Source organism: uncultured Methanobrevibacter sp. (assembly GCF_902774605.1).
Lineage (GTDB): Archaea > Methanobacteriota > Methanobacteria > Methanobacteriales > Methanobacteriaceae > Methanocatella.
Window position 1 is genome coordinate 1 of record NZ_CACYJE010000007.1, and the last position, 57,671, is coordinate 57,671.

At 39.2% G+C, this 57,671-nt stretch carries 61 protein-coding genes and 6 tRNA genes (1 of these 67 running past the window's edge); 43 read left to right on the plus strand and 24 right to left on the minus strand.

All coding sequences use genetic code 11. The features are described from left to right. Positions 1 to 1,311 (minus strand): molecular chaperone DnaK (dnaK, locus tag QZU77_RS02715; RefSeq protein WP_295599657.1); only part of this gene is annotated, 1,311 nt, incomplete at its 3' end. 43 nt (positions 1,312 to 1,354) lie between these two features. After that, positions 1,355 to 1,906, minus strand: coding sequence for a nucleotide exchange factor GrpE (locus QZU77_RS02720; RefSeq protein WP_295599660.1), 552 nt, complete (start codon positions 1,904 to 1,906; stop codon positions 1,355 to 1,357). A 245-nt stretch (positions 1,907 to 2,151) separates the two neighbouring features. Between QZU77_RS02720 and QZU77_RS02725 the strand changes: the two genes are divergently transcribed. Next, positions 2,152 to 2,727 (plus strand): ArsR family transcriptional regulator, encoded by a 576-nt coding sequence (locus QZU77_RS02725; RefSeq protein WP_295599663.1) that lies wholly within the window; start codon positions 2,152 to 2,154, stop codon positions 2,725 to 2,727. 464 nt (positions 2,728 to 3,191) lie between these two features. Here the strand turns inward: QZU77_RS02725 and hypF are convergent, their stop codons facing one another. Further along, on the minus strand, positions 3,192 to 5,432 hold the full coding sequence (gene hypF / locus QZU77_RS02730) for a carbamoyltransferase HypF (RefSeq protein WP_295599666.1): 2,241 nt from the start codon (positions 5,430 to 5,432) through the stop codon (positions 3,192 to 3,194). Between the two features lie 55 nt (positions 5,433 to 5,487). Here hypF and larB point away from each other — a divergent pair, with 55 nt between their 5' ends. Together larB and QZU77_RS02740 are read left to right on the plus strand one after the other, a co-directional pair. Next, positions 5,488 to 6,249, plus strand: a complete 762-nt coding sequence (gene larB / locus QZU77_RS02735; RefSeq protein WP_295599669.1) for a nickel pincer cofactor biosynthesis protein LarB — start codon at positions 5,488 to 5,490, stop codon at positions 6,247 to 6,249. Then, positions 6,250 to 6,807: a GNAT family N-acetyltransferase gene (locus QZU77_RS02740; RefSeq protein WP_295599672.1), complete on the plus strand. Its 558-nt coding sequence runs from the start codon at positions 6,250 to 6,252 to the stop codon at positions 6,805 to 6,807. Here the strand turns inward: QZU77_RS02740 and QZU77_RS02745 are convergent. The 11 genes from QZU77_RS02745 to QZU77_RS02795 form a co-directional block, all read right to left on the minus strand. After that, positions 6,804 to 7,286: a hypothetical protein gene (locus QZU77_RS02745; RefSeq protein WP_295599675.1), complete on the minus strand. Its 483-nt coding sequence runs from the start codon at positions 7,284 to 7,286 to the stop codon at positions 6,804 to 6,806. The two genes, QZU77_RS02740 and QZU77_RS02745, sit on opposite strands and share 4 nt — an antisense overlap. Positions 7,287 to 7,349: 63 nt before the next feature. Continuing rightward, positions 7,350 to 8,192 (minus strand): ABC transporter ATP-binding protein, encoded by an 843-nt coding sequence (locus QZU77_RS02750; protein WP_295599678.1) that lies wholly within the window; start codon positions 8,190 to 8,192, stop codon positions 7,350 to 7,352. Positions 8,193 to 8,204: 12 nt separating this feature from the next. Beyond that, positions 8,205 to 8,969 (minus strand): ABC transporter permease, encoded by a 765-nt coding sequence (locus QZU77_RS02755; RefSeq protein ID WP_295599682.1) that lies wholly within the window; start codon positions 8,967 to 8,969, stop codon positions 8,205 to 8,207. 65 nt (positions 8,970 to 9,034) lie between these two features. Then, positions 9,035 to 9,325, minus strand: coding sequence for a phosphoribosyl-ATP diphosphatase (gene hisE, locus QZU77_RS02760; RefSeq protein WP_295599685.1), 291 nt, complete (start codon positions 9,323 to 9,325; stop codon positions 9,035 to 9,037). Continuing rightward, positions 9,325 to 10,131, minus strand: coding sequence for a CBS domain-containing protein (locus QZU77_RS02765; protein WP_295599688.1), 807 nt, complete (start codon positions 10,129 to 10,131; stop codon positions 9,325 to 9,327). Before QZU77_RS02765 ends, hisE begins: the two co-directional genes overlap by 1 nt. A gap of 18 nt (positions 10,132 to 10,149) precedes the next feature. Continuing rightward, the gene (gene gatB, locus QZU77_RS02770; protein WP_295599693.1) at positions 10,150 to 11,502 is read right to left on the minus strand and encodes an Asp-tRNA(Asn)/Glu-tRNA(Gln) amidotransferase subunit GatB; all 1,353 of its coding nucleotides are present in this window, start codon (positions 11,500 to 11,502) and stop codon (positions 10,150 to 10,152) included. Positions 11,503 to 11,653: 151 nt separating this feature from the next. Next, a complete protein-coding gene (locus QZU77_RS02775; RefSeq protein WP_295599696.1) occupies positions 11,654 to 12,421 on the minus strand; it encodes a phosphocholine cytidylyltransferase family protein in 768 nt (255 codons plus the stop codon). Between the two features lie 15 nt (positions 12,422 to 12,436). Next, complete coding sequence (locus QZU77_RS02780; RefSeq protein ID WP_295599698.1) at positions 12,437 to 13,408, minus strand: NAD(P)H-dependent glycerol-3-phosphate dehydrogenase; 972 nt, start codon at positions 13,406 to 13,408, stop codon at positions 12,437 to 12,439. A 35-nt stretch (positions 13,409 to 13,443) separates the two neighbouring features. Then, on the minus strand, positions 13,444 to 14,961 hold the full coding sequence (locus QZU77_RS02785) for a hypothetical protein (RefSeq protein WP_295599701.1): 1,518 nt from the start codon (positions 14,959 to 14,961) through the stop codon (positions 13,444 to 13,446). After that, positions 14,945 to 15,601 (minus strand): hypothetical protein, encoded by a 657-nt coding sequence (locus QZU77_RS02790; protein WP_295599704.1) that lies wholly within the window; start codon positions 15,599 to 15,601, stop codon positions 14,945 to 14,947. The genes QZU77_RS02785 and QZU77_RS02790 overlap by 17 nt, the downstream gene beginning before the upstream one ends. Positions 15,602 to 15,839: 238 nt before the next feature. Next, entirely contained in the window at positions 15,840 to 16,820 is a 981-nt protein-coding gene (locus QZU77_RS02795) for a radical SAM protein (protein ID WP_295599707.1), read from the minus strand. A gap of 192 nt (positions 16,821 to 17,012) precedes the next feature. On the opposite strand from QZU77_RS02795, the gene QZU77_RS02800 reads away from it, so the two are divergent. From QZU77_RS02800 to QZU77_RS02835, 8 genes are all read left to right on the plus strand, one after another. After that, positions 17,013 to 17,085 (plus strand) — tRNA-Asn (locus QZU77_RS02800). A 5-nt stretch (positions 17,086 to 17,090) separates the two neighbouring features. Beyond that, positions 17,091 to 17,164, plus strand: a tRNA-Ile gene (locus QZU77_RS02805). Between the two features lie 29 nt (positions 17,165 to 17,193). Continuing rightward, positions 17,194 to 17,268, plus strand: a tRNA-Glu gene (locus tag QZU77_RS02810). A gap of 58 nt (positions 17,269 to 17,326) precedes the next feature. After that, positions 17,327 to 17,409 (plus strand) — tRNA-Leu (locus tag QZU77_RS02815). Positions 17,410 to 17,445: 36 nt separating this feature from the next. Beyond that, positions 17,446 to 17,521, plus strand: a tRNA-His gene (locus QZU77_RS02820). Between the two features lie 125 nt (positions 17,522 to 17,646). Beyond that, positions 17,647 to 18,057 carry a Holliday junction resolvase Hjc gene (hjc, locus tag QZU77_RS02825; protein ID WP_295599711.1) on the plus strand — a complete coding sequence of 137 codons (411 nt, stop codon included), beginning with the start codon at positions 17,647 to 17,649 and terminating at the stop codon, positions 18,055 to 18,057. Between the two features lie 51 nt (positions 18,058 to 18,108). Further along, positions 18,109 to 18,256 (plus strand) — tRNA-Trp (locus QZU77_RS02830). Positions 18,257 to 18,315: 59 nt separating this feature from the next. Beyond that, positions 18,316 to 18,921 carry an MBL fold metallo-hydrolase gene (locus tag QZU77_RS02835; protein ID WP_295599714.1) on the plus strand — a complete coding sequence of 202 codons (606 nt, stop codon included), beginning with the start codon at positions 18,316 to 18,318 and terminating at the stop codon, positions 18,919 to 18,921. Here the strand turns inward: QZU77_RS02835 and QZU77_RS02840 are convergent. Both QZU77_RS02840 and QZU77_RS02845 read right to left on the minus strand, forming a co-directional pair. Continuing rightward, the gene (locus QZU77_RS02840; RefSeq protein WP_295599717.1) at positions 18,910 to 19,560 is read right to left on the minus strand and encodes a TrkA family potassium uptake protein; all 651 of its coding nucleotides are present in this window, start codon (positions 19,558 to 19,560) and stop codon (positions 18,910 to 18,912) included. The two genes, QZU77_RS02835 and QZU77_RS02840, sit on opposite strands and share 12 nt — an antisense overlap. Before the next feature lie 55 nt (positions 19,561 to 19,615). Beyond that, positions 19,616 to 21,049 carry a TrkH family potassium uptake protein gene (locus QZU77_RS02845; RefSeq protein WP_295599720.1) on the minus strand — a complete coding sequence of 478 codons (1,434 nt, stop codon included), beginning with the start codon at positions 21,047 to 21,049 and terminating at the stop codon, positions 19,616 to 19,618. A gap of 67 nt (positions 21,050 to 21,116) precedes the next feature. Here QZU77_RS02845 and QZU77_RS02850 point away from each other — a divergent pair, with 67 nt between their 5' ends. From QZU77_RS02850 to QZU77_RS02880, 7 genes are all read left to right on the plus strand, one after another. Continuing rightward, positions 21,117 to 22,178, plus strand: a complete 1,062-nt coding sequence (locus QZU77_RS02850; RefSeq protein ID WP_295599723.1) for a UPF0104 family protein — start codon at positions 21,117 to 21,119, stop codon at positions 22,176 to 22,178. A gap of 6 nt (positions 22,179 to 22,184) precedes the next feature. Next, the gene (locus QZU77_RS02855; protein WP_295599727.1) at positions 22,185 to 23,252 is read left to right on the plus strand and encodes an acyltransferase; all 1,068 of its coding nucleotides are present in this window, start codon (positions 22,185 to 22,187) and stop codon (positions 23,250 to 23,252) included. Positions 23,253 to 23,360: 108 nt separating this feature from the next. Continuing rightward, positions 23,361 to 24,245, plus strand: a complete 885-nt coding sequence (gene fhcD, locus QZU77_RS02860; RefSeq protein ID WP_292806796.1) for a formylmethanofuran--tetrahydromethanopterin N-formyltransferase — start codon at positions 23,361 to 23,363, stop codon at positions 24,243 to 24,245. A 492-nt stretch (positions 24,246 to 24,737) separates the two neighbouring features. Next, positions 24,738 to 25,025, plus strand: coding sequence for a hypothetical protein (locus QZU77_RS02865; RefSeq protein WP_295599731.1), 288 nt, complete (start codon positions 24,738 to 24,740; stop codon positions 25,023 to 25,025). Beyond that, a complete protein-coding gene (locus tag QZU77_RS02870; RefSeq protein ID WP_295599734.1) occupies positions 24,976 to 26,010 on the plus strand; it encodes a hypothetical protein in 1,035 nt (344 codons plus the stop codon). Before QZU77_RS02865 ends, QZU77_RS02870 begins: the two co-directional genes overlap by 50 nt. A 54-nt stretch (positions 26,011 to 26,064) precedes the next feature. Next, the gene (locus QZU77_RS02875; protein ID WP_295599738.1) at positions 26,065 to 27,849 is read left to right on the plus strand and encodes an Ig-like domain-containing protein; all 1,785 of its coding nucleotides are present in this window, start codon (positions 26,065 to 26,067) and stop codon (positions 27,847 to 27,849) included. Between the two features lie 52 nt (positions 27,850 to 27,901). After that, positions 27,902 to 29,323 (plus strand): hypothetical protein, encoded by a 1,422-nt coding sequence (locus QZU77_RS02880; RefSeq protein ID WP_295599741.1) that lies wholly within the window; start codon positions 27,902 to 27,904, stop codon positions 29,321 to 29,323. A gap of 31 nt (positions 29,324 to 29,354) precedes the next feature. Here QZU77_RS02880 and QZU77_RS02885 read toward each other — a convergent pair whose 3' ends face one another. After that, positions 29,355 to 30,485 (minus strand): NAD-binding protein, encoded by a 1,131-nt coding sequence (locus QZU77_RS02885; protein ID WP_295599744.1) that lies wholly within the window; start codon positions 30,483 to 30,485, stop codon positions 29,355 to 29,357. 72 nt (positions 30,486 to 30,557) lie between these two features. Between QZU77_RS02885 and QZU77_RS02890 the strand changes: the two genes are divergently transcribed. Further along, positions 30,558 to 32,099: an NAD(P)H-hydrate dehydratase gene (locus QZU77_RS02890; RefSeq protein WP_295599746.1), complete on the plus strand. Its 1,542-nt coding sequence runs from the start codon at positions 30,558 to 30,560 to the stop codon at positions 32,097 to 32,099. Next, positions 32,086 to 32,799 carry a DNA/RNA nuclease SfsA gene (gene sfsA, locus QZU77_RS02895; RefSeq protein WP_295599750.1) on the plus strand — a complete coding sequence of 238 codons (714 nt, stop codon included), beginning with the start codon at positions 32,086 to 32,088 and terminating at the stop codon, positions 32,797 to 32,799. Before QZU77_RS02890 ends, sfsA begins: the two co-directional genes overlap by 14 nt. Here the strand turns inward: sfsA and QZU77_RS02900 are convergent. Then, on the minus strand, positions 32,749 to 33,474 hold the full coding sequence (locus QZU77_RS02900; protein ID WP_295599753.1) for an NAD-dependent protein deacylase: 726 nt from the start codon (positions 33,472 to 33,474) through the stop codon (positions 32,749 to 32,751). The two genes, sfsA and QZU77_RS02900, sit on opposite strands and share 51 nt — an antisense overlap. 201 nt (positions 33,475 to 33,675) lie before the next feature. Here QZU77_RS02900 and QZU77_RS02905 point away from each other — a divergent pair, with 201 nt between their 5' ends. The 3 genes from QZU77_RS02905 (at position 33,676) to QZU77_RS02915 (ending at position 36,195) form a co-directional block, all read left to right on the plus strand. After that, the gene (locus QZU77_RS02905) at positions 33,676 to 33,948 is read left to right on the plus strand and encodes a hypothetical protein (protein ID WP_295599756.1); all 273 of its coding nucleotides are present in this window, start codon (positions 33,676 to 33,678) and stop codon (positions 33,946 to 33,948) included. 184 nt (positions 33,949 to 34,132) lie between these two features. Further along, complete coding sequence (locus tag QZU77_RS02910; RefSeq protein ID WP_295599759.1) at positions 34,133 to 34,486, plus strand: hypothetical protein; 354 nt, start codon at positions 34,133 to 34,135, stop codon at positions 34,484 to 34,486. Positions 34,487 to 34,557: 71 nt separating this feature from the next. Further along, positions 34,558 to 36,195: a helicase C-terminal domain-containing protein gene (locus QZU77_RS02915; protein WP_295599762.1), complete on the plus strand. Its 1,638-nt coding sequence runs from the start codon at positions 34,558 to 34,560 to the stop codon at positions 36,193 to 36,195. 21 nt (positions 36,196 to 36,216) lie between these two features. Here the strand turns inward: QZU77_RS02915 and QZU77_RS02920 are convergent, their stop codons facing one another. Further along, positions 36,217 to 37,395, minus strand: coding sequence for an argininosuccinate synthase (locus QZU77_RS02920; protein WP_295599765.1), 1,179 nt, complete (start codon positions 37,393 to 37,395; stop codon positions 36,217 to 36,219). Positions 37,396 to 37,685: 290 nt separating this feature from the next. After that, entirely contained in the window at positions 37,686 to 39,608 is a 1,923-nt protein-coding gene (locus QZU77_RS02925; protein WP_366208855.1) for an IGHMBP2 family helicase, read from the minus strand. A gap of 44 nt (positions 39,609 to 39,652) precedes the next feature. On the opposite strand from QZU77_RS02925, the gene QZU77_RS02930 reads away from it, so the two are divergent. Together QZU77_RS02930 and QZU77_RS02935 are read left to right on the plus strand one after the other, a co-directional pair. Beyond that, positions 39,653 to 40,393 carry a succinylglutamate desuccinylase/aspartoacylase family protein gene (locus QZU77_RS02930; RefSeq protein WP_295599771.1) on the plus strand — a complete coding sequence of 247 codons (741 nt, stop codon included), beginning with the start codon at positions 39,653 to 39,655 and terminating at the stop codon, positions 40,391 to 40,393. A gap of 71 nt (positions 40,394 to 40,464) precedes the next feature. Continuing rightward, entirely contained in the window at positions 40,465 to 41,166 is a 702-nt protein-coding gene (locus QZU77_RS02935) for a metal-dependent hydrolase (protein WP_295599774.1), read from the plus strand. Here the strand turns inward: QZU77_RS02935 and QZU77_RS02940 are convergent. Then, complete coding sequence (locus QZU77_RS02940) at positions 41,163 to 42,128, minus strand: arsenic resistance protein (protein ID WP_295599777.1); 966 nt, start codon at positions 42,126 to 42,128, stop codon at positions 41,163 to 41,165. The genes QZU77_RS02935 and QZU77_RS02940 overlap by 4 nt on opposite strands. A 297-nt stretch (positions 42,129 to 42,425) precedes the next feature. Here QZU77_RS02940 and QZU77_RS02945 point away from each other — a divergent pair, with 297 nt between their 5' ends. From QZU77_RS02945 to QZU77_RS03025, 17 genes are read left to right on the plus strand one after another with little or no spacing between them, the layout of a single operon-like run. Continuing rightward, on the plus strand, positions 42,426 to 42,740 hold the full coding sequence (locus QZU77_RS02945) for a Na+/H+ antiporter subunit E (protein ID WP_295599779.1): 315 nt from the start codon (positions 42,426 to 42,428) through the stop codon (positions 42,738 to 42,740). 33 nt (positions 42,741 to 42,773) lie between these two features. Further along, positions 42,774 to 43,040 carry a monovalent cation/H+ antiporter complex subunit F gene (locus QZU77_RS02950; RefSeq protein WP_295599782.1) on the plus strand — a complete coding sequence of 89 codons (267 nt, stop codon included), beginning with the start codon at positions 42,774 to 42,776 and terminating at the stop codon, positions 43,038 to 43,040. Then, on the plus strand, positions 43,037 to 43,459 hold the full coding sequence (locus tag QZU77_RS02955) for a cation:proton antiporter (RefSeq protein ID WP_295599785.1): 423 nt from the start codon (positions 43,037 to 43,039) through the stop codon (positions 43,457 to 43,459). Before QZU77_RS02950 ends, QZU77_RS02955 begins: the two co-directional genes overlap by 4 nt. After that, positions 43,452 to 43,694, plus strand: a complete 243-nt coding sequence (locus tag QZU77_RS02960; RefSeq protein ID WP_295599788.1) for a DUF4040 domain-containing protein — start codon at positions 43,452 to 43,454, stop codon at positions 43,692 to 43,694. The genes QZU77_RS02955 and QZU77_RS02960 overlap by 8 nt, the downstream gene beginning before the upstream one ends. Next, positions 43,695 to 44,081, plus strand: a complete 387-nt coding sequence (locus QZU77_RS02965; RefSeq protein ID WP_295599791.1) for a cation:proton antiporter subunit C — start codon at positions 43,695 to 43,697, stop codon at positions 44,079 to 44,081. Further along, complete coding sequence (ehbF, locus tag QZU77_RS02970; protein WP_295599793.1) at positions 44,074 to 45,528, plus strand: energy conserving hydrogenase EhbF; 1,455 nt, start codon at positions 44,074 to 44,076, stop codon at positions 45,526 to 45,528. Before QZU77_RS02965 ends, ehbF begins: the two co-directional genes overlap by 8 nt. Next, entirely contained in the window at positions 45,525 to 45,860 is a 336-nt protein-coding gene (locus QZU77_RS02975; RefSeq protein WP_295599797.1) for a hydrogenase, read from the plus strand. Before ehbF ends, QZU77_RS02975 begins: the two co-directional genes overlap by 4 nt. Continuing rightward, positions 45,853 to 46,131, plus strand: a complete 279-nt coding sequence (mbhE, locus tag QZU77_RS02980; protein ID WP_366208854.1) for a hydrogen gas-evolving membrane-bound hydrogenase subunit E — start codon at positions 45,853 to 45,855, stop codon at positions 46,129 to 46,131. Before QZU77_RS02975 ends, mbhE begins: the two co-directional genes overlap by 8 nt. Further along, a complete protein-coding gene (locus QZU77_RS02985) occupies positions 46,128 to 46,604 on the plus strand; it encodes an MnhB domain-containing protein (protein WP_295599800.1) in 477 nt (158 codons plus the stop codon). Before mbhE ends, QZU77_RS02985 begins: the two co-directional genes overlap by 4 nt. Then, on the plus strand, positions 46,601 to 46,852 hold the full coding sequence (locus tag QZU77_RS02990) for an energy-converting hydrogenase B subunit J (protein WP_295599803.1): 252 nt from the start codon (positions 46,601 to 46,603) through the stop codon (positions 46,850 to 46,852). Before QZU77_RS02985 ends, QZU77_RS02990 begins: the two co-directional genes overlap by 4 nt. Before the next feature lie 12 nt (positions 46,853 to 46,864). Beyond that, entirely contained in the window at positions 46,865 to 48,268 is a 1,404-nt protein-coding gene (locus tag QZU77_RS02995) for a 4Fe-4S binding protein (RefSeq protein ID WP_295599806.1), read from the plus strand. Further along, the gene (locus QZU77_RS03000; RefSeq protein WP_295599809.1) at positions 48,269 to 48,760 is read left to right on the plus strand and encodes a 4Fe-4S binding protein; all 492 of its coding nucleotides are present in this window, start codon (positions 48,269 to 48,271) and stop codon (positions 48,758 to 48,760) included. After that, positions 48,761 to 49,207, plus strand: coding sequence for an NADH-quinone oxidoreductase subunit B family protein (locus QZU77_RS03005; RefSeq protein ID WP_295599812.1), 447 nt, complete (start codon positions 48,761 to 48,763; stop codon positions 49,205 to 49,207). Between the two features lie 13 nt (positions 49,208 to 49,220). Further along, on the plus strand, positions 49,221 to 50,348 hold the full coding sequence (locus QZU77_RS03010) for a nickel-dependent hydrogenase large subunit (protein ID WP_295599815.1): 1,128 nt from the start codon (positions 49,221 to 49,223) through the stop codon (positions 50,346 to 50,348). Between the two features lie 4 nt (positions 50,349 to 50,352). Then, the gene (locus QZU77_RS03015; RefSeq protein WP_295599818.1) at positions 50,353 to 51,351 is read left to right on the plus strand and encodes a respiratory chain complex I subunit 1 family protein; all 999 of its coding nucleotides are present in this window, start codon (positions 50,353 to 50,355) and stop codon (positions 51,349 to 51,351) included. A gap of 13 nt (positions 51,352 to 51,364) precedes the next feature. Further along, the gene (locus QZU77_RS03020) at positions 51,365 to 51,625 is read left to right on the plus strand and encodes an energy-converting hydrogenase B subunit P (protein ID WP_295599821.1); all 261 of its coding nucleotides are present in this window, start codon (positions 51,365 to 51,367) and stop codon (positions 51,623 to 51,625) included. Then, positions 51,622 to 52,281 carry a DUF5612 domain-containing protein gene (locus QZU77_RS03025; RefSeq protein ID WP_295599824.1) on the plus strand — a complete coding sequence of 220 codons (660 nt, stop codon included), beginning with the start codon at positions 51,622 to 51,624 and terminating at the stop codon, positions 52,279 to 52,281. Before QZU77_RS03020 ends, QZU77_RS03025 begins: the two co-directional genes overlap by 4 nt. 44 nt (positions 52,282 to 52,325) lie before the next feature. Here QZU77_RS03025 and cas4 read toward each other — a convergent pair whose 3' ends face one another. The 3 genes from cas4 to QZU77_RS03040 form a co-directional block, all read right to left on the minus strand. Next, positions 52,326 to 53,117, minus strand: a complete 792-nt coding sequence (gene cas4, locus QZU77_RS03030) for a CRISPR-associated protein Cas4 (RefSeq protein ID WP_295599827.1) — start codon at positions 53,115 to 53,117, stop codon at positions 52,326 to 52,328. A gap of 137 nt (positions 53,118 to 53,254) precedes the next feature. Continuing rightward, entirely contained in the window at positions 53,255 to 54,733 is a 1,479-nt protein-coding gene (locus tag QZU77_RS03035; protein WP_295599830.1) for a sodium-dependent transporter, read from the minus strand. A 256-nt stretch (positions 54,734 to 54,989) separates the two neighbouring features. Continuing rightward, positions 54,990 to 56,063, minus strand: coding sequence for a DNA polymerase subunit beta (locus QZU77_RS03040; protein WP_295599833.1), 1,074 nt, complete (start codon positions 56,061 to 56,063; stop codon positions 54,990 to 54,992). Positions 56,064 to 56,362: 299 nt separating this feature from the next. On the opposite strand from QZU77_RS03040, the gene QZU77_RS03045 reads away from it, so the two are divergent. Then, positions 56,363 to 57,671, plus strand: part of the annotated coding region (locus tag QZU77_RS03045; protein ID WP_295599836.1) for an Ig-like domain repeat protein (this coding region is incomplete at its 3' end). The annotated region continues 10,838 nt past the right edge of the window; 1,309 of its 12,147 annotated nt are in view.

Genomic DNA, 57,671 nt, shown 5'->3' on the forward strand with positions numbered 1-57,671 from the left:
GAGGGAAGTGTTGTCTGCTGCCATTTTACGTTCACCTTGTAGAACGTTGATGTCTACTGAAGGCTGATTGTCGGCTGCTGTGGAGAACACTTGGCTTTTCTTGGTAGGGATAGTGGTGTTTCTTTCAATTAAAGTTGTTGATACTCCACCTAAGGTTTCAATACCGAGGGATAATGGAGTAACGTCTAAAAGAACGATGTCTTTAATTTCACCAGCTAATACTCCTCCTTGAATAGCAGCTCCCATGGATACACATTCCATTGGGTCGATACCACGTTCGACTGGTTTTCCTATGAATTTTTCAACGAATTTTTGCACGATTGGCATTCTGGTAGGTCCTCCGACAAGGATGATTTTGTCAATATCGGATTTGCTCATTTTAGCGTCATCTAATGCTTGTTGCATTGGTTTTCCGGATTTTTCTACAATTGAATCAACGAGCTCTTCTAATTTAGCTCTTGTAAGTGAAATGATTAAGTTTTTAGGAGTTCCGTCACTTCCCATTGCGATGAATGGCAAGTTTACTTCGGTTGTGGTAGTGGTGGACAATTCGATTTTTGCTTTTTCAGCAGCTTCTCTTAATCTTTGCACTGCTTGATCGTTATCCATTAAGTCGATGCCTTCTTGTGCTTTGAATTCATCAGCTAAGTATTTGATTAATACGTTATCCATATCGGTACCACCGAGTTGGGTGTCTCCGCTGGTAGCCCTTACTTCAAAGACTCCTCCACCGAATTCCATGATGGTTACGTCCAGGGTACCTCCACCGAGGTCGTATACCATGATGTTCATGTCGTCTTCATCTGCCTTGTCAAGTCCGTATGCGAGGCTTGCTGCGGTAGGTTCGTTCACGAGCCTTACAACATCCAGTCCTGCAATGGTTCCTGCATCTTTGGTTGCGGTCCTTTGGTTGTCGTCAAAGTAAGCTGGCACGGTAATAACTGCTTTTTCAATTGGTTCTCCGAGGAAGGACTCTGCGTCTTTTTTGATTTTTTGGAGAATGAATGCAGAGATTTCCTGTGGGGAGTATTGTTTTCCGTTTACAGTGACCTTGTGATCAGTACCCATGCTTCTTTTGATTGCACTGATTGTATTTTCAGGGTTGGTTACTGCTTGTCTTCTTGCAGGTTCACCGACTAACATTTGACCGTCTTCTGTAAATGCAACGTAACTTGGGAATGATTTACCGTATTGGCTTGCTCCTTCAGCAGATGGGATTGTGGTTGGTTTTCCTCCCACAAGCACTGATGCTGCTGAGTTACTTGTACCTAAATCGATTCCAATAATTTTTTCTTTTTTAGTGTCAGACATAATTAATCACCTTAATTTTTTTTAATATATTATATAATAAACGTTATTTTTTACAAACTATAACTTTTGAATATTTAAGAACTTTGTCCTTGTACATGTATCCTTTCATGAGTTCCTCGATGATGTATCCGTTTTCAACGTCATCGGATTTCTGAACCATTAGGGCTTCATGCTTGTTCAAGTCGAATTTTTCTCCTTTTGCAGGGATTTCGCTCACGCCTTCTTTGGTGAGCACGTCACTAAACTTATTGTATATTAACTCTATACCTTTTCTCAAGTCTTCATCTTTTTCGGTTTCTAAAGCTCTACCGAAGTCTTCATAGCAATCGAGGAAGTCTTTTATCACGTTTTCGTTTGCGAATTTCACAAGATCCTTGTTCCTTTTGTCTTGGATTTTCTTGAAGTTTTCGAAGTCTGCCTGAAGTCTTTGTGATAGTGCGATGTATTCCTTGGTTTCATCCTCGGATTTTTCAAGGTCGCCTTGAAGTTTTTCGATTTCTTCATTCTTTTGGGCGAGCTCCTTTTCAAGCTCCTCAATTTTTTCTTCGAAATCAATAATTGTTGCTTCAGTTTCGCTTTTATTTTCATCAGTCATAGTTACACCTTTTTGAGGTTTTTTGAAAAACTTTTGTAATAACTCTAACCCGAGAAGATTTTATTTTAGTTCTTTAACATTGGTTTTTGGGAATTTATGGACATATAGGAAAATGGTTCATCATTCAAGAGTTATTACTTTAAGTTTTTCTGAACCAAATATTAAAGTAACCAAAAGTTATCTTTCTCTTACATTATTATAGTAACAAAAAGTTATATAAAGGTTTCGATACATAATGTATAATCATGACTAGTACAAACGACATTGAGAAAAATGAAAAATCTCGCAGAAATGTCAATGAACCCACTGGCCACATAGAAATCCGTGGAAACTACGACGGCCAGGCAGACGACATTGATGTAGAAGATATCCTTGATGTAATGGGTTGTAAAACCAGAAGAGACATTATAAATCTTTTAAGGGAAGAACCTATGTTTGTTAGTGAAATCTCCAATGAACTTGACATTGGTCAAAAAGCAATAATTGCACACCTGCGTGCAATGGAAGATATAGGAATCCTCAACTCTTCTTATAAAAAGATTTTAAGAGGTCGTCCACGTAAATACTACGATTTGCAAAACGAAGTCAACATACACATCACAATAAACCGTAACAACTTCGACGTACAGTTCACAGACGATATTCTCAACACTTTACAACTTCCATCAGGAGATGAATGGTCAAAACTGCTCGACATAGAAAAGAGGATAGATGCCGGACAGCTTGAAGCGATCGACGAGCTGAAAAATCAGATAAGACTATACGGCAACCTCAAGGAAAGGGCCGAGTACATTCTGGAAAGGACCATGAAGAATAGATAAGCAGATGTTTGAACTAATCGTTTCAAACACCTTTTTTTACTTTTTTTAATATTGATTTTCGCCTTGTTTTTTTTTTGATTTGACACATAAATATTGTTCTAATTAAATAATAAATAGTTTTAAATAATGCATGATTAATTAACAGTAATCACTAAATTTGAAGAGGTGACGTGAAGTTTCATGAAGACATTATCTTCAAAAACCATGGCAGGCGCGCAGGCGAATCCGTACTGAGGATAATGAACTGTAAGGAGGAATAGTCCAGGTTCACGAAACAGAATTTAGCATAATCGAAGCGAAAATGTGCAATGATTAATTGATGCTTTTGAATCGGGTTCCATTCATGAGGAATTCAACAGATGTGGAACAAAGTAGGGTTTTAAATTCTTTATGAGTTATGTTGTTGAAAATTTTCATGGAAAAAAATTTGAGATATGATTCATGTCTCTTTGCATAATTTCTATTCAAATCTTTTTAGCAACGATGCTCTGGCCTAGGGAAACGGAACCGTCACCGGCACATGTGTTCAGGTGCTGTATGAAATTATATCCATCGCCTTCAACATGACTCTTAACGGTTTCGGTAATGGCCTCGTTATAGAAAACTCCTCCTGTAGCACCGATATCCTCAACGCTTTTCGCATCTGCTGCTTGAACTGCAAGTTCACTCAAACCTCTTGCAACAGCCCTTTGACCTGCAGCGGCCACATCAGCTTTCTTCTCACCATTTTGGTATAATCTCACCACTTCGCGCAGAATCTCGGTGGTGTTCAATTGACTATCCTCAATAATCACTGGAATGTCCAGTTCCTTTGTTGAGTAATATGCTGCTGATTCCAGCTTCATTGAGCATTCTCCTTCATATGTTCTCTCATGACATATCTCCAATGCTGTGGCCATTGAATCAAGCACACGTCCTGTACTTGTGCTTAAACCCACGTTTATTCCGGCTTCCATTTGCTTTTTGATGTTTTTGATTTCAATCTCGCCATACTTGAAGTAATCAACATAATTTCCAATCAACTCATCATCATCAAGGATGCTTGCAAGCATTCGGACAGGGTATCTTGTCGCCATGTCTCCGCCAGGCATAAGTTGAGGCTGCAGGTGACTCATCCTTTCAAAACTGTTGATGTTAGTGTATAATATTTCCCCTCCCCAGCTTGTGCCGTCACTGCCGTAACCCACACCGTCAGCGGCAATGACTATCAAGTCATCGATTCCATGGTCGTTTGCAAGGGCAACGCTATGGGCATGGTGGTGCTGGACCGGCAAGACTTCCGCAGAGTATTTCTCGGCAAGCTCATGTGCAAGGCGTGTTGTGAAGAAATGAGGGTGCATGTCGCAGGCTATGACATCGAACTCATTTATTTTGGTGATTCTCTCCATATTCTCAATTGCTTCGCGCAAAAACATCAATGTCTTTGGCTTGTTGGTGTTTCCAATATGCTGTGAAGGATAAACCTTGTCTCCACGGGCGATTGAGAATGTAACGTCAAGCTCAGGACCCAATGCGAGAACATTCATGTCGTTCACGTCATAGTTTATAGTGTAGGGTTCCGGTGTGTATCCTCTGGAACGTCTGATGAATGACAGTTCATTGTTCCTGAACCTTATCACTGAATCGTCGCAGCGGTTCACTATCCTGCGGTTATGTATCAGTGAGTAGTCGTTTACTCCATTGATGATATCCTTGTTTTCAATCATCATCGGTTCGCCGGGGATGTTTGCGGAGGTCATCACGTAAGTGTCGATGTCTCCCTCATCAAAGAGGAGGTAGTGCATAGGTGAGTATGGAAGCATCACTCCAATGTTGTGCAGTCCTGGTGAGAGGCTCTCTGGAAACTTATAACCTTCATTTTTCTTTAAAATGACGATTGGTCTTTTGTTGCTTGTTATTGTTTCAATTTCTCGCTGGCTTAATTGAGCATATCTTTTTAATGATTCCAGATCCTTGCACATTACCGCAAATGCCTGGTTCGGACGGTTGAGGCGGTTTCGCAATTCCCTTATCGCATCATCATTATACGCATCAACCACGAGGTGTGTTCCTCCGATTCCCTTGATTGCAAGAATCTTTCCTTCCTTGAGTATCTCTGATCCTTTTTTGATTGGATTTTCAACATCCAGCTTTTCCAAGCCTTCATATATTTCCATTTGGGGTCCGCAGTCGCTGCAGCATATGGCCTCGCCATGGTAGCGCCTATCCAATGGCTGCCTGTACTCGACCAGGCAGTCGTCGCATAACGGGAAATCCTCCATCGAGGTTCTTACACGGTCATACGGGACGCTCTCGATGACGGTGAAGCGGGGTCCGCAATCTGTGCATGCGTTGAATGCGTACTTGTATCTTCTATCTTCAGGGTTTCTAATCTCTTCCAGGCACTTGTCGCATATTGCAATGTCGGGGGGTATGACGCTGACGCCGGAGTATGCGTCTGCGCTTTCTATTATTTCAAAATCAGTAAAGTTTTCTATTGGAATCTCTTCAGCTTCCATGGAATCGATTTTGGCGATTGGCGGCAGTTCTCTCGGTAGCCTGTCGATAAATTCACTGGTGTTTTCACCTTCAACTATGATTTCAACAACGTTTCCAAGGTTTCTCACATGCCCTTTCAGGTCCAGGTCACTTGCGAGTCTGTAGATGTATGGCCTGAATCCTACGCCTTGAACTATTCCTTGTGTTAAAATCTTTAGAGCCTTCATTAAATTATAATATTGTAAGTCAAATTTTATATAATTTTATCCCATATATTATATTATGAAAGACATTCTTGAAAGATTAGTTAATGGGGAACTTAATGTAGATGAAGCCGAACAGCTCCTGAAGGCAGACAACATTCTCGAGTTCGACGACATTGCCAAGTTCGACATTAAGCGCAGTGAAAGGACAGGATTTCCAGAAGCCGTATTCTCACCAAGCAAAACCTACGAGGACCTAATCACAATTATCAGAAACTACCTAAAAAACAGTGATGAGGACCTCATCATAACCAAGCTATCTCAAGAAAGACACGACAAGATAATTGCTGATTTGGGTGAAAACCCATACATCATTGAATACAATAAAAGAGCGCAAATACTCATCATAAGAAAACAACTCACCAAAAAAGAGCCAAAAGCCAAGATTGGAATAATAACTGCCGGAACATCCGACATCAACATTGCCGAGGAAGCGAAAGTGATAGTTGAGGAGGGGGGATGCGAGGCAATAACCTCATATGACATCGGTGTGGCTGGAATCCATAGGCTGTTTCCCCAAATCGCCCATATGATTTCACAAGGCGTAAGGGCACTAATCGTATGTGCAGGAATGGAAGGTGCGCTGCCGTCAGTTGTAGCGGGACTGGTTGACGTTCCGGTCATAGCCGTGCCAACATCAGTTGGATATGGAGTGGGAGAAGGGGGCAGGGTTGCCCTTGATGCAATGCTCCAGTCCTGTGCACCGGGAATAGCGGTGGTGAACATCGACAACGGCTTCGGTGCGGGAGTATTCGCCCTGACAATTGTAAACAGTGGTTAAATGAGATATGAAACATTCAATCCTAAAAAGCATGATGTAAGTAAAGTCGCAAAACTGGTTTATGACGTTGATTACAGGACATTCGACATGCTGTTCAAGTCAAGCGACACTGCAATCGACAGGATATACAAGAGCCTGTTGGATGAGGATCTCGAAACATTCACGGTGATACTTGACGATGACGACAACATCATAGGCATACTTATATATTATATAGACAAGTTCAAGGTCCACTTCTACTTCAAGTCATTGAGACTGCTTATAGTCGACATACTGGACTATTTCGTATTGTGCGATGTCAGGCCAGGTGACCTGTACATTGCAGAGGTCGCCATAGACGATTCCCTAAGGGGCCAGGGATTGGGTAAGAAGGTAATTGCTGAAGTGATAGAGTATGCCCGTGAAAAAAACCTCAACAGGGTAATATTGGATGCGGACTTCAGAAATACTGGTGCGCGAAAACTATATGAAAAAATCGGCTTCAAGGAATTTAATAAAAAAAGAGTGAAATTCCCCGGATTCGAAAGGGGAATGCATAATATGGAGTTCATCCTTTAAATTGTGAACTCTTTATATTCATTGGTGTTCTTGTTCTGTTTGAAATCCTGTTTGATATTATCCATAATGAATGATATCTCCTTGTCCTGAGTGTTGAAACTGTCATATTTCACCAATCTCATGGACAATGTGCGGTTGTCCTTTTCAAAGAAAATCAATGTTTCCTTTGGATTGTCGTATTTTGAACCATAATCCTCATAATGAATAACATAATAATTGTCTTTTTTTGAATGATCGAGGATATTCACATTTCCATTGCTTTTAAGGGAATTCAAATTCTGCTTGTATGATTTTAAGGAAGTGTTTCCCTTGCCAAGGAATTCCATGAAAATTGTGTTGTTGTTGTCCGGATTGTACATTGACGCATCGGTTGCATGAGTGTCTCCTGCCTTAAAGCCAGGTGGCAAGGTAACTGACACATCGCCGATTACGGTAATTGCATTTCCCACAGTATTTGAATTATCAACGATTAAGTACATTGCACTTAACCCTATAATAAGTATAATTAGTATTTTAATCCATCGGGTATCCATATCAATGCCTCATTTCTTTTTTTTCTTTTTTTTATTCATCTTGCTGCCGGCATTTTCAACGTATGCATCACAAACCTCGTTGGCTTCCCCTTCCATAACGATTTTACCATTGTCAATCCAGATACATTTGTCGCATATTTTTCTCATTTGGCTAATCGAATGGGAAACAAGCAGCACGGTAACCCCTTCAGCCATTAGTTCATTGATTTTCTGGGAACTCTTTTTCCTAAACTTAATGTCCCCAACAGATAGGATTTCATCAACAATGAGAATGTCAGGTTCAATGAGGGTTGCGATGGAAAAACCCAATTTGGCCCTCATACCGGAGGAATAGTTTTTAACTGGATAATTGATGTATTCTCCCAACTCTGAAAATTCAACAATCTCATCGAATTTCTCATCAAGAAAATCCTTATCCATACTTAAAAAAGCACCATTGAGATAAATGTTATTTTTTCCAGTGTAATTCTTGTCAAAACCGGCACTCAATTCAAGCAGTGGAGCAACTTTTCCGTTTATCTCAATTTTGCCGGAGGTCGGTTCGTAGATACCGGCCATGATCTTTAAAAGAGTACTTTTACCGGCACCGTTAAATCCAAGAATTCCTAACTTGTCGCCCTTATAAACTTTGAAAGAAATGTCGTCAAGAACCCTGACCTTTTCCTTTTCCTTCTTGTTGCGCTTTAGGGTTCTGATAACATACTCCTTTAAAGTGTCGATTTTATCTTTAGTAATTTTGAATTCCATGGATAAGTGTTCCACATTAACTGCAACATTATCATCCAGGACAGGCCTATTATCAAGTGACTTGTTAGATCCTATAATTCCTTTAATTTTATCTATTACGCCCATAATAACACCTGTTTATAATTCTAAAGCTAATTTCTTATCATATATGTTGAACAGTATAACTCCGATTCCCAATGTTGTGAATGCAAATGCGCCTAAATACAATAGCATTGAAACGTCTGGAAATGCACCGTATACGCATTGCCTAAAGCAGGTCATTGCACAGTATACCGGGTTTAATGTGAATAGTATCTGCACCTGTGTAGGCACAATCTCAATCGGATAAAACATTGCGGAAGCATAAAGCAACACTAAAGTGAATACATTGTAGAGGTACCCAATATCTGAGAAATAAGTGTTGCACACTGCTAAAATCAATCCGACACCGAATATTAATATTACAAGCAATGCAACTGGGATTATTGTATATATCAATGTGAAATGGAATGGTGATCCGGTAATGAGCATCACTCCGAATAATATGATTAATGAAATCAAAAAGTTAACAAATTCATAACATATCGAACTTGTGGCGAACATCCGTTTCGGAACGAAAATCTTCTTTAAAAGATTCGCATTCTTCCGAATGGAATTCATTGCACCTTTGGTTCCATGAGTGTAGAAATCAAACATTAGCCTTCCGGCCAGATAGTAAACCGGATAATTCTCAATGTTTCTACCGAACAGCATGGAAAAGATTGCGGTGAATACCAGCATGGTTAAAAGGGGATTGAAAAAACTCCATAGGATACCTAAAACTGAATCCTTATACTTTGAAGTCAAATTCCTTTTAACCAGTTCGGTTAATAAAAATTTTTTTTCTGAAAACGTATCAAACATTGTAATGACCAATATTTTTTCAATTTAACTTAATTTATATTAATATTTATTAATAAAGTTTTTACTTATTTTCGCCTTCTGGCAAATTCCTCGAAGACTTCATCTAGCTCCACGCCTTTATATGCCAGGAGCAATAATGTGTGAAAAATCAAATCAACGGATTCATAAACAAGATTCTCATCGTTTTTGGAAGCAATCAACACTTCACCCGCTTCCTCAGCTATCTTTTCAAGAATCTTGTCTTCAGCCTTCTTGTCACTGTCCTTCATGATGTTGGAAGTGTATGAATCAATCGGATTGTCTCTTCTAGACTCCAGAACTTCATAAACTTCTCTTATAATCTTATCGTTATCCATTAATCATCACCTTTTGACTCTTGATCCTGTAAGCTTTCTGTAAGTGCTATTAACGGATGCTTATCATCATCAATGATTTCAATATCATCAAAATTGAATATTCCCGCTTTATCTGCTGTTTTTTCCATTCCTAACTTAATGTCCTTGCCTAAATCAACAACATATGAATCGACGGTTTCGTAACCTCTTTGCGCTGAGGCAACTGCCCTGTGGTGACCGTCAACAAGAATCCATCTCTCACCAGTCTTAACGACTATTGCAGGTTCGGCCAATCCCTTTTCCAATTCATAGGCTCTGCCTTCAAGCTCATCTGCATAAACCCTGTCCTGTGTTGGTCTCAATTTATTGGTTTCAACACGCATATGCCTCAAGGTGGTCTTGATGCCGTATAGCTGTTCCATGGTCTTTTTGAAGTACTCAACCTTATTGGGTGTTGACCTTTCAATGTGTGACCTGACCATGTCGGTGTTTGTGATGATGCCGACTAATGCCCCATCACCGTCAACGACAGGCATTCGGGATATGCCTCTTCTAAACATTACTCTTGAAGCGTCATTGATTGACAAGTCCTGATTTGCAACGACTAGCTTAGTACTCATAATTCCTGAAACTGTTTCAGCCCATTCCTTAGCGACGATGTCGAATGCAGTTACCATGCCCACTAGCTTATTGTTGTCAACAACAGGGTAACTGTTGTGATGACTTTCCTTCATCAACTCTATTATTTTTTCAGTTTCAGTATCCGGGGAAACACTAATAACATTTTTGGTCATGTAATCTTTAACAAAAGATTTCTTCTCGCCCATGCAGTCTTCCTCCCGGATTTATTCAATATTCTCTTTTAAAAGTTTAACAGTTTCTCCAGGGTCGGCTTTTCCACGAGTTAATCTCATGACTTGACCCACTAGGAAGTTAAGGGATGCTTTTTGACCATCCAGATAATCCTGCACGGCTTTTGGATTTTCATCGATTGCCTGTTTTACAGCAGCAAGCACTTCATCGTCTTTCACAACACCAAGCAATCCTAATTCCTCAGCAATTGCTTTAGGTGACTTGTCATTGTTTGGCATTTGCTCGATGATTTTATGGCCTGCCTTGGCGGTAATTTCCTTATCCTGAAGCATTTTTAAAAATTCAATTAAATCGGAGGAGGTTATTCCGCTGTCTGCAAAGTCTAACTTGTTATAGGATAATACTCTTTTCAATTCATCCCTCATGACTTTTGATGCGAACTTGGAATCGACTTCTTTTACAACTTCCTCGTAAGCGATTGCAAGATCCAGTTCTGAAGTCAATACCTTAGCGGATTCCTCATCGATGTCATAATCTTCAACAAATCTTTTAACCTTATTGTGAGGAGCTTCCGGCATGGTGTCAAGAATCCTTTGGATGGTTTCATCGGAAATCTTCATCGGTGGAAGGTCAGGGTCAGTTATGAACCTGTAATCGTCAGCGTCTTCCTTCATCCTCATACCTACAGTGATCATTTGGCTTTCAAGGTATGCACGGGTTTCCTGTTTGACTTCAACTCCTCTTTTCATGAGGTTTTTCTGCCTGATAAGTTCGAATTTCAATGCCTTGTATGCTCCCTTGATGGAGTTGACGTTTTTCATTTCCACCCTGTTTCCTCCGTTGATGGATATGTTAACGTCTGCCCTCATGGTACCTTCACCACGTGCTCCTCCACTGTACTGGAGAACGCGTATCAATTCTTTCAGGAAGTTCCTTGCCTCTTCAGGGGACTTAATGTCCGGTTCGGTTACGATTTCAACCAGCGGGATTCCGGAACGGTTGAAGTTAACGGTACCTCTGTCAGGTTTGAATTGGCCTGGGTCTTCTTCCGCGTGGATTTCACGGATTCTGATTCCGTTCAATTCACCGTTGATTCCGATAGGAACTGAAGTTCTCTGATAGCCTGACGGCAAGTCAGGGTAATCGTAATGCTTTCTCATGAAGTATATTACGTCTTGGTCTATTTCACAGTTGAGCATTAAAGCGATCATCAATGCGTTTTCCAATGCTTTAATGTTTGTTGGATGTGGTTTTGCACCTGGCTGATTAAGACAAACTGGGCATATGTTTGAGTTAATAGGTGCGTCCTGATAGTTTGTAGGACAATCACAGAATAATTTTGATTCGGTTTCTAATTGTACGTGGATTTCAAGTCCACACATCATATCGACATCGTCACTAATAATAATTCCTCCTTATGGGATAATTTTTTATATTATCACTATATTTGTTTAATTTAATTTATAAATATATGTTAAAAATAGTGGTTTTGGAAGATGTTTCAAAAGATAAAAAAAGAATTAAATAATTAATGAATTAGTTTTCAAATTCATCAATTAGTTTTTGAGCCTGCTGCCAATCGTTATGGTCGTCGATTTCAGTCCATTTGAGTCCGTTGGTTAGCACATAGTCGATTGGGGTTTCGGCACTTAATGTCCTGTATGCGAAGTCGTAATAGTTTTGCTCATCCTCGCTCATCAGGTCTTCAAGTATGCTGTTGAATTTTGAAAGGTCCTTTGAGGCAACCTTTGAAACGCCGATGAATTCTCCGGTGGAACTTGGAATGTCGATTCCCTTGCCTATCTCCTTGATGGTTCCGTTGGCGATGCTTTTATCCTCATTGAAGCTTTCGTTTTCAATGATCAGTTTGAATGACTCCTCATTCAAGTCCTTGTAGTTGTCAACAATCAGGCTGGTGTTTTCCCTTTCGGCTATTCTTGTTATGATTTCAGGGTCGACAACATTGTCCCCATTGATGAGTATGAAATCGTCGCCGCCGTTTTCTTCAATGTGCTTGCTTGCAAGATATGTTGACACTGAAGTGTTGGTCACGTCATATCTCTCGTTTTCAATTATCTCAATGCTGATGTCATATTTCTCTTCAAGGGTTGGGGTGAATTCAACCACTTTTTCCTTGTTGTAGCCTACGATTACTATGAATTCATTGATGTTCTCGTTCATCAGGTTCCTAATCATCCTTTCAAGCAGGGTCATGTCGTTGATTTCAAGCAATGGCTTTGGCCTGTCTTTTGTAAGGGGCATTAGTCTAGAACCCATTCCTGCTGATAAAATTACTCCGATCATATTATTTCACCTTCTTTATTCAATTGTCTCCCATAATTTATTAAACGCCTTTATAGGGGCTTGCTTGTCGATAATAACGTTATAAACAAAATTCACAATGTCGCTGTGTATACTGTTGTTGTCGCAGATGTCCTTGACTGCCCTTATTGAATTCTTTCCTTCAAAAACGATTCCGCTCGCCACTTCGTCAATGATCAGTCTTTGGCCGTACAGTATTCCAAGGGTATGGTTTCTGCTTTCGAATGATGTTGAAGTCAAAATCAGGTCTCCAAAACCGCAGTACTCATGTGCGGTATCGGAGTTTCCTCCAAAGGACTCGATGATTCTGATTGTGTCGATGAATCCTCGTGTCAGGATGCTGTATCTTGCATTCTCATTGATGTTCATTCCTTCACAGATTCCATTGGCAATTGCATTCACGTTTTTCAAAACACCGCAAAGCTCAATTCCCTTGATGTCATCAATGATCTTCACCTTGAACTGTTTGGTTGCCAACACTTCCTTAACCTTCCTTGAATTCTCAGGGTTTCTGGATGAGATGTTGGTCACAGTCGGCTGGTTCAGCATTATCTCGGAGGCGAAATTCGGTCCGGACAATGCGACGTAATTCTCATCGAAATACTCGGATATCAAATCTCCCATGGTTTTCAGTGAAGGATACTCTATTCCTTTTGCGGTAGTGACAAGTATTGTATCGTTGCTTATCACTTCTTTAAGATTCTTCAAAGTGTCCCTGAATGCGGAAGAAGGTATTGCCAAAAAGATTATTTCGCAATTCTTCAAGTCATCAACGTCGACTGTAGCCTTTATGTTTTCCTTTAGTTTTTGGCTTGGATAGTACTGGGTATTATACCTCTTATTATTGATATCATCGCATAATTCCTGTTTTCTAACATGCAATAATACTTCATTAACGTTTTCACTCATTATCTGTGCGATGGCGGTACCTAGGGAACCTGCACCAATCACACCTACATTTAAGGTCATTTAAACACCTGCAATAATTAGTTATATATTCTATATTATGCTTTACATTTATTATTAAATTTTCTTTTAATCGTCCTGGAATAATCATTGAGAATTTTTTCATCAAGATAACTTCCCAATCCAAGTTCAGCCTCGACACTCTTCAAATCATCGAGGCTGAGCGTTTCAAGGCTTTTTTCAATGTCAATCCTCTTCAACACCCTTTTGGTGTAAGGCCTTTTTGAATCAAGAAACGCAATGCTTTTAAGAAACGACTTGACCAGCGGACTGTTTAAAACAAGCATTGTGACGTATGCGGAATCATGATCGTCAAAGGATAGGAAGTAACATGTGTCATCCAGCATGAATGTCTTGTCAGTGTAGACAAGCGAGAAGATGGGGCTCTTGTAAAAGCCTGAAACCGCCACCTTGTACTTTTTGAATGAATAGTCTCCAATTCCGAAAATGCTGAAGTCCGGCTTGCCATTGTATATTGAGCTTTTGCGCTTGTCAAAATGCTCCTTGTTATTGTTCAAATACTTCCAGGTTTCAGGAGCTTCATCTTCAATGTAGGAAGTGTCCTGATTTATTCTTTTTTGGGTTATTATGATGTACTTTGAGGTTTCAGTGATTATGGGCCTCTTGACCTGGCTGCTTTTAAGCAGGGGGTATACTAAAGAGGTTTCGATGGATAATTTATTCCCATTTTTATTGAAGAGGCTCCCGTCAACACAATCAAGCTCCATTATGCCTGAGCAGTCATGCTTGACGCCCTGCCTCCACTCGAAAACGCATTCACCGTCAATGTCTGGAACATCGTCAATGTTGGAGTAGAAATTGCCGCCCTTAAAGCCGAACCTGTACAGTGTCTTATTCGGGTTTGAAAGGTCTGAAACTCCGCAGGCCATGTCGGTTAATGTGGATCCTCCAAATTGAAGGACAAGAAGGCACGCTTCAGCATCAATCCTGAAAACTCTTGAAGAGTCAAAGTTCAATTGCCGGATGAAGCTATACTTGGTGTTGGTTTCTATCAGATCCTTGAAGATGTTTCTCACAACAATTTTCTTGCACAATAATGCGATTGTTGTGTTGGTTGCTTTGAATTCGGTGATGATTTTGCGGATGATTGCCTCTGAAATGTCAAAGTTGCTGTCCCCTGTCATGGCGTCGATGGCCATTTCGTTTCGATAATTGGATTTTTCGGGAAGGTTGGTTGAGTTCAGTTTTGACAATTCGGTATTGGTTGCCCATGGCGGATTTCCAATTATTAAAATGTTTTTGCTTTTGTCGATATTGTCGAATTTGAATTTGAAAATGTCCTCGTTAATCAGTGTTAAATTGGGGATTGTTTCATCAACTTCTTTTAATTTGGCCGGGTCAATGTCAATACCATACAATTCTTCATATGGCAGTGATTCGGATGCGCTTTTTAGAAAGTTTCCAATGCCGCAGGTCGGTTCAATAATGATTTCAGGCATTATTTTTAACTCGTTTTTCAGATATTCGCATATGGTGTCTGTGAAAAATAATGGAGTCTGGTAATCGCCGAATTCCTTCCTATTGAATTTTTCCATGCTTGCACTTCCCGTTAAGTTGATCTTTAAAATTTATCGCATTACTATATTTCAATCTCCATTGCAATGCGTTTGAGATTGTCAGATAACCTTGTTTTGGAGGATTGGACATTATCTTTTTAGCAAGGTTTTCTAAAATTTCTTTGTCGCCAGGAATATTTTTCTCATTTAAAAGATTAATAATTTCCTTTTCACTGGCTCCCTTGCAGAGTAACCTTCTTAATCTTTTTGTTAAGTTATAGTCTGCAGTTTTTTCCGATGTGATAAAGATGCAATGCTTGAATTTGAGGAAACATTGATTGTTGATTTCTCTTTTTTTGTAGACGAAAAGAAGGATGTTGTAACCTAACCCATAGATTTTTTGTTCTATATTCTTGAAGGGGGATGAACTTTGGGGTTTTTTGGTTGAAGTTACTTTAATGTCGGTGTTGATGTGTGGGTCGGGAAAATCTATTCCTTTGGCACTTGAACCAATATTGAATTCATATTTCCTTTTAAGATAATTTTTAAATTCATGTTCGATATAAGTTCCAATGCGTTTTCCGTCACTGACTCCGAGTAATTCCGGATGGGATTTTTGACTTTCAAGCTTGGTGAAGTTTTCTGCTTCTCTGATCAATATTTCTAATGATAATTTCATTTTAACCACATTTTTGATAATTTAAAAGTTTCATCAGCTATCTTTCAATGATTATTCGTTTCATGCTGTGGCTGTGGTTGGATTTTAATGAAATTTTTAATATTTAAAAATTCAATTCAAATATTTATTTGGCATATTATTTAAACTTATTTCCAATAAAAAAGAAGTATATAAAGATATTAATTAATTAAGTAATTATACTATTGTTATATGCATAAATAAATATTTTAAATTAATATCAATATTTATTTTTCAAGGATTCCTTGACATATCTTTTGATGAACTTGTCCAGGTCAGGTGAGACTTCGCTATGTTTAGGCCCCAGTTGGCTTTTGTCTGTGAATGTTCCTTTCAGTTCACGTCCTGCCCATTTGACTTCCTCTTCAACTCTCTTGCCGTATTTTGTTCCAAACATTTTGAACAATGGGAATTTTGTTATTCCGTTGGCTCCGCTCAAGATTAGTATTCCGATGTTTGCAAGATTGTCGATCCATGTTCCGCAGATTATTTCGATTTCAGGAAATGCCAGTCTGACCTGAGCCACTACCTGGGCATAGTATAGTGAAGCCGGCTGTGATGAGTTTGCATAGATGGTTTCCTTATGTGGATTCAGGGAGTAGAATATCACTCGGTCTATCTTATGGTCCTTTATGTAGTCTATGATGTAGTTTACATCATCCAGTGTTTCTCCGAGTCCTAGGATTATTGTTATTGCCTTTTTGAATCCTAAATCGTTTGCTGTATCTAACATATTGCTTATGTCATCCAACTTTTTGGATGGGCAGACTTTTTCATGGATTTCGGGGTTTGCAACTTCTACTGCACCTGTTATTCCGGTGATTTCTGATCCGTATTCATCCAGCTCATCGGTTATTCCGGTGTTTAGCCATACGCCTTGTCCGGTAATGTCTTTTATGGTTGTGGCTATTTGCTTGATTTCCTGTGTCGTGAATGATTCGTATCCGCCGGATAGGAATTCAATGTTCCAGTCTAGGCGTTTGCACATTTCGGCTTCTGCAAAGATGTTGCTGGTGTTTCTTCTTGCTTTGTGAGGGTCTTTGATTTTGTTTTTTTGTGTTGACATGTAGCAGAATGCACAGTCTCCCTTGTCACACCACCATGATAGGAATATCGCTCTTTCGAGAGTTATTAGATTGCCATGTTTGTCTAGCGTTGTTTTGTTGGCTTTTTTTATTAAGTCAAATATGTCAGTATCCATGTGAGTACTTTTGTTCCTTAAAGTTTATATACTAGTTTGAATTAATAATTGTATAGATTTGATTTTTCTTATCAAATAAGTTCAAAAACCAAAAGCTTTATATACTATGTAATGCAAAGTTATTATTACTGTTTAAAGTCTTTTGATTATTAATCATGGGTTTTATTTGGTTAAGTTAGATGGGTGTCTCATGCCATCGTAGCTCAGTAGGTAGAGCGTTCGGCTGTTAACCGATTGGTCACAGGTTCGAGCCCTGTCGATGGCGCTTTTGGGCCCATAGCTTAGCCAGGTAGAGCGTCCGGCTCATAACCGGAAGGTCATGGGTTCGAACCCCATTGGGCCCATGTTAAATAAACTTAGTTTGTATTTGTATGCTCCGATGGTGTAGTCCGGCCAATCATTTCGGCCTTTCGAGCCGAAGACTCGGGTTCGAATCCCGGTCGGAGCATTTTAAAAAATTTGTTATAAGATTTTTAATGGTTTCTACGTATCCTTACTTTTTATAAGCGGGGGTGCCCGAGAGGCCAAAGGGGACAGGCTTAGGACCTGTTGACACAGGTCTTCCAGGGTTCGAATCCCTGCTCCCGCACTTTTAACATATTTTTTTATATTCATAATATTTCATGCCGGGGTAGGGTAGGCGGTCATCCTCCGGGACTGTGGATCCCGGGACTCGGGTTCGAATCTCGGCCCCGGCCCCATTTATAAAAACTATTTTTTTAGAATTTCAATAATACTAATCATCCGCTCTCTCTCATTTTATTTATATACTCTAATTTCAATAATAGATAGTGTAATAAAATTTTTTTAATATCTGAGGGTTATTATGGCTAAGAAAGGATCAGCTGAAGAAAGGGATTTGGTACATAAACTATGGGATAGGAATTTTGCCGCCATGAGGGCTCCCGCATCTGGTGGAGCAACAAAAAGGCCTTTGCCTGATGTTTTGGCGGGAAATGGTAAGTTATATTTGGCTATTGAGGTTAAAACAACCACCAAGGATAAGATCTATATTGAAGAGGAGCAGATTACTGCATTATGCGAGTTCTCAAAAATATTCGGTGCAAAACCGTATATTGGAGTTAGGTTCAAATACACTAAATGGCTGTTTTTAGAACCGGAAAACACTCCAAGAACCAGAAATGGCAATTATCGTGTTGAAAAGGATTATGCGCTTGAAAAAGGTTTTGAGATTGATGAGATAGTAGGCATCGATAAGCAGATGAAATTCGACTGATACCAAATATTTATATATTATTAAAACATAAGTTATTATTGTATGTTATGTGGGGTTATGGTGTAACCTGGCAGCATCGGGGACTCCAGTTGTCTTTGAAGAAATATACGCGTAACTGAACAGTACCTGTTGTGATGATCAATTGGAGTACTGAGACAAGAGAAATCCCCGGATTGGGGTTCAAATCCCTATGACCCCATTTTTATACTAAACTTTTTTTCCAAACTTTTAATTACTTTCTTGATTATATTATCTTTCATGAGTTCAATTGTTTTTATAATGGGTTATAATTTTGATTCAAATTACTGTTTAATCGATGATAATATACTGGTGGATACTGGTGCCGGTCTGAACAAGGATTATTTATTCTCCAAACTTCGTGAAAACGGGGTTGAACCGGACGATATTGAAACGGTTGTGAATACTCACTGTCACTTTGACCATATCGGTGGAAACCATTTCTTCCCAAACGCCAAAATAGCCATTCACCGTGAGGATGCCCTTTCCATTAAAAATAAGGATACACTGGGAACATCAATGTCCGTTTTTGAAGAGCCGGGCAACTGCAGGGTGGACATTGAATTGGAAGATGGTGATGAAATAGCTGATTTTAAGGTCATCCACACTCCAGGTCACACCAGAGGTGGAATCTGTCTTTATGATGGTGAAAGCTTGATTTCAGGCGACACAATATTCGCCGGCGGTGGCGTTGGAAGAATGGACATCGGCGGTGATTACATGGATATGAAAAACAGTGTTGCCAAACTCCTGGAATTGGATGTTAAAAACATCTATCCAGGTCATGGTCCCTGTGTTGAAGGGAATGGGAAGGAACATCTTAGGATGTCCTATTCACTTCTCTAATTTTTTAGATACCTTTTTCAAGGTTCCTCTCTTAACGAGGATTGAAACCTTTTCCCCACGGCTGATGGTGTTGTCAGGCTGTGGGATAATTAGTTTTCCGTTTTGATAAGTGGCAATGATAATGTAGTCTTTTGTAGGGGAAACTTCCTTAAATCGTTTTCCAACAACCTTGTCGTTGGTTATAGTCATCTCAATGATTTCAGCGTCACCCTCTCCAAGAGTGGTCAGTTTTGAAACTCTCGGGTTTGTGACGTATTGCGCCAGGTCTCTTGCGGCGCTGATTTCAGGGCTGATCACCCTATCGATTCCCACTTCTTTAAATGCTTCCTCGTGGTCAGGGTTACTTACACGTGCAATGATGGTTTCCACATCATATTTCCTAACCAGAATGCATGACAATAGGTTTGCCTCGTCGTTTCCTGTTGTTGCTATGAAGAAGTCTGCGTCTTCAATGTTGGTTTCCTCTAGTAATTTTGAACTGGTTCCGTTTCCACATATTACGAGTGCATCAAGTTCAGCTGCAGCCTCGTTGCATAATGTCTCGTCACTTTCGATTAAAGCAATGTCTGCTCCACTGTCAATTAACAAGTTTGCAAGAGCAAGTCCTACACGACCTCCTCCCATAATAATTGCATACACAAAATCGCCTCTTAAACAATTGATAATCAATATTTATTTTATGATAATATAAATCTTATCTTTTGAATATTTCGAAACCTGCCCTTAATGTTATTAGCACAGGGTATATTTCAAGCCTTCCTGTCCACATGTCGAACATGCTGACGATTTTAAGTATAGGATTTAATGTAGGGGTGATGATTCCAAGTTCCAAACCATTGTTACCCTGCAGGGACATTGCGGCAAAGAGGCTCCTGAATGGGTCGTAGCCGAAAAGGCAGAACAGTGCCCATGTGAACATGATGAACATCATGTAGAGTGTGATGAAGTTTCCAGCCTGTGCAATTGCTTTTTCAGGGATGCTGTGTCCGTTAAGTTTAACGGGAACGACTCTGCCTTCAGGGGATAAGATTTCCCTGATGTGGCGGTAAATTCCTTTAAAGTAGGTGATCATGCGCACCAGCTTGATTGCACCTACTGTGGATCCGTTGGAACCTCCGGTTATCATTAGGCACATTAGGCACACTATCACGAATGAAGGCCATCCTGCCATCACGTTCGGCACGGCAACGCTGGCACCGGTGGTGGTGATTGCTGATACGACGGTGAACACCAGGTCTATCGGCACGATGTCGGATACGAGATAAAGCATTAGGCTTACAAGCGCAATCACGGTTATTATTATTTGGAATTGCAGGTCTCCGAATATGGATTTTCCTCTTGTCTTGATAACCTTATAATGTGCTAAAAAGCTTGTTGCTCCCAGAATCATAAGGACAATTGAAATCAGATAGATGATGTCGCTTTGGTAATAGCCCATGTTGGCGTTTTTAATGCCCATTCCTCCTGTTGAAACAATGTGGAATGTGTTGCAGATGGCATCAAAGACGGGCATTCCTGCAAGGATATATAATATTATTCCTGCCACGGTATAAATGGCATAGATTTGCAGGGTTTTCTCCATTGTATTTTTAATACTTGGCTTTATGCGCTCGTCACGAGCTTCTGAATGGTAAAGCTTGGATGATACGGAACCTGGCTTGGTCAAAACGCCGATGACCATAACAACCACTCCCAAACCTCCAATCCATTGTTCAAGGGCTCTAAAAAATAGGATGCTGTGGGGCAGGACTTCCACGTCCACGAACATTGTGATTCCGGTACCGGTCAATGCGGACATGCTTTCGAAAACGCCGTCGATAGGTGAAATTCCTGTTGCCAGTGTGAAAACGAATCCTCCAATCAGACTGGCCCACAGCCATGCGAAGGATGAAATCATCATTCCATGCTTGAGGCGCATCTTCTTGTTGACTTTATCATCAAAATAAGTTAAACCAAAAACACCTAACAGTATGGATATTGCTCCAGGAATCACAAAACTGAGAATGTCGAATTCGAAATATATCAAATCGAATATTAATGGAATTAGGCACATTGCGCCAATCCCTATCATAAGATATCCTGAATTTTTCGCAACTATTAGTAAGTCTGTTTTTGTAATGTATCTCATTAATGTAAAATTTGAATAAAATTCTATATAAATTTATAAGTATTGAAAATTATAACTATTATAAACTATGGACCGTAAAACAATTTTGCTATTGGGGATAAGTGTAATTATTCTGCTTGTGATGCTATGGTTTGTCGGCATAGAACAGGTGTTGGAGGCTCTTAGAATAGCCAATATCTACATTGTGGCCTTGGCTATCCTAACTCAGATTTTCACTTATTTCATGTATACTCTGCGTTGGCAAATACTGAACAGGCTGGCTGATATGGACATCAGCATCAGGGAGCTTCTTCCGATGGTTCTGGTGGGTCTTGCGGTCAACAACATCACTCCATCCGGACGTGGAGGGGGAGAGCCTGTAAGGGCTTATGTCCTGGCCAAGGAAAAGGATTATCAATTCGAAGAGACTTTGGCTACAGTTGTGGCTGACAGGGCATTGGACACTTTTCCTTTTGTTGTTCTGGCGGCCGTCACTATTCTTGCAATGACATTATACTTCAAGATGCCTACTTGGCTGCTTGCCGTAATGATTGTGGCGGTTATTGCAATCATCATTATTTTAGCGGTCCTCATCTACATGTGCGTCAATCCGGGATTCGGCACAAGGGTTGAAGGTTGGATTATTGGTCTTGTCAGAAGGTTCTACAAGAAAAATTCCGAGGAATTGGAAAATAACATTCATGAAGCCATTTTCGGTTTCCAGAATACCATGAAAACACTGATTTCAAACAAGAGGGGATTGGTCATTACAGTTTCCTTATCATTCTTCATCTGGGTTCTTGAGATTATACGGGTTTATCTTGTCTTCCTGGCATTCGGAGCCAATGTCAGTCCGATAGTCATTGGTGAAGTGTTTATAGTCGCATCACTGGTTGGAATGATACCATTGCTTCCGGGAGGCCTTGGTGCGGTAGACGGATTGATGATACTATTCTACTCCTCAGCCGGAATATCCTCATCTGTCAGTGCGGCGGCCACAGTAATCGAAAGGCTGATTTCATTCTGGATGGCTACAATAATCGGTCTTGTGATTCTGCCAAAATACGGATCATCCATTTTAGACAAGATATCCTCCTCGTCACCTGATGAGATTGAAGGGGATTTGAGTGATGAACTTGATGATGGGTAGATTTTAATGGTCAATAGGTCTGAACGTATTTTTTATTTTGATGCCCTGCGTGCATTGGCTATTCTTATAGTCATATTATTGCACGTCAATGGTCATATAGCAGAATTAGTCCATTATACGATTCACAATATTTACACCCTGCAGGGCGTTCATCAAACCTTCGTGACCAATTTTTTAAGGATAGGCGTCGACTTGTTTTTGATGCTGTCCGGCGCGTTGCTGCTTGGCCGTTCCGAATCAGTCAAGGAGTTTTACATCAAGCGCATTCCCCGCCTTGTCAAGCCATTCCTTTTCTGGTCATTGGTTTTCACAGTCATGCTTTTTGCGGTTTCTTATTTCCTTCCGGGCGTTGGCATCGTCGGCCAGTTCGGACCAATGGGCTTTTTGCAGTTGTTCAAAGACATGTTATTGTGCAGGGCTCCAGGGTCAGTTGTTTACTGGTTTGTCTGGATGATGCTTGCAGTCTATATTCTAATGCCATTCTTAAATAAATGGATTATTAATGCGGATTTAAGTAAAATAGAGTATTTCCTGATTGTGTGGGTTGTTTATAATATTCTTGTTTACACTTTGATGCTTCCGATTCCTCCTGCCATTTCCTTTGTGGTCAGTCCGGTGGGTTTTGCAGTTTTGGGATACTACATGAGATACACTCCAAGAAGACTTTTCACCAATCCGATAATTATCTGGAGTTTAATAATCATTCCATCAATAATGATGCTCATTTACGCTTACACTTTGGTTCATGTGGATTTATTGTTCATTTTTGAAAGATACTCCCTGCCGGTAACCCTGGTGGCCATAGGAGTCTTCTGCTTATTTAAAAACACCGAATCAATCAATCATGTTGCGACACCCGTGAGGAAGGCAATTTCATCCGTTGCATTGTGCAGCTATGGGATGTATCTCATTCATGGTCAGATGATGATGGTGACCCGCAAGATTTTTCACCTCTCATCAAATTATATTTTCGATTTTTTAGTATTGTTTGCAGTGGGATTTATATTTTCATGGTTAATAATCTATGTTTTATCTAAAATACCTATTGTCAATGATTTGATTGGGGTTAAATAGGTTTATATTAATATTTTTTTTCAAATAAAATAGAAAACTTTATTTTAATATATTCTCATAAATATTATTATCACAAATAAATTTATCTTAAAAAATTTTGGTGAAAATATGGAAATTAATGGCGTAGAAATACAAGATACCTTTGCTGAAGGTTTTGGAATTAAAGTATCTAGAATTATTATCACTGCAGCTACCAAACATTTAGCTAAAATCGCTGCTACTGAAGCTACCGGATTCGCTACTTCAGTTATCGGATGCCCTGCAGAAGCAGGTATTGACCAATACGTTCCTCCAACTGAATCTCCAGATGGAAGACCAGGTTACGCAATCATGATTTGCCACATGTCCAAAAAAGCATTAGGCGGACAAATCATGGACAGAATCGGACAATGTGTTTTAACCGCTCCTACCGCAGCAGCATTCAATGCTTTAGAAAGCGAAGAAGCATTCCCAACCGGAAAACAACTCAAATTCTTCGGTGACGGATACGAAACCGAAAAAGACGTTAACGGTAAAAAAATGCACGTAATCCCAATCATGTCCGGTGAATTCTTAGTGGAAGATGAAATGGGCTGGAAAGACGGAGTAGCAGGTGGAAACTTCTTCATCATGGCTGACAGTCAAATGGCTTCCATCGTTGCAGCTGAAGCTGCTGTTGATGCTATTCACGCTGTTGCTGGTGTAATCACTCCTTTCTCAGGTGGTATGGTTGCTTCCGGTTCCAAAACAGGATCCAAATACTCATTCATGAGCGCATCCACCAACGAAAAAGAATGTGTAACATTAAAAGACCAAGTAGAAACTGAATTACCAGAAAACGTATTCGGAAACATGGAAATCGTTATTGACGGTGTTGACGAAGAATCAGTCAAGGCTGCTATGAAAGCAGGTATCGAAGCTGCTTGTCAAGTTCCGGGTGTTATCGAAATCGGTGCTGGTAACTACGGTGGAAACTTAGGACCTTACCAAATCCACTTACAAGACTTATTCTAGAGAAATTAACTTTTCTCTACTTTTTTAATTTTTCTTATTTTAAATCATCTAAATTCTTAAATATTCAATTTATTTTTCAATTATAGTATCTAAAACTCTTTTTTTTAATATTTAAATGTCATATTGAAGTATTTTTTCTATTTATACTGAATTTAATAATATTCCTTTATATAATTTTTGTAATATATTTCTACATAGTATTCAATTTGTATTTAGAAAAGTCTAATTAATTTTACTTGGGGTAAATATTGCATGGAGAAGGATGGTTCTGAATTAGATATTCAAAAAGATTATTCAAAGTTAATAACTAACAATATTATTATTAAGCATTATGTTCAAGGAATGTCAAGATTTTTGATATTGTGGATTATAAAATTTTATGGTCCTATTCATGGTTATGCTTAATAGTAATGTGGGGGAATTTCAAACGAATTTAAAAAAATGACCATTACAAATTCAAATTTCACCAATAATAAGAATAGTGCTATTAATATGGACCCAACAGCATACCTATCTTATTTCATTTCAATAAAAAATTCAAGATTTTCAAATAATTTTGACGAATATGGAGGTGGGGCTTTATATTTTAAAATTTATGATGGGTGTTGTATTGTAGATTCATGCAAATTTGAAAATAATAAGGTTAATCATGACGCAGGTGCGATTTCATTTTACTCAAATAATGCAATAATCAATATTTCAGATTCCACATTTGGTCTTAACAAGGCTAATGAGGGCTCTTCAGTTTATTTATCCTGTAATGGGGGGCAATCTTTTTAATAACATTTTTGTAAATAATAATGCAAAGGATGAAATTGCAGGCATAGGTTATGTTTCTCCGAAAATAAGAATGGATAATAATATTGTTAAATCAAGCGAAATAATTAATGAAAACTTAAAACTTGAATTTTTAAAAAATCCTTCATTTTATGGGGATATTGTCCAAGTAAAATTCACAAAAGATAATAAAATTTTTTCAAACAAAAAAATTCATGTAAATGCATTTAATGTTGATTCATTGGATAAATTAACATTTGATGTGGTCACCGATTCGAATGGAATAGCCAAATTCGCATTTGCATCCCACAATACTTTAGTGGATGTGGGTGTGTGGGACATTCAGTTCATTGCAGATTCCGGAAATAGTAAACTTGTCGTTTCAAGTAATGATTTGAATATTGAAAAATTATCTGCAAAATTGATATTGAACGGTTTTTCCACAACATATAAATCAGGTAAAATATGTTCCTTAAAATTACTTAATAAGGATAATTCTCCTGCTGGAAATGTTGATTTGTATGTAACAGTATTCAAGAATGGATGGTATTTGAAAAATTATCGTATTGGCACGGATTTAAAAGGAGTTGCTAATGTTAAAGTATCTGACTTAGATGTTGGCAACTATAAAATTACAATATCTTCTGATGAAATATCTGCAGTTATGAGTTTGTCTGAAAAATCTGCTTCAATCAAAATCAATAAGGCACCAACCAAAGTCAAAGCACCTAAAGTCACCAATAAGTATAAAAAATCCAAATACTTTAAGCTAACTGTTAAAGCATATAATAAACCTTTAAAAAATGTTAAAGTTAAGGTTAAAGTATTTACAGGCAAAAAATCAAAAATATATAAAATTAAAACAAACAAAAAAGGTGTTGCTAAGTTAAATACCAAAAAATTATCTAAAGGAAACCACAAGGTGATAATTTCTTCTGGAAATAATAATTATAAAATTTCAGCAAAAAGTAAAATAACAATAAAATAGTAAAATTAAATTAATGGTTTAATCATGTTTAATAAGAAAAGTTTTTTTATTTCAATGTTGCTTTTAATTTTTCTAACTATTGGAATGGTTTCTGCATCAGACAATTTGACTGATGAAGTCTCTTTAGATGATGCATCTGCTCAAAGCATTGAAACTCCAATATCCTCTGAAATTGAAAGTAATGCAAATGAATCTTCACAGATTAGTGAAGATGCTCCAAGTCAAGTGAATACAAAAATGGAAGCTAAGGATGTAACAACTTATTATAAGGAGAAATCTGAATTGGTAGGTTATCTGAAAGATACCAATAATCAGCCAATTTCCGGCAAAAAGGTTTCCATTTCAATAAATAACAAGGTCTATGATAAAATTACTGATAATTCAGGTAAGGTTGTTTTGAAACTTAACTTAAAACCTGGAACATATACTGCTTCAGTTAAGTTTGCAGGTGATGAAAACTACACTGCAAGCAGCATAAACACAATCGTTAAGGTAAATAAGGCTTCCTTGAAAGTCACCACTAAAGACTTTAAAACCTATTTTGAATCTGGATTCTATTTTAAAGCAAAAATCATAAATAAAATTACTAAAAATCCGGTTCAAGGCGTTAAAGTGGCATTTAAAGTTTTTAAAAACAACAAATACAAAACCTATTGGGCAACTACTGACGTTAATGGTGTTGCAAAGTTAAAAAAGAATCTTAAGGTTGGAAAATATAAGGTTATCACTTCCATTAAAAAGAGCAAGTATTTAAAAGCTAAAAAAGCCAAGGCTACTTTGACTATTAAGGAAACTGCAGAAATGGGTTGTACATCTTTATATGTTCAGGTAAGCAATACTGAAGCAGTTGCAGGATTCAGAAGGGATGCAACCAATGCAAAAACATTGCATATTGTCAAGTATAAGTTGAATGGCAAATGGGCTGTAAAGCAATATAAGAAAAACAGCTATTTCTTCCATTCCTTGACAACTTCTGACGGATGGATGGCCGGAACTGGAGGTTGGGATAATCCGACCATAAATCATGCTATTGAAAGGTTGGCAGGTAAAATGGCTAAATCCGGCAAAATCAAAAAGGCATATTTAAAAAAGATTCAAGGTTATGAAAGACAATTAAGAATAGGTCACTTTTCAATCAAGGCTCCAAATGGCAAATATGCTGTTGTGTGGGGTAGTGGAATAAAATATGGTAAATTAAAACCGGGTGAATATTTTAAAGCCCCTAATGCAAGATCATTATTCCATCAGGGCACATATGATCATTTCAGTAAAAATCCTGTAAAAGCGGCAATCAAAATTGCAGCATCTGATTCCTTCGGCGTCAACAGAAGAGATGCAACAGCATTCCATTGGAAAGCTACAACTGATGAGGGTAAGACAACTTCAACAGTAAAAGTTTATGCTGCAAATGACAACGGGCGTTTGGCTGGAAGAGGTACTGGACATTTAAAGGATGATGTCAGATTCAGAGGCAAATTCATATCCAAAAACAGTTTGCCAAAAACTCCTTCCTCAAAATTCCTCGGAACAGTCAAAATGGGAAATATTGACAAGTTGATTAAATCGCAAACCACTGTCAAGGCTCCAAAATTAACTAAAAACATTAATGAATCAAAAACATTTGACATTACTGTTAAGGATAAGAAAACTAAAAAACCTGTTAAAGCTCTTGTGCTCAAATTAAAAATTGGCAAAAAAGTTTTCACTGTAAAAACAAATTCCAAGGGTATTGCGCATTTCAATCCTAAATCATTAAATACTGGAAGTTATAAAGTGGTAATCTATACAGACAATATTAAATATTTGGTTTCAGCTAAAAGTACAATTATGATTAAATAATTGTACTATTTATTTTATACAGTTCATTAAAAGCATATTATGGGTGGTGTAAATGTTTAAAAAGATATTATTTGCTTTTTTAATTTTAATTTTGACTATTGGTGTCGTTTCGGCTACAGAAAATCTAACGGGTGTTGTTTCAATAGATGATAGCCTTAAAAGTCAAGATGCTTTGTCCTATGAAAATGGTTTTGATGAAATTTTAGAAGCTCAAAACACTCAGGAGAACATTTTGCAAAAGGCTCAAACTAATGCTGATGATTCAAAATCATCCCCACAAAGTAGTGGACCATCTTCTGAATCAAAAATCATTAAAACTAAAGTAAAAACTTATGATATTGATTCTAATATATATAAGAAAAGTAAAATATTTAAAATCAAAATCACTAATAAAAAAACCAATAAACCGATTAAAAATCTTAAAATATCCCTTGAAATTAGGAACAATTTCCATAAATACAAAACTTACACTTTAAAAACAAACAATAATGGAATTGCCAAGTTCAATATTAAGAATTTAAAGATGGGGTATAATTCTTTTGATATCACATCAAAAGATCCAAAATATCTGGTTGAAGGATTTTCTGGGGTTGCTGTTGGCAAATTGAAAAAACCTGTAACTGTTAAGGTTAATTCCAATATTAAATTAAAAAATGGGGACAGATTGTCTACATTTTATGTCAAAAAATATGACGGAATGTTTCATAAGGGTTTTCATGTCGTAGGTGATGAGGACAATAAACATATAATTGACATATATAAAGTAAAGTTTTACTTTAAAAATAATAAAAATGGTAAAATTATTACAAAAACTTCTAATAATTATGTTAAACCAATAAAAGGGTATTCTCCTGTTAAAGCTAAAATTTGGTATTTGGAATCTCCGATGAGAACAGATGTTAAAGAAAAATCCAAACTTGTTCAATACAAATCAACATATAAACTTCAAATTTTATTAAAGGGAAAACCCGTCAAGAATGTGAAGGTCAATTTTAAAGTTGAAAATGGGGGCAAATATAAGAATTATATTTTAAAAACTGATAAAAAAGGTTTTATAAAATTTAATACTAAAAATTTGAAATTGGGTTATCATAAAATCAGTGTTTCATCTAAGGATAAAAACTATGATATTTATCATAAAAGCAAGATTTTTATAGGTAAATTAAAAAAGTTTAAGTATCTTGAAAATGATGAATCCTTAGAATTTAAGAATGATGATTTTATTAGAGCTTCCTTTGTAAAATCTAGTGGAAGCAAAACTAAAATTAAGATTTCAAGTTTGAGGACAGATGATTATGGAAATGATGTGAAAGCCCATAGTCATTTTCTCATTAAGGCTAAAATCTTCTTTAAAAACAATAAAAACAATAATCTAATAACTATAAAAATAGTTAAAAAAGATTATTCAATCAAACTCAATTCAATAAAAGGTTATACTCCTTTTAAAGTTCAAGTTTGGTATTTACAAGGTTAAACATATAAAGTGCAATTGAATTAAATTGCACTTACTTTATTTCTTTTTGTGTAATTTCAGCTATTTCTTTATTAGTTAAATTGATGCCTATAATTTCTTCTATTTTTTCCAAATCTTCTAATACTCTGTCAAAGGAGGTTTTGTCGGGTCCTGAAATTAAATGGGAGTGGATATTATTGACATTTTTATAAAGGTTTTCCAAGGCTTGGCGTTGATCATCATGTGTGTTTAAGTAATTGACGTATTTCTGTCCGTCGGATATGTTCATTGTCTTTATTTGGCGGGTAAGCGGTGTCTCAATTCCTGGAATATGGTACTCGATGTTTTCCAGTGTACAACCGTATTTTGCAATAATTTTAAATTCGTCAAATATTTCATCTGCACTATGCTTTACAGTAATTTTTAAAAGGTGAGGTCTTGCAGATTCATAATAAAGGCCTTCTCCTCCAATAATTTCGGGAGATACAATCTTGTCGGCACCAGCCTTTCTAAGCCTTTTGATGTTTTCAAGCTTGCTGGCTCTTGTCACGATCCATGCGTCGGGATTTGTCTCTCGTATTGTCATTACAATGAACAGGTTGTTGACGTCATCTCCAGTACAGATGATGACACTTCTGCATTTTTCGCCGGCTAATTTGGCAACCAAATCATCCTCAATTGCATCATCATTGATCACCACTACATTGTCGCCTTCTTCAATTGATTCGCAAGTATCCTTATCCTTGTCGATCACAATCACGTTCTGGTTTCTTTGGGTCAGCTCATCAAAAACCACTTTCCCTACTCTTCCGAAACCGCAAATGATATAATAATCTTCCATCACTTTAATAGCCTTCAATTTCCTCGCTCCTTTTGAATATTCGGTCATTTTCTCCTGGACATTTGTTAAAATAATGTTGAACACATAAGCAAGCAGTGCAACGCCCCCGAGGGCCAGGGTTGTTGCGAATATCTTTTGGACTCCTGTGGTTGGTATGTAGTCACCGTATCCTACTGTGGCCATGGTGATGACTGAGTAGTAGATGGAATCAACCAGGTTCAGGTGCATTATTAAAATGGAGCCTATGATTCCGTAAATGAAAAGGCCTATTATCAATATCAAACCGCTGCTTATGTATTTTGCAGGCAATGTTGTTAAGATTCTGAACGTTATTTTTCGCATAAGATTTTTCCTAAAGTTAAGATAATTATATTTATACTGGCTACTTATATTTTAACTTATAAGGTGATACTTTTGAAACCAATTGACATGATGGTTACTGATTATAATTGTGAATATTTGGGTCTGTCAAGACTGTGCTTGATGGAATCTGCCGGAAAATCATTGGCTGAGGAAGTTGGAAAGATTGCAGTCTACACTTTCTCAAAACCCGTTAAGGTGGTGATTTTCACAGGTTCCGGTGGAAACGGCGGTGACGGTTTTGTGGCGGCAAGATACCTGCTGAACCGTGGATATGATGTGGACATTTACATGCTTAAGGATAATATCCATTCTAAAGATGCTAGGACCAATTTCGAAATCCTGAAGAATATGAAGCCACGCCTCTCCTGCCTGAACATATATGACCTGAAAACGCTTGCCGACATTGAAAACACTGAGGTTGCCAAAAGCATGGACTCCGAGTTCGTCATTGTCGACGGTCTTTTGGGAACCGGAATCAGGGGAAAACTCCAGGCCAACATTAAACGGGCAATCGAGATAATCAACGAGTCAAATGGCGTCAAGATAAGCGTTGACGTGCCCTCAGGAATGGATCCATTGACCGGTGAGGTGTATGACCTTGCAGTGGTTCCGGACTACACCATCAGCTTTCATAAAATCAAGACTGGAGTCCGTCAGGCTGAAGAGGAACTGGTCGGGGGATTGGTTACAGCGGACATAGGCATTCCATTCGAGGCGGAGTATTACGTTAACTATGGTGATTTTTTAAGAATGAAAAACCGTGAAACCTCATCCCATAAGGGAAACAATGGCAGGCTGTTGATTGTCGGGGGAAGTGCTGACTATTCCGGCGCACCTGCAATTGCGGGGATGGCTGCAATCGGTGCCGGATGCGATTTGGTGTATGTTGCATCTCCTGAAAAATCCGCCGAGGCAATAAAATCAACCTCTCCGGACTTGATAGTGAAATCCCTTCCGGGAGATAAGCTGTCCCTAAGCCATTCACAGGAGATTCTTGACTTGGCAGACAAGGTGGATGCGGTATTGATTGGTCCGGGAGCAGGAATTGATGATGACACTTCAAAGCTCTTCAATGTGCTGGCGGCTAAAATCAAAAAGCCATTGGTGTTGGATGCGGACAGTCTAAAGCAGGTTGAAATGTCATTGATTAAAAACAGGAGAGATGTGATATTGACTCCTCACATCTTCGAGTTCAAGTCATTCTTCAACGTCAATGACGATTTGAGGCTCGACATCGATTCATATGATTTTGCCAAAGTCGATGAAAACATCACAATGTTCCAGAAAATCACCCGTCAAATCAAGGCAACAGTCATTGTCAAGGGGCAATATGACTTGGTCCTGTCAGGAACCAAATTCAGAATCAACAAGTCAGGCAATCCCGGAATGACTGTGGGAGGAACCGGTGACGCACTGGCAGGAATATGTGCGGGACTGCTCACTCAGGACTTGGATGCATTTGACTCAGCCTGCCTTGGCGCATTCGTCAACGGCCTTGCAGGGGATGAGGCATATGGGGCTAAGGGCAACGGTTTTTCGGCAACTGATTTGGTATCATACATCGGAAATGTGATTAAAGATGGATTATGTTAAGGGGATTTTCAAGGCAAGGCCAAACAGGTTCATAGCAGAGGTTGAGGTTGACGGTGAGATGGAGATAGCTCACGTGCCGAACACTGGCAGGTGCAGGGAGCTTCTGGTTGATGATGCGGTGGTTTGGCTGAAGCCATCTGATAATCCCAAGCGCAAAACTAAATTTTCACTTCACCTTGTCGAGAACCGTGGAGCGCTAGTGTCACTATACTCGCAGCAAGCCAATAGCATTGTATATGATGCAATCATTGACGGCAAGATAAAAGAGCTTTCAGGCTATGATATTCATCAAAGGGAAAAGACAATCGACAACTCAAGGATAGATATATACTTGGCCAATGAAAACGAGGAATGTTATGTGGAAGTCAAGGGAGTGACACTGGTGGTTGGAAGTGAGGCTAGATTTCCCGATGCCCCAACCGAAAGAGGCGCCAAACACTTGAATGAACTGATCAAACTGAAAAAACAAGGAATAAGATGCTGCGTGTTCTTCCTGATACAGCATCCGATAGGGCAATTCTTCCGTCCGAACTGGCAAAACGACCCTAAATTCAGCCAAACTCTAAACGATGCATATGATGCAGGTGTTGAGATACTGGTTTACAGATGCGACAATCAGCTAACCGGTATAGAACTGATTCCCGAACCCCTAGATTTTGATTTGGGAAAAGGTCTTGCCGATGGCCTCATTGATGACTAGGCTGGCCACATCATCATATGGTGTCTCGCTCTTGTTAACCAACACTAAATTGTCACCGTTGAAATAGTTCACCAATCCTGCAGCGGGATAAACAACAAGGGAAGTTCCACCGATAATCAGGGTGTCAGCCTGTGAGATGTAGTCGATAGCGAAGCTTAAAACCGCATTGTTCAATGGCTCCTCGTATAAAACGACATCCGGCTTGACGATGCCTCCGCAATCGCACCTTGGAATCCCATCACTTTCCAGGATATGATCCAATCCATAGGATTTGTTGCATATCTGACAATAGTTCCTGTGAATGCTTCCATGAAGCTCCAAAACCTCATTGCTTCCGGCCTTTTGATGCAAACCGTCAATGTTTTGAGTAATCACGGCTTTCAGCTTGCCTGCCTTTTCCAGTTCGGCCAGTTTCAAATGGGCAGGATTTGGTTCGGCATCAGCAAATACAAGAGTGTCCCTGTAATAATCGAAGAATTCCTCAGTATGGTCAAGGTAATAGCTATGGGATATCAGATTCTCCGGTGTGTCACCATATTTTTCAAGACTCTTGAAGATTCCGCTTTCAGACCTGAAATCCGGTATTCCACTTTCGGTTGAGACTCCTGCGCCGCCAAAAAACACGATATTGTCTGATGAGTCAATTATTTCTTGCAGTTCATTAATCTTAGACATGATATTAATTATATTGGCAGGCACTATTAAAATTGTTCCCACCGTGAAAAATTGCTTTCTCATTGTAAAATTGTCTGTTGATTAAAATATTGCTTTAAAATCATTAAATTTACTTGAAAAAGAACTATATTCTTTATATTAAATGAAAACATATAGTGATATGGTCAATATGATCGTCGACGATATCTATTGATACTAATCATGGAGGTGGTTGATATTCCTGCCAAAAATCAGGAATATGATTCCATCCTTAAGCTATCGGCAAGGGCATTCGGCAACGCACTCATGACAATAACTGGTGAAAAACTGGGCATTGTTGAAGTGCTCCATCAGGACGTGTTGTCTTCACGCCTAAAAAGAGAAATTCTAGATTTGCCCATAAAAACACCATATGGGTATTGCATCGAGTATGAATTTCATTCAAGGCCTCTCAGTGAGGCCACAGTGCTTAGAAACTACCAAATATGCCATTGATTTGGGTGGAAGTTGATGTTTCCTCAGACATCATATTGTATCATTAGATGCAACAAGAACACCAATTCCAAAAGTCGAACTCTTTCCAGGAGTCTACACCAATCCAGAGGTCACTTTCCTAAGTGATGTTGATGGTGAAGAAGTTTTAAATACTATCAAAAAGAAATTAGATAAACAACTGGAATTGGATAAAATGGATGCATGTCACATAGCATTGATGCCGTTTTTCAACAATGTTGGAAGTCGTGAGGAAGTGTTGAGGAACATGTGCCATTTTGTTAACCGAATTCAAATATCTGAAGAGTTGAAATACCATATAAAACTCGTTCAGATATTATCTGTAAGGGCAATCTTTACAGGTGATGAACAAGAAAAACTTCTTGGAGTGATAAAAATGCGTAGCACTTACCTTGACAACTATGAAAAAAGATTAGTTGAAAGAGCTACAAATAATGCTATAATGGATATAGCTTTAAAAATGAAAGCAGACGGTGTTAGTTCTGATTTTATTTTTAAATACTTTGGAGTAAAATTATGATTTGGGATTATTTTTAATCCTTTTCTTTTATTTTTTTAATATTGATTATAATTTGAAGAGGTATTTTTTTCATGGAAAATAATTATTCAAATTTGGACTGGATGATTCACTGGTCACTGCCTAAATACCATCCCCGCAATAGCCAAATCGTATTGATAAACAAGATAAACAATGCAATACAGGAAGGGTCAAAAAATATCATCCTTGAAGCAGGAACCGGAATAGGCAAGTCTGCAATCGCCACAACCATTGCCAACATGTATGAGGATTCATATATTCTAACAATGACCAAACAGCTTCAGGAACAGTACCTTGATGATTTCGGAGCAATGCTTGTTGAAATAAAAGGCAGGGGAAACTATAAGTGCAATTACAAGGGAACATGTGATTTCTGCATAAAATCGGAGTATAATCTGTCAAAATGCAAGGACTGTGATTATCTGACAGCGCTGAACCTTGCAAAGGAAGCTGAAAACGTAATAACAAATTATGATTATTTCTACTATGCTGGCGTTGCAAACCCTACATTGAATTCTCGTGAACTGTTGATATTGGATGAGGCTCACAATCTTGAGCGTAAAATGCTGGCATTATCATCTAATGAGCTCAACCGGGAGTATATCGCAACAACATTTGGAATCGATATCTTTGAACCATTGATGAACAGGTCTAAATCAGTCAATTATCTCAAAAGGCGTCCCGATTACTGGATGGAATTGTGCGAGGATCTTGTCGGGCATTGCAGCGACAACATCAAGGAGATAGAAGGCGAGCATAAGAATGATGTGCAGGTCACATTGGATGAGTTTGAAAGCGACCCTGAAAGGTTCTCCAACTTCAACTATGTTGAAAAGCAGCAACTGGAAGCTGATGCCAAAGTTTTCAATTCCATCAAGTTGGGATTGGAGGCTAAGGACTTGATTATTGATTTGCCTGACCTTGACATGATTAGAAGCAACAGGATGGATATTTCAACCGAATTCAAGCCATACTCCGTAGTGGATGAGACAAATGAGCTTTTGAAACTGGGAAATGTTCGTATCTTTTTAACTGGAACTCTTGGAAGCAAGGACAAGTTCTGCGAGTGGAACAACATCAATCCGGATGAGACATACTATATCTACCAGAAAAGCCCATTCGACGTTAAAAACAGGCCAATCTACACTGATTTTGTGGGAAGCATGAGCGGCAAGAGAAGAAACATTCCAAGATGGAGGAATGATAAGGCGCTTTTGAAGGTCAGGGAACTGCTCGATAAGCATCCTGGCCAAAAAGGTGTTGTTCACACTTCAAGCAATGAGCAGGCCCATTGGATAATGGAAAATCTGAAAGAGTATAATTTCATGTTCGTTGGAGGTAGCGATAGGAATGAGGTTTTAAAGCAGTTCAGCGAAAGCGATGAAAGCATAATTCTCATAGGCGCTTCCCTGAAGGATGGAGTTGATTTCAAGGATGATTTGTGCAGGTTCCAGATTATATTTAAAATACCTTATCCTCAATTGAACGAGCAGGTCAAGTATCGTAAGGATTTGGACCCGAAATGGTATTATTATCAGGCGGTGATGTCATTGATGCAGGCGTATGGTCGTGGAATACGTGACAAGGATGACTGGTGCGTGATGTACATTATTGATTCTGATTTCATGCGATTGTTTGATTTCAACAGGAGCTTCTTCAATGAGTATTTCTCGGAAGCGATAAAAAAATAAGTAAAGTGATAGCTTAAAAAGCTATCTGTTTAATTTTTGATAGTTTGCAGCTTGAAGACCGTGGTGCTTGATCATTCCTTCAACTTCTCTTTGATCGGTGTCCTTGTCTTCAAAGGTAATTTGCTCGATGCTGTGTAAGCTGAATGGAGATTTTCTGATGATCGGTTGGATGGAACCTTTAAAGAGTTTCATTACGACTTCTCCGCTTACTCTTTCCTGCATGTTGTCGATTGCTTGGTCAAGATCTTCTCTTAATGGTTCTTGCCAGAGTGCTCTGTAGACCAAATCGGCATAGAGTGTTGACATGTATTCTGCAAATCTTAACTCGTCAGTTGTTAAAACCAATTCTTCAAGAGCTTCGTGAGCTGCAATCAATAATTTAGCTCCTGGAGTTTCGTAGATTTCCCTACTCTTAATTCCTATCATTCTGTTTTCAATGGTGTCGACTCTGCCGATACCGTGAGCTCCTGCAATTTCATTTGCCTTTTGGATGATGTCGATTAATGGCATCATTTCACCGTTGATTGCTACTGGAATACCTTCCTCGAATTCGATGGAGACTTTTTCAGGTTCGTCTTTGGCATCTTCCCAGGAGGCGGTCCATTCGTAGATGTCTTCCGGTGGTTCGTTTGCAGGGTCTTCTAGGACATCCCCTTCAATTGCTCTTCCCCAGAGGTTTTCATCGATACTGTAAATTTTATCGTAATTTAGCTTGATTCCTTTGGATTCTGCATATTCCCTTTCTTCAGTTCTTGTCAGGTTCATTTCTCTGATTGGTGCAATGATGTCCAAATCGGACATTGCGCGAATTACTGCCTCGAATCTGAATTGGTCGTTTCCTTTTCCGGTACAGCCGTGTGCAATTGCAGTTGCCCCTTCTTTTTCAGCTACTTCGATAAGTTTTAGGGCAATTAATGGTCTTGCAAAAGCAGTGCTTAATGGGTATCCTTCGTATTCTGCATTTGCTTTGATTCCGCGTGAGATGTATTCGTTTGCAAACTCTTCTTTTGCATCTATATTGTAGTGTTTTAATCCTCCAATGTTAGCTGCACTGTTTTTTGCTTTTTCCATTTCCTCTTCGCCTTGTCCCACATCTACGCATGCGGTAATAACTTCTACATTGTATTTTTCTTCTAATAGTTTAACACAAACGGAGGTGTCTAGTCCTCCACTGAATGCTAAAAGTACTTTTTCTGTCATTTAATCACCATATGAACTTAAAATAATTAGTAAATTTTTATTTTATAATAGTTTAATTTATGCATATGATATTATATATATTATTGGGTAATTTTGCAGAATTAGTTATTTTATAAATTGTGGGCAGAAGAAGAACTCTTAATTGAGGGCTAATTGAGGTTGACATATTTATTGGATTTCTAAAAATCGAAACCCTAATTAAGAGTTTTATGAGTGCAAAGTATTTTTCAATACTTTTCATCTCTCAATTATAATGTTTGTCGTCATAGTATATAAAAGTTTAGGTATACCTAAATTTTAACCATCAGGTTTTCATCCTCAACAAACCTCACCAACCTCGCATAAGTGGGATTGCTCATTAACGTGTCCTTATTTCCAATGATGATCAATTTCCTCTTGGCACGGGTAATGGCAACATTCAAACGTCTCAAATCCTTTAAAAAACCAATGTTCCCATGCTCATTGCTCCGGACAGTGGAAATTATGATGATTTCCTTTTCCCTTCCCTGAAAACCGTCAACAGTCTTCACCTCAACCGGAGTGCTCTCCTGTATGAGCTTCACCTGATCAGCATAAGGACTTATGATTCCGATATCATCCTCGCTTACGCCCGCATTCAGGTAATCACGGGCAATGCTGACGCTAACATCAGCCTCCAGTTCATTGACGATTGATTTTGAATCCTTCAAATGCATCTCGTGATTACCCTCAACATCGGAAGTGTCAATGAAGAGCAAAGCCTCCTCGTCATGACTTGAATCGAGAATGTCATTGATGGTTATCTCATCAACACTGGAATCGCTTTTCAAGCCGTTGTCGTAAAACTCACGGTTCGGAAACCTCATGAGCAGGCTGTTCATACGATACTGGACATTCAGCAACTGTGACTTGTGAGGATACATTCTAATCAGCTCCTCAAACAGGGTCTTCTCCAAATCCCCTGCACGCTCACTGATGATTGTAGGGGGCAGCTGCTTATGGTCTCCCGCAAGAATGAACCTGTGGGCCTTTGCGATAGGAATCAGGACGCTTGGGATGGTGGCCTGTGATGCCTCATCAATAATCGCCACATCAAACTTCACACGGGCAATGGATTCCAATGCGGCTGAGGAGTTGGTGGCAAGAATAACGTCGCTTTCCTCAATGATGCTTTTAATCATGCGGTTTTCAATGCGCTTGATTTCATCATGAGCCTCATCTATCTCCTGATTGATTTCAATCCATTTCGCCATTGACTTCATCTTATCTGCATTCACGCCGCGTGAACCCTTGCCCTTTGAAGCGAAATGCAGGATGTCATAATCCCCCATTCCACGACGGTACTGTGGGGTCGGCTTGGTGTGAACTTTTCTTTTCTCAATGAGATTATTGATTTGCTTGTGGATCTTCTTGATTTTCTTGTTGAGCTTATGATTCTCAACCTTGTATGCCAATGTTTGGGTGATATTGTGCTTTGAAACCCTTTGGGGATGTCCCAGTCTTGTCAGTTTCAGCTTCTTGTTGTCCATCAGCCTCTCAAGGATATTGTCCACAGCGGCATTGCTTTCGGCCGTGGCCAGCACCTTATGGTCCTGCCTTGTCTCCTGGGATATCAGCTCAACCAGTGTTCGGGTTTTGCCTGTTCCGAACGGGCCATGAATCAAAAAGAAGTTCTCACATGACAATGCGTTCTCAATCGCCCTTTTCTGGGACTCGTTCAGGGAATCGTCAATATAGTTGATGTAGGGTGTCTTGCGGTTCTGCTTAGGGTCACGCTCGCTCAGGATATACTCAAGTGCATTCTTGCCCTTTAAGCTTAAATGGTTCAGATTATCCTCCATGCGTCTGAAGGTAATGTCATTGGCATACAAGTCCAGGCGAACCTTCTTTTTAATTGCCCACTTGGGCACGCGCTTGTCAAATGCAACCTTGATGAACCTGGCACCCTTCTCGGTGACAGTGCCTGTCAAATCGCTTCTCAACGGATCGTCAGTGCTCACAAGGACCATGTCTCCAACGCTGATTTCAGTGTCGATGACTTCCGAACGGCCGAATTGGACAATCTGCAGGCCGAGTTCCTTGCCCAGGCTTTTGCCTTTGACCTTGTTGATTGCCCTTCCCAGCTCTTCTCTTTTCTGTCCAGACATTGTGCTGATTTCACGTGTCATCAGGTCGATTTCAGCATCCCTTTCATAATTGATTAGTCTTATTAGATTCTTGATATATTTCTTCATTTTCATACTTATTTTTAAATAAGAGTTTTACCGTATATTTAATTATGCATTTTGAAAAAATTGAGGGATTCGGTAATTTGGAAATGGGCTACATTTCTGATTTTTCCGGAGGGTTCATTTCAAGAAACACTCATGTTCTTAAAAGATTGGAATTGAACAGGTTCACTCAATTTTTGCTTGAAAAATGTGTTCACGGAACACCAATCTTCAAACTGGGCGAGGGCAACAATAAGATATTGATGTTGTCAGGCATTCACGGCAATGAACTGCCTCCTCAGATAGCCAACGTTAGGCTATTGAACGATCTTCTTTTCATGGACTTGAACACTACCGTGTATGTCATACCCTTTGCGGCGCCGAAGGCCACAATGAACAATGAGCGTGTCTTCAATGGAATGGACTTGAACCGCTCCTCACACATCAAGAACTCCCTCAGCAACCTGATTGTTGAAAGCGCCCATGATTTGGGAATCAATTTTGTAGGGGATTTCCACTCAACCGCTTACAACTCCAATCCGGGGATTGAATCAGTGTTTTCCTCAAAATCACCTTCTCCCGAAAGCTATCTAATGGCCAACTACATTTCAAAAAGCATGGGAAGTGAGGTAATCTCATTCGATTATGCGGGATCATCATATAAGGGTGCAGTTGAGGATGTCTGCAATTTAAAAAGGATTCCAGCCGTTACCTGTGAGGTATTGTCTCCTTTTGCTGCTGTCGGTGAAGGCAGCGTTGATAGGTCATACTGGCAGATGCTCAGTTTTCTGGAATATTTTGGCATTTAAAAATACTCCTCACACGCTCTCTCATTAATCTTTTAAATACTCAAGTCCTATTTTTAACTAAGGTGATTTAATTGTCTTCATACAAGGGGCATTCGATATTTGCATTCATTTTAGCTTTGATGTTTTTTCACAATCCTCTAACTATTGCTTTAACATTCATTGGTGCAAATATTCCCGACTTTGACCATAAGTTCAAAAAGGAAAATGTCTACAAGATGATTATATTGGGATTGATAGTGTTCATTTCACTATATATCCTTAAATTGCCTTATTATATTGGTTTGATGATTGTTTTTTTAGGCGTCACGTTTTATTTCTCCGAACACCGCAGCTTCACGCACTCAATCTTTGGAGTGCTGACACTGACCTCTGCGGTTTCATTGATATTGATATGGGGTTCTCAGCTGGCTGATGCCGTAACAGTCATTGATAACCATTACCTGCTCATGGCGATTCTGATTGCGCTTTTAAGCTTTTTGTTTTTGAACAAGAAGTTATTGATGATTTTTCTTCCATTATTCTTCATTAGCCTATTCGTTTTGCCGGTAATGAACATTTCATATGTTGAAATAGTCTTGAGCCTGTTTTTGGGTTTGTTCTCCCACACCATTCTTGACTCATTCACGCCGGCAGGGGTTAAGATCTTCGCTCCAATATCCTCCAGGAAGGTTTACAGGAATTTCGGCTTGAGCATGGTGTTGCTGTTGTGCTGCATTTCACTGGTGATTCATGTGCCAATGTTATTCAAATTATTCGAGCGGTATGTGATTTAGAATAATTTGCATGTGAAGAAGAGTCCTGAACTCTTCACCCATAGGCAGAATCTGGAAACGACATACAATACTGGAAGTTCAATCAATGGACCGATGACAAGTGCTATTGATATCAGTTCATGTCCTGGGAAGGAGTTTATGGCTATTGCCAGTGCCAATGGGGAGTTTCGCGCAAGTGTGGTCATGGTGAGGCTTGCATATTCCTCGTAGATGAAATTGATTTTTTCACTCAGCAATAAGTCGATAATGGTGTTTGCGATGAAGAATATGATTAGCGGCACGAATATTGTGATGACTGAGTCGAGGTTTGTGAACAGCAGTTCTCCCTGGCTTGCGAAGATGCAGAACACTGCAAGCGCCAGGAAGCATATCTGCAGGTTTGAAAACACTTCGTCTGCCTTTTCCTTTAAGTCACTGTTTAGGATGAATTTCACTATTTGCGCTGCTATGAATGGTATGACGATTACGATTAAAAGGGAGTGTGCCAGCTGGGCGTAGTCAATTGTGTTTGCGCTTGAAAAGAATATCACCAGATAGATTGGAAGCAGAATAATCTGCAGGACTAGATTGATTGGAAGTATGGATAGGCTTAATGTGAGGTCTCCTTTTGCGAGCTTGGTGAACACCAGGTACCAGTCTGTGCATGGTGTCAGTATCAGCATGAAAAACCCTATCATGACGTCCACGTTTCCCTTAAGGAAGAGTGAGCCGAGGAAATATCCGAATAGTGGTGTCCATATGAAGTTGACTATCAGGCTTGTTGCAGTGAATTTCGTGTTTTTGAAACTGTCCTTTAGTTCGTTTAGCGGTACTTCGAGGAATAGTCCAAAGAGCATCAGGCATAGGAATATGTTTATGAGGTTTCCTGTGTTCTGGGCAATCGTTTGCATGTTTGAGAATATCAGTCCTATGATTATTGCTGTGAATATGATTATCGGTTCAAGTTTTTCGACTAAATCCATATAAGCACCATTTTTTTAGGTATAACTAAATTTGTTTATTGTAATATATATAATTTCATAATTTGCATGATTACTTCTAAAAAATCATATAACACTTAATTTATTGTTGTTTTTCAGATTTTCTGAACAATTTTGTTCATTTTGATTTTTTTATAAATTTTTATATAGTTTAATTCGATTTTTAAATAATTATTTTTTAAAAGCATACATTTATAATAAATAATCATGATAAATAATAATAGTATTAACTAATGTCAATTTTGACATTTAATAACTTAATGAAATGGAGCTTGTTTAATGTTTTTGACTAGAATCTGGTGGGGAATTATTTATTTCCTAGACCTTATTTACGAAATTATTAAATCAACCATTGACGTTGCGTTTAATAAGATTATGGGGAGAAATATTGATCCTGTAATTGTTGATGTTAAAACAGTTTTAGAGAGACCTGTTTCACAGACAATTTTAGCGAACAGTATTTCATTAACTCCAGGAACCTTGTCTGTTGATTTGGACAGTGAAAATAACATTATCAAAGTAGCTGCTATTTCTCCAAGAAAACAAGAGGATATTATTCCTTTTGAACCTTACATAAAGAAAATGTTGGAATAATCAACCTTTTCATAAAAAATCGAGTGAGATAGTATGGATATATTGTTTATAGCAAAAATTCTTTTGGTTATTGCATTAATAATAATGATGCTAGTCACCCTAAGGGCAAGTGCATACAAATCCACTTCAATGGGGCTTTTAGGAAGCTCAGTCATTGTAAACGCATTTGCAGTAGCATTGCTCATTATCGGTGAACTACATAATCTTCAGTTCTATAGGGATATATCATTAGCTTTAATATTCTTTGGTTTTGTAGGTACTGTTGCCTTTGCGGTTGTTTTAGGAGGGAATGACGAATGATAGAATACGTCCAGGCAATCCTTCTTATTATAGCGGCAGTGTTGACAATAATATCTGCAGTCGGGCTACTCAGCCTAGGCAAAAATACCCGGAATAAGGTATATGCAAGAATCCACATTGTCGGATTGTTCGATATCGCATGTATAATAGCAATGATAGGCCTTGGCCAATATCTCCTTGCTGGAGTATACTTTATCCTTGCGCCGTTCACTGCACATGCAATAGCTAATGCTTATTGGAAAAAAGAAGATAGAGAAAATAACATGGATCTAATGACTGTTGAAGAAGAAGTAGATGAAAATCATCCGTTCATTCACCCTAAAGAAAAAATGCAAGCTTTGGAAAGTGAAGATTCAGAAAAACTCAAGACGGACGACAGATTTTCAGTAACTACAATAGAGATAAATGAGGATGAGTAAGATGTTGGAATTTATACTATGCATTATAACGGTTTTAAGTGCAATTCTTGCTCTTATTCAAAAAGACTTGCTCAAAGCAGCAATATTGACTGGATTTTCAGGAGGAGCACTTGCAGTTCTTTTCCAAATCCTATTGGCACCGGATGTTGCTTTAACCCAGGCAATCGTGGGAGCCGCAATCGTGCCAGTGTTCATTGCTTTAGCTGTTAAAAAAACTCAAAGGGAGGGTAGCTAAATGGCACAGACACAATTGGCAATATTGTTGACATCCGTTGCACTAATCGTAATAGGACTGTACTCCGCAATCTTCATTGACAATATCATCAAGAAGATAATCGGTATCAGTTTCATCGAGGAAGGAGCAAACCTATTCATCGTTGCAATAGGCTACAAGGCAGGTGGAGTCGTACCGATTCTCATGCCTGGAATGGACACCTCATGGTTTGCGACAAACGCTGCATACCCATTGCCTTTCGGTTTAGTGCTGACCAGTATCGTAATCGGCGCAAGTACCCTTGCGGTAATGCTGGCGCTGGTGATGGTGCTTTACAGGAGATACGGCACATTATCCACAAAAGTGATGCTGTCCGACACAGCAAAACAGGAGGAGTACAATGAATGAGCTAATACCACTTATGGTAATCGTACCATTGATGGCGGCATTGTTGATCAGTGCATTTTCAAGATTCAACACTGCAACAAAGGTTTTCGCATTCGTTGTAGCAATCTGTCTTCCAATAATACCAATAGCCTCAAACTATGGTCTTCACTACTTTGGAGGATACGCTCCGATGCTCGATAACGTGACCAGCGTAATGTATCACCCGGCAATCACATATTCGTTCACATTCCTGCAGCAAATATTCATTGCAATGATCGGTCTTTTAACATTCCTGGTCGTATTCGTCTACTTGACAAAGTACAGGAAAGTTTCAGGACCATACCTGTTCCTGCTATTCCTGGGAACAGCAGCCGTAACAGCAATGCTCTTGACCGACGACATATTCCACATGTTCGTCTTCTTTGAGATATTGGCGCTTGCACAGGTAGGTATAGTTGCCGCATCATCAATCGATTACAGTTATGAAATGGCATTGAAATATATGGTTCTTGGATCAATCGGCTCTCCAATAATGCTTCTGGGAATTGGATTCCTCTTGGCATTGACTGGAAGCGTGAATGTGACAGACATTGCAGCTGCAGTGCATAACGGTTTGGTTGACGCTACTTCTCCAGTGTTCCTGATGTCTCTCGGTTTAATATTCTTCGGTTGGCTATACGCATCCGGTTTACCACCGTTCCATACTATCAAATCAGGAATATACTCAAAGGCGGAACCTCATGGGGCAGCATTGCTGCAATCATTCACAGTAATCTCAATGATTTCAATCGTTCTGATAATGTTCAGGATTTACGCTACACTTCCAATCTTTGAAGTTCTCATAGTGTTCTTCTCTATCTTGGCTATGATACTGGGTGTTTCACTCGCACTCACTCAAACAGACTTCAGAAGAATGATAGGATTTTTAGCGGTCGGTGAATTGGGTTTCATCGGATTAGGTATAGGGCTTGGAACAAACTTCTCAATAACAGCAGGACTCTTCCAGGCATTGAATGAAATTATAATCACCGCATTGCTCTTCATAGGATTCGGCGCAATAGTTGAGGCAACAAATGAGGTGGACACCAGAAAGCTTGGAGGATTATTGGCTTACCATCCGAAAGTGAGCATAATGCTTTTAATCGCAGGTCTTGCAATGGCAGGTGTGCCACCGTTAAGCGGTTTCCAATCAAAACTAATGCTTGTTCAAGCTTCACTCAGTTGTGGATTCCCGGAAATTTCCATTTTGGCGATTATGGTAAGTATTGCAACATTCGTGGTGTTCGTCAAGACATTCTACACAATGTTCCTGAAACCTAAACCAAATGATTTGGATCTGGAGGGCAAGGAAGTTCCTCGCGCCATGATTTTCACAATGGCAATACTATTGATCATTGTGGTGCTCTTCGGTGTATATCCGGATCTTGTCACAAGCGGAATTTCTAACTTCGTAGGAGGGATATTATGAAACTTTATGACCAGATATTCAATGTTGTGAAACAGTTCAGGAAATTGTTTTCACCAGGTCCTGTAACCAACGCTGACGTTTCAGGAAGCATAACTGCAGAAATATTCCTTATAGTGTCATTGGTTCTGGCAGTGATACTGTTAAGGCATGTTAGTGTGTTGCTGGCAGGATTGGCTACATTGGTTGTGGCCATAGTGCTTATTACTAATATTCCGCTTATTCCTAAGTTCAAGATTGAACAGGAGGATTCACTTGAGAAAATGCTGTTCTATGCAGTTGTAACATTATCAATCATTATTGCATTTTTATACTGGGGTGGTAACCTTGTCTAAAGCTACAATTCGTAATTTGCTTGCAGCGGTAATGGCTGGAATATTTTCAGTCACATTATTCGATGCGGTATTTCATTTAAGTTCAATGATAAATCCTGGTGTAAGTTATATTTATAATGCTTTAGGAACTCAAATAGCTCCAAACCTTGTGACAGTGGTTATTTTCGATTTCAGAGCATACGATACATTAGGAGAATCAATAATACTATTGACCGCTGGTCTGGTGGTATTGTTGGTATTTGGTAGAGGATTATTGGGGGATAAAAGATGAGTCAAGGTAGCATGATTTTAAAATTAATATCCTTGCCAATTTCAATCATACTGATTTGTTTAGGCGTGATGACCATTCTTGGAGGACACATCACTCCTGGTGGAGGTTTCCAAGGCGGTGCTATGATAGCAAGCGGAATCATATTGTCCATACTCGTTTATGGCCTGGGCAATTCCCCATTGGAGTTATCACACTTATATATTGAAGTTCTGGAATCTGTTGGTGCATTGGGATTCATAATATTCGGATTGATCGGACTGTTCGTTGGAGGATTCTTCCTCTATAATGCAGGTACAGACCTCTTGAATGTTGTTCCGTCTGCAATTCAAAACGTGCTTCATTATCCTGACGTTACCAATGCGGGCATAATCCCTTACCTGAACATTTTCGTCGGTTTGAAGGTGTTCGTGGGATTGTCCTCAATCGTCATTGCATTTGCAGGTTTCAAGAAAATTGTGGAGGAGAGTGAATGATGTTAAGTTTAGGTCCAATAATATTCGGTCTGATACTGGGTTTGGTGATTGGTTCACAAATCAAGCTTAATGTCAGCGATGCACACTTCACTCTTGGAGCATTCGTAATCGTATTAATAGCAGGAATAATTGTGGCATGGCAATCAGGCAATTATCCGTTCTACACTGACTTGCCTGTGTCAACTGCATTCTTGTCTGCTTTAATTGGAATTTTTGTAGGCAAACTAATATTTGCAAGGAGTAAATAAGGGGTTATTATAATGTTTTTATCTACTAATAATTGTGATAGTGAGTGTATTAAAACATGTCCTACAAAATCCATTAAATTGGTTAACGGAACACCGTTCAGCTGTCTGACCTGCGGAATATGTCACGACAACTGTCCGAACGGTGCAATATTCAAGAACATTTACGGAGGATATGTGGTGGACAGGGCCAAGTGCAACGGCTGTGGAATGTGCATGTACAACTGTCCGACCAACAATATCACTATCGAGGACGGCATAGTCTATGGTATCTGTTCACGCTGCGGCGTTTGTGCGGAAAAGTATCCTGAATGCCGTGTTGACGGATTCGAATATGAAAAGGAAAAGCAATTGACACTGATCAGGTCATTGAATATATTGAATCCGCCATTGGACAAGGTACCTCACAAGAACGACAATATCGTCACTGAGGTTTCAAGAACATACTTCGGAACCGACACTGATGAGTGTATCTTCTGCGGAAGATGTGAGGAATACTGTCCTACAGGAGCAATCAACGTTAAGGTTGACCGTGACGATGGAATTTGTAGGGAATGCAGGTTATGTATGGATGTGTGTCCTAACGGATCCATGAACAAGCTTCAAATAGTCAACAAGTCCACTTGCACATTATGCCTTAACTGTCTGAAGGCATGTCCTAACAATGCGATTTCCGTTGAGGATTCAAATATAGTAATCAATAACCTGCGCCAAAAGCCGACAGGAAGCATCGTGTCCTGTCTCAACTGCGGATTATGCGCAGACTTGTCCGAGAACGGTTCACTTAAAAAGGTTGACGGCAGGTTAAGGTATGACCCGACAATCGACACTGAAAACATTACTCATGACCTGGCAATGAGCCATTGTCCGGTCAAGACATTGTGCGTTGACAGTGAAATGTTCATCTATGACGAGTATGAGGATGAGGAACTGCCGACATTGTCCGGATTCTGCGTAAGCTGCGGCAAGTGTGTCCAGGTATGTGACGAGGTCGGAGCCCGTCAGGTGATGACTCAAACATGGGATGGTACAGTCTCAGACGATTGTATTTCCTGCGGAATCTGTGTTGAGGAATGTCAGGAAGACGCAATCACCCTTCACAGGGGCACAATCTCAGTGGACTTGAGCAAGTGCATACTATGTGAAAACTGTGCAATCCACTGTCCGGTTGATGCGATTCCGAAATCCACTATGTACAAGAATGAAATCGACGGAGGATTCAACTTCATCGAGCAGGAACTGTGCATGCACTGTGGAGTGTGTCATGGAATATGTTCCTATGATGCAATAGAGGAGATTGACGGCAATTATGTGGTTAACGAAGAGAACTGTACTTACTGTGGTGCATGTAAGAATGCATGCCCTGCTAAGGCATTCTTATTCGAGAGAAATTTTAAAGATTCAATAGATGGTGTTTAAATGAGCAGTATACTTAGAATAGCTTTGGAAGGAGCATTTACTAACTTTAAAAGAATCTTTTTTGCAGCTGATAGAGTTACAGACATGGACATGAGAAACCAAATCGCCACCTTGTCAGTGAAGGTTGATGACAGGGTTGATGAGAAGGCGTGCATAGGTTGTGCTGGTTGCGCCAATGTCTGCCCTACAGGTGCAGTTGAGATGAAAAAACTGGCAAGTCCGGTTAAGATCACTGATGACTGGACTAAAAGTGAAGTGCCTGAAATTAATCTTGAAAAATGTGTTGTATGCTATTACTGCCATGATTTCTGCCCGGTATTTTCACTTTACGGTGAGAAGGGAACAATTCATCCAAGCTGCGTTGGCGATCAGGAAGTTGACATTGCCAGCACTATGGAGCAGCCGTTTAAAATTTCTGATGATAAGCTTAAGTTCATTGCACAATACTTATCTGACAAGACAGTGTTGAAGAATCAGGAGGATGGTGATTAGATGGGACTTAAATCATTTTCAAGAGCAAGGGCAATACATGTGATGCTGGTTTACACCGGCGGCTGTAACGGTTGCGATATTGAAATTGTAAACTCAATATTATCACCTCGTTTCGATGCTGAACAGTATAAGGTATTCCTGACATGGAATCCTCGTGAAGCCGACGTGCTGGTTGTCACTGGACCCGTAACTCATTTGAACAGGAAACCGTTGGAGGCGATTTATGAAGCCATTCCTGACCCTAAACTGGTTGTGGCTGCTGGTAGTTGCGCTCTGATGGGCGGTGTTTATAAGAATTGTCATGGTGATATTCCTTCAGAAGAGATTGAAGGGCCGGTTGAAAACATCATACCTGTAGCCGCTAAGGTTCCAGGCTGTGCCGTAAGGCCGCAGGATGTTTTGGCTGGTGTAGTTACACTTTTACCTACATTATTAGATGCGGATTAGGAGGGGGATTAGAATGGATGAGAAAGTACCGAGAAGCAATATTATTGAAACAGAAATTCCAATGGGTACAGTTCACCCTGCTGCATTGGAACCGTATAGGGTAAGGCTTTTTGTAGAGGATGAGATAGTTCAGGAAGCTGAAATAACTATTGGTGTTAATCATAGGGGTATTGAAAGGATTATGGAGGGTCTTCCAGTTGAAAAGGCAAATTCATTGACCGAGAAGATTTGTGGTATTTGTTCAAATTCACATATATATAATTCCTGCAGAACAGCGGAAATGGGATTAGGTATTGAAATTCCAGAGAGAGCTGTTTACATTCGCGTTATAATGGAGGAGCTTGAACGTTTACATTCACACTTCTTGTACCTGGCACACGGTTGTGAAGTGCTCGCCCATGAGACATTCTCAATGAGAGTGTTCTATATGAGGGAGATTGTCATGGAATTATTGGCCATGATAGGTGGAAACCGTGTACAGTACGGTTGCTCAGTCCTCGGTGGGGTAAGGCCAAGATGCGACCTTGACGAGGCAAAAATACTAAGGCTCAAAAACGACATGGACACTGTCGAACAGAATTTATCAGACTTCGTTGACAGGTTCATGGCAGATTCCATATTGTTGTCAAGGATTACCGGAATAGGGGTATTGCCTCAAAAGCAGGCAATCGAACTTGCGGTGACAGGACCTACTCTCAGGGCAACCGGTGTTGCAAGAGACCTGAGAACTACAATGTTCGAGTATGACAACTTCGACTTTAACGTGATTACTCAGCCTGACGGGGACGTCAAGTCAAACCTGGTCATGAGGGCATTGGAATCATTCGAGTCAATTAAGATTATAAGACAGGCCATTGCAAACATTCCTGATGGTAAAGTCGTCACACGTGACTGGGAGATGTTCGACACTGACATAATTCAAAGTTACATTGAAGTTCCAAGAGGAACATTATACCATTCATACAGGCTAGAGAGCGGAAGGGTAAGGCACTGCATAATAAGAACACCTTCCATGGCGAACATTGGAGCAATGCAGTATGCTTGCATTGGCGACCAGATAACAGATGCACAATTGTCCATTGTACAGTGTGACCCATGTTTCACATGCACCGACAGGGCAATTGAAATAATAAGGAGATAGTTAAATGTTTGAAAATACAATGATAAATCCAATAATATCAGTAATACTTACAGTGCTAGTTTGCTTTGTAATTTCAACATTGCTCCCGGGAATTGAACGCAAGTACATTCACGCCAGAATACAGCAAAGAATCGGGCCGCCGGTAACATCTCCTGGAATAATGGCTCCGCTGAAATTCATATATAAGAAGAGTACTGAAGTGTCCTCACCAGTCCCTGGACTGTACAAGGCATTGCCGATAATATGTTTCATAGTCGTGCTGTGCATATTGATAGCATTGACACCTCAGGCATATAAGATTCCGGCACTTGCAAGCCTAGTTGCAATTGTAGGGTTCCTTAAAGTGGAGGAAATCTGCTATGTATTGATGGGCGCATTGTCAAAATCCGTCATGTCAGTCAACATGCCGTTCCCGGATGTCGTCAAAGGAGCAGCACACTTGAATGCGACAAGATCATTCATTGAGGACATAAGTGCAAAAAGATCCCTCAGGATGATAACATACGGTTCATTCCCATTATACCTGGCATTGTTCGCGCCGGTTACTGCTGCAAGAAGCATATTCCTGCAGGACATCGTTGCTTTCCAGCAAACCCATGGACCGTTCCTCTTCACAGTCTCAGGAGGAATCGCAGCAATAGTGTTCTTCATCGGATACATGATAATATTGAACGAGTATCCGTTCTCAATAATCAAGGCTAAAAGCGATGTCATTGAAGGACCGTACATGGAATACGCTGCAAAATACCGTGCAGTGGTGGTATTGACCAGAGGATTCTTCATGTTCGTGCTTGGCGCAATATTTTCCGTTCTGTTCATTGGAGTGCCGCCAACAATATTCTCCCCGGCAATATTAATCAACATCATCGTCGCATTGATATTCGTGTTCATGATGGGAATATTTTCAGCATTCACACCGGTATTTACAAACAGGCAATTGCTGCCAACAATATTGAGCGCAACATTGCTAGGAATCTTATCTATCGTAATCGGATTATTATAAAAGGGTGATTATCTTGAAATTTGTTATGAGACCATATCATATGGTGAGTCTTGGAGGATACATTGTGGAATGGGATTTCCCATACAGGGACTTGATCATCGTGAACAAGACCTCCGAACCAATTAAAATTGAAATACCCGTTTTTCATGAAGAATGGATTGTCCAACACCGTGAATTGGGTTTGGATGTAATCCCGGTGACTGAAAACGATAATTATTTGAGCATGTGGAAAAGGGCACATGCGGAACTTGATAAAATAAGGCCAAAAGAATGAATGATTATACTTTAACAATAAAAACCAATGAGAAAAAAGGCGTATTGGACAACATCACTGATGTCATAACCAATCATGGTGCCAACATCAGTTATGTTCACCTCTTCGTAGAGCGAAACAATATGGGTTCAATAAACCTTGAACTTGAACATGTAAATGATATCGATGAGCTTGTAGGTGACCTGGAAGGCATCCCTGATGTCAAGCTCGTGGAATTGCATGGTTCTCAACTGGACATTTACGGTAAACGTATAATCATCGTCGGTGGCGGTGCACAGGTTTCACAGGTTGCAATGGGTGCAATCACAGAAGCAGACAGGCACAACATACGCGGCGAGCGCATAAGCATAGACACAATCCCTTTGGTTGGTGAAAAATCCATTGCAGAGGCAGTTGAAGCGATATCAAGACTTCCTCGTGTAAGCGCATTGGTGCTTGCAGGCTCCCTTATGGGCGGTGAAATCACAGAAGCGGTCAAGAAGGTTAAGGAGGAAAGCAAGCTTATAGTGATTTGCCTTAACATGCCTGGAAGCGTAACCAAGTATGCCGATTTAATAATCACCGACCCGATTCAAGCAGGGGTTCTGGCGGTAATGTCAATAGCCGACACTGCAGTGTTCAATATTGAACGCTTGGGCGACAATATCAAATTCTAAAACTCATTTTTATGGACATATAGGGGAGTTTAAACACTCCCTATCTAATTTAAACACAAGTCATTATATTCGCATTTTTCACATTTCTTATCATTTTTACTTACTTTGGGCTTTTTCTTGTTCTCAACGATTTCCTTGACGTCACGCACAATGTCAAAGAACTCCTTTCTAAGGTTGATGTCCATCACTACTGGGCGGCGGTCATTGATTTTCTCATAATCGACAAAACCGACATAAACGTCCTTTTCAAACTCTTCCTCAATGAGCACTGCATATGATGCAAGTTCAATGGCATCCTGATCCCAAACTCCCTTCAATGGAGGATTGCCGCTTTTAAGCACCACTGGATAGTATTTCCCGTCAACAATCTCTATCTTATCGCACACTCCAATCAGGTCAATTGTCTTGTCCTTGATGAGAAATGAGTACATGCAGTTAGGGTAGAACATGTCGATTATTTCATGGGCGTCACGGTTGAGTATGCTCATCACCTGCTTCAGTTTAAGCGCAGTGGTCTTTATGTTGAAGTAGGCATTGTCAATCATTTCATTGATCTGTGAGTTTTCAAGCCCAAGGTTCATGGACTTGATGGATTTTGTTGTGCCTTCAATGTATGGGTCGATGTTGTCTGCCAGTATGTTTTCAATCTCGGTGACGGTCATGTTCCTCTGGACCTTGCGCATGTTCTTCTGGATCAAATCGCTAATGTCGATTTTAAGCTTCTTGATTTCAACAGATAATTGGTAATCATCGCTTTCGCGCATGTCAATGTGGGTTTCATTATACAGTTTCATGGGACAGTACATGTATTGTTTTATAGAAGATACTTTAATCATTTTTATAACCTCTTAAAACTTGGTAATATTACATTATACTCGGTTATATATAAAATAAGAAGTTATGAGGGGAGTAAATTTTTCAAGGTAAAATAAAAAAAGTAAATAGCTAATAATTTAGCTATTCGATAACAATATTACGTGTTGTAATAATTTTTGTTTATTGCAGGCAACTTGGCGAAGATAATCGGCACAATAATCAGCACTGCTGTTAGGATGAGCATTATTGTTGTGCTCAAACCGTCCGCTGTCTTTGCGGTTGAAAGGATTCCCTGAATCCAAAGTCCGGCAATACAGATTGGCAGAATGTATTTGATTGCCGCTTTCCAGGTTTTGCCCACTTTAATGTTGGAGTTTTCATTCAATGTTTCGATTAAATCATCGAACTTGTAAATCCAACCGAAGATGATGCATTCAAGGAGCACTGCAAAGAGCAATGCGAAATTGTTCAGGTATGCATCGAAGACTCCAAGTATTGTGCTTCCGATACCGGTTGCAAAAATGCAGGATATCAAAAATCCGATTATGCACACAACAGTGGCTGTCTTTTTACGCTCAATGAGGAATTTCTCTGATATTGAGTAGCACACTCCCTCTAGAAGCGCAATCACAGAGGTGATTCCAGCAAAGAGTATGCATATGAAGAACAACGGTCCGACCACGTATGCCGCCGGTCCCATTGTGTTGAACACTTGAGGGAACACTACAAACGCAAGGCCTGTTCCTTCGGTTACAAGCTCGTTGAATGGTATTCCTGAGGATAGTGTCATGAATCCTAGAATTGAGAATATTCCGATTGAGTTGAACACTTCAAAACCTGAGTTTGAGAATGCAACGATTATTGCATTGTCAACGAGTTTGGATCCTTCCGGAAGGTAGCTTGCATAGGTCATTGCAATCGCCATACCTAAACTCAGTGAAAATACGATTTGACCGAATGCGGCCAGCCACACGTCCAGGTTTGTCAGTGCACTCCAGTCCGGTGTGAAAATCTGAGTGTATCCGATTGATGCTCCCGGAAGTGTCAATGAGAATATTACGATTCCAACCACTATCAAACATAAGAGCGGTAGTAATATCTGACTTACTTTACCGATTCCGTCATTCAAGTCCCTTTTGATGATTGCCCATGCAATGAACCATATGATGAATACGGACACCAGCACGTTAGGGACTATGGTGAACAGTCCGGACATTGAGTCTGTTGCATGCAGTACGTTGTTTGCAAAGTACAGGTCAGGGTTTGCGCCCCATGCCTTTGTGAAGCTTAATATGATGTATATGAAGTCCCATCCCACTACACAAACATAGTATGTTGTTATTAAAAATACGATCAATAAGATTAACCATGCTATTGGTTCTAATTTTCCTTTGATGGAGTATAATATTCTTGCAATGGATTTCTTGAACTTGAATCCGACAGCGTATTCCACAAGAACAAATGAGATTCCTAAAAGAAATAGTGAAACTATGTATGGAATCATGAATGATCCTCCACCGTTGGAGTAGAGCACGTTTGGGAAACGCCATATGTTTCCAAGCCCGACGGCTGAACCAATCATTGCCATCATGAATGCAAGATTACTATTCCATTCCTGTTTTTTAGTTTCTGTCATTTTATCACTTAAATCTAATACTTAGTATATTGGTTTTTGAAGTTTATATATTATTAGTATTGGATTGCAATAAAACAGTGTTGATTTATTCTAATTTTGTTGAATGTTTTCATATTCGGTTATTTTTTCATTTGAATAATATTCGTTTGAAAAAAATTAGTGAAATTAAATATTAAAACTATAAATTATTTAAAGTGTTCATATTGAATTGTTTAAAAAATAAGTAAGTAATGAGAGAAGTCTCTCATTGAAATGTTTAAGCGGGACTTTCCTTAAGCTTCACGTACTCGTCAATCGCTTCACGGGTGGTTCCGACAACCAATCGGTAATGTGAATCCTCACCATTTATGATGACCTTCTCCACCTTGCCCTTGGCGATGACATGCTCGCCGTCAACCACTTCACCGGCATAGGTGTGGGTGAATGAAACGATTTCGGTCAACGGATAATCGACTCCGTCCAGGTGCTGAACGTTTTCAATGGTGTATAGGGACGGATTGTCGTATGCCCCAAGAGCGCTTACGATATCGCATTCAATCTGCTCGATTCCCTGCGGTTCATATATGGTATCTCCCCATTCCCCGAGGATTTCATCATAGTCCCTTGTGGCCAGGATGTCGAATAGGGTTCCGTTTATTGTTCCACGGTTCGCCTTCCTGTTCTCATACCATTTGAACTCCTCTTTTGTGAGGCTTTCATCGAACATTCTCTTGTCATAGACGAATTCCCAGTAATCGTCTGTTATGCCCTCAACAGTAATGTGCTTGTCGATTTGCTCAATATACACTTCATTTCCACGGTATTTCTTGAATGTTTCGATTGCTCTTCTGTGGTTTTCAAGCCCGTAGACTACAAAGTCCAAGTCGGACACGTCGCTTTTCTGAAGCCCAGGCAGGATTGAGCCTGAGATTCCCAGATGGTCATAGGGGATATCGGCCAGGTAGTGGAAGAAGTCAGCCACATCCATAAGCTTTGAGATGAGCTCTGGATTTTTAACCTCTCCTCCATTGTCGAATGTGTCCTTGAGACCTAATAATCGTTCATCTGGTTTGATGATTCTTTCCACCTTGTCCAGTGGCACTCCCATCATCTCAACGTTTGTGATGTCGCAGAAGTACAGGTAATCCGGGTGGTTTTCACGTAAGTATGAGTATGCTTCCTCAGACCCTACCTTGCGGTATCTTTTGCCGTTTTTTTCACGGTCTCCTTCAGGATCTGGAATGTATCTTAAAAATGAGTTCACCTTATCTTGTGGGTGAATGTAGTTTGTTGAAGCGAAGTACATATCATCGCTAGTGTAGATAAAGTCTCTTGTTCTAACTGGTTTCATAAAAATTAACTCCTATAATATATATTATATGGGCTTTGGGTTTTTTAATCATTATGATTTGAAAAATTCATGATTGATGATGATGAGATATTGTGCAACGTTTAGCGTATATTGATATTGTTGTACATATCAACACATAAACAATTGTTATGTGTATGAATAATTTTTATTTATTGAAACAATGTATCATTTCATATATAAAAATGTTTATTTTTTGTACAATGGCATATGTTTATATATTACGATAACCAATATAACAGCTGTATAAACGAAAATCTAGTATGTTAGATATTTGTTAATTGGAGGTTAAATTTATTAAATCAAAAATTTTTATTGCTTGTATACTATTAATTACATTATGTTCACTAACTGCAATCGCTGCTAGTGATGCCGATAATACAGTTGCAAGCGCAAATGATGAAAACTTGACGGTTCAAACAAGCACACAGGATAGTGCTCTTGTCGAACAGTCAAATCAAGAAATTGTGAACACGGAACAAGACGCTGAAAGCAGTCAAGGGGATGTGCTTTCGGCAAGTTCTGATGAGGAGGTTTTAAGTGGCACACAAACTCAATTGAAAAATTTGATAAGTAATGAGGGTAATTATCTCGAATTGCATGAGGATTATTCAGTTTCATCTTATATATCCATATATAATAAAAATGGTTTAGTTATAGATGGTAAAGGCCATACTATTGATGCGAATCGGGCATCAGGTATTTTCAATATTGCTAGCTCTTGTATAAATATGACTTTTAAGAATATTAAATTTATTAATTCAGCTGACACTGCAATTGTTTTTGAACATGATGGTGAATCTATTCAAGCTTCATTTTGTTTTATTAATTGTACATTTGAAAATAATACTGGATATAATGGTGCTGTAATAAGGGCAACAAAATTTAATGGGTTCTTGAACATTACTAATTCCACAAGTTATGGAAATAGTGCTTATAGAGGAGCGTTTTATTATTCATCTTCTTCTGCAGGCGTGACTAATAAAATTAAACTAAACCTTATAAACTCTTCATTTACTGAAAACAATGTATCTGGTGATGGAGGAAGTGTATATGTGATGTGGACTACGGATATTAATATCATATCTTCAATTTTCACCCGTAACCATGGTTATCAAGGCGGAGCGATAAGGACTAATACTGATATAAAAGTTGATGGAAGTAAGTTTTATTCAAATGAAGCTTCTTATGAAGGAGGTTGCATTTTTATCGGAAGAAGTAATAATTTTGAAATAAAGGATTCCTACTTTGAAGGTAATTCTGCATACAGGAGAGGCGGTGCACTTTTCACTTATGGTGCTACAATTGAAAATTCTAACTTTGTTAACAATAATGTAAGTCTTACTCGACCGAGCAGTGATGATGAGGTAGGTAGAGGAGGAGTTTTTTATTCTAGACAGGAAAGTGTCACATTTAGAGATTGTAAATTTTCGGATAATGTCGCACGAGAAGGTGGTGCAATTTCAGTAGATTATAGAGTTGCCACTTTATCAACACATAACTGTGAATTTAATAATAATTTTGCTACAGACTATGGTGGTGCCATTTCCAGCCGTGTAAAAGGTACAACAGCAGTGACATATTCTAAAT

Coding starts and splice junctions, on each gene's coding strand:
- QZU77_RS02720 (WP_295599660.1), bottom strand. CDS start 1,906: ATGACTGATGAAAATAAAAGCGAAACTGAAGCAACAATTATTGATTTC.
- QZU77_RS02725 (WP_295599663.1), top strand. CDS start 2,152: ATGACTAGTACAAACGACATTGAGAAAAATGAAAAATCTCGCAGAAAT.
- hypF (WP_295599666.1), bottom strand. CDS start 5,432: ATGAAGGCTCTAAAGATTTTAACACAAGGAATAGTTCAAGGCGTAGGA.
- larB (WP_295599669.1), top strand. CDS start 5,488: ATGAAAGACATTCTTGAAAGATTAGTTAATGGGGAACTTAATGTAGAT.
- QZU77_RS02740 (WP_295599672.1), top strand. CDS start 6,250: ATGAGATATGAAACATTCAATCCTAAAAAGCATGATGTAAGTAAAGTC.
- QZU77_RS02745 (WP_295599675.1), bottom strand. CDS start 7,286: ATGTACTTAATCGTTGATAATTCAAATACTGTGGGAAATGCAATTACC.
- QZU77_RS02750 (WP_295599678.1), bottom strand. CDS start 8,192: ATGGGCGTAATAGATAAAATTAAAGGAATTATAGGATCTAACAAGTCA.
- QZU77_RS02755 (WP_295599682.1), bottom strand. CDS start 8,969: ATGTTTGATACGTTTTCAGAAAAAAAATTTTTATTAACCGAACTGGTT.
- hisE (WP_295599685.1), bottom strand. CDS start 9,325: ATGGATAACGATAAGATTATAAGAGAAGTTTATGAAGTTCTGGAGTCT.
- QZU77_RS02765 (WP_295599688.1), bottom strand. CDS start 10,131: ATGGGCGAGAAGAAATCTTTTGTTAAAGATTACATGACCAAAAATGTT.
- gatB (WP_295599693.1), bottom strand. CDS start 11,502: ATGATGTGTGGACTTGAAATCCACGTACAATTAGAAACCGAATCAAAA.
- QZU77_RS02775 (WP_295599696.1), bottom strand. CDS start 12,421: ATGATCGGAGTAATTTTATCAGCAGGAATGGGTTCTAGACTAATGCCC.
- QZU77_RS02780 (WP_295599698.1), bottom strand. CDS start 13,408: ATGACCTTAAATGTAGGTGTGATTGGTGCAGGTTCCCTAGGTACCGCC.
- QZU77_RS02785 (WP_295599701.1), bottom strand. CDS start 14,961: ATGGAAAAATTCAATAGGAAGGAATTCGGCGATTACCAGACTCCATTA.
- QZU77_RS02790 (WP_295599704.1), bottom strand. CDS start 15,601: ATGAAATTATCATTAGAAATATTGATCAGAGAAGCAGAAAACTTCACC.
- QZU77_RS02795 (WP_295599707.1), bottom strand. CDS start 16,820: ATGGATACTGACATATTTGACTTAATAAAAAAAGCCAACAAAACAACG.
- hjc (WP_295599711.1), top strand. CDS start 17,647: ATGGCTAAGAAAGGATCAGCTGAAGAAAGGGATTTGGTACATAAACTA.
- QZU77_RS02835 (WP_295599714.1), top strand. CDS start 18,316: ATGAGTTCAATTGTTTTTATAATGGGTTATAATTTTGATTCAAATTAC.
- QZU77_RS02845 (WP_295599720.1), bottom strand. CDS start 21,049: ATGAGATACATTACAAAAACAGACTTACTAATAGTTGCGAAAAATTCA.
- QZU77_RS02850 (WP_295599723.1), top strand. CDS start 21,117: ATGGACCGTAAAACAATTTTGCTATTGGGGATAAGTGTAATTATTCTG.
- QZU77_RS02855 (WP_295599727.1), top strand. CDS start 22,185: ATGGTCAATAGGTCTGAACGTATTTTTTATTTTGATGCCCTGCGTGCA.
- fhcD (WP_292806796.1), top strand. CDS start 23,361: ATGGAAATTAATGGCGTAGAAATACAAGATACCTTTGCTGAAGGTTTT.
- QZU77_RS02865 (WP_295599731.1), top strand. CDS start 24,738: ATGGACCCAACAGCATACCTATCTTATTTCATTTCAATAAAAAATTCA.
- QZU77_RS02870 (WP_295599734.1), top strand. CDS start 24,976: ATGAGGGCTCTTCAGTTTATTTATCCTGTAATGGGGGGCAATCTTTTT.
- QZU77_RS02875 (WP_295599738.1), top strand. CDS start 26,065: ATGTTGCTTTTAATTTTTCTAACTATTGGAATGGTTTCTGCATCAGAC.
- QZU77_RS02880 (WP_295599741.1), top strand. CDS start 27,902: ATGTTTAAAAAGATATTATTTGCTTTTTTAATTTTAATTTTGACTATT.
- QZU77_RS02885 (WP_295599744.1), bottom strand. CDS start 30,485: ATGCGAAAAATAACGTTCAGAATCTTAACAACATTGCCTGCAAAATAC.
- sfsA (WP_295599750.1), top strand. CDS start 32,086: ATGGATTATGTTAAGGGGATTTTCAAGGCAAGGCCAAACAGGTTCATA.
- QZU77_RS02900 (WP_295599753.1), bottom strand. CDS start 33,474: ATGTCTAAGATTAATGAACTGCAAGAAATAATTGACTCATCAGACAAT.
- QZU77_RS02905 (WP_295599756.1), top strand. CDS start 33,676: ATGGAGGTGGTTGATATTCCTGCCAAAAATCAGGAATATGATTCCATC.
- QZU77_RS02915 (WP_295599762.1), top strand. CDS start 34,558: ATGGAAAATAATTATTCAAATTTGGACTGGATGATTCACTGGTCACTG.
- QZU77_RS02920 (WP_295599765.1), bottom strand. CDS start 37,395: ATGACAGAAAAAGTACTTTTAGCATTCAGTGGAGGACTAGACACCTCC.
- QZU77_RS02925 (WP_366208855.1), bottom strand. CDS start 39,608: ATGAAGAAATATATCAAGAATCTAATAAGACTAATCAATTATGAAAGG.
- QZU77_RS02930 (WP_295599771.1), top strand. CDS start 39,653: ATGCATTTTGAAAAAATTGAGGGATTCGGTAATTTGGAAATGGGCTAC.
- QZU77_RS02940 (WP_295599777.1), bottom strand. CDS start 42,128: ATGGATTTAGTCGAAAAACTTGAACCGATAATCATATTCACAGCAATA.
- QZU77_RS02945 (WP_295599779.1), top strand. CDS start 42,426: ATGTTTTTGACTAGAATCTGGTGGGGAATTATTTATTTCCTAGACCTT.
- QZU77_RS02950 (WP_295599782.1), top strand. CDS start 42,774: ATGGATATATTGTTTATAGCAAAAATTCTTTTGGTTATTGCATTAATA.
- QZU77_RS02955 (WP_295599785.1), top strand. CDS start 43,037: ATGATAGAATACGTCCAGGCAATCCTTCTTATTATAGCGGCAGTGTTG.
- QZU77_RS02960 (WP_295599788.1), top strand. CDS start 43,452: ATGAGTAAGATGTTGGAATTTATACTATGCATTATAACGGTTTTAAGT.
- QZU77_RS02965 (WP_295599791.1), top strand. CDS start 43,695: ATGGCACAGACACAATTGGCAATATTGTTGACATCCGTTGCACTAATC.
- ehbF (WP_295599793.1), top strand. CDS start 44,074: ATGAATGAGCTAATACCACTTATGGTAATCGTACCATTGATGGCGGCA.
- QZU77_RS02975 (WP_295599797.1), top strand. CDS start 45,525: ATGAAACTTTATGACCAGATATTCAATGTTGTGAAACAGTTCAGGAAA.
- QZU77_RS02985 (WP_295599800.1), top strand. CDS start 46,128: ATGAGTCAAGGTAGCATGATTTTAAAATTAATATCCTTGCCAATTTCA.
- QZU77_RS02990 (WP_295599803.1), top strand. CDS start 46,601: ATGATGTTAAGTTTAGGTCCAATAATATTCGGTCTGATACTGGGTTTG.
- QZU77_RS02995 (WP_295599806.1), top strand. CDS start 46,865: ATGTTTTTATCTACTAATAATTGTGATAGTGAGTGTATTAAAACATGT.
- QZU77_RS03000 (WP_295599809.1), top strand. CDS start 48,269: ATGAGCAGTATACTTAGAATAGCTTTGGAAGGAGCATTTACTAACTTT.
- QZU77_RS03005 (WP_295599812.1), top strand. CDS start 48,761: ATGGGACTTAAATCATTTTCAAGAGCAAGGGCAATACATGTGATGCTG.
- QZU77_RS03010 (WP_295599815.1), top strand. CDS start 49,221: ATGGATGAGAAAGTACCGAGAAGCAATATTATTGAAACAGAAATTCCA.
- QZU77_RS03015 (WP_295599818.1), top strand. CDS start 50,353: ATGTTTGAAAATACAATGATAAATCCAATAATATCAGTAATACTTACA.
- QZU77_RS03025 (WP_295599824.1), top strand. CDS start 51,622: ATGAATGATTATACTTTAACAATAAAAACCAATGAGAAAAAAGGCGTA.
- cas4 (WP_295599827.1), bottom strand. CDS start 53,117: ATGATTAAAGTATCTTCTATAAAACAATACATGTACTGTCCCATGAAA.
- QZU77_RS03035 (WP_295599830.1), bottom strand. CDS start 54,733: ATGACAGAAACTAAAAAACAGGAATGGAATAGTAATCTTGCATTCATG.
- QZU77_RS03040 (WP_295599833.1), bottom strand. CDS start 56,063: ATGAAACCAGTTAGAACAAGAGACTTTATCTACACTAGCGATGATATG.